At 68.9% G+C, this 56,081-nt stretch carries 49 protein-coding genes, 1 other RNA gene and 2 pseudogenes (1 of these 52 running past the window's edge); 15 read left to right on the plus strand and 37 right to left on the minus strand.

Features of this window, described 5'->3' with window-relative positions; genetic code table 11:
- The 8 genes and pseudogenes from KCI33_RS17910 to KCI33_RS11070 all read right to left on the minus strand — a co-directional run.
- A pseudogene (locus KCI33_RS17910) lies at window positions 1–143 on the minus strand (ferredoxin--NADP reductase); the annotation flags it as partial.
- A 21-nt stretch (window positions 144–164) separates the two neighbouring features.
- Window positions 165–539 carry a DUF934 domain-containing protein gene (locus KCI33_RS11040; RefSeq protein WP_212524851.1) on the minus strand — a complete coding sequence of 125 codons (375 nt, stop codon included), beginning with the start codon at window positions 537–539 and terminating at the stop codon, window positions 165–167.
- Entirely contained in the window at window positions 536–1,291 is a 756-nt protein-coding gene (locus KCI33_RS11045; RefSeq protein ID WP_212524990.1) for a phosphoadenylyl-sulfate reductase, read from the minus strand. The genes KCI33_RS11040 and KCI33_RS11045 overlap by 4 nt, the downstream gene beginning before the upstream one ends.
- The gene (locus KCI33_RS11050) at window positions 1,281–2,948 is read right to left on the minus strand and encodes a nitrite/sulfite reductase (RefSeq protein WP_212524852.1); all 1,668 of its coding nucleotides are present in this window, start codon (window positions 2,946–2,948) and stop codon (window positions 1,281–1,283) included. Before KCI33_RS11050 ends, KCI33_RS11045 begins: the two co-directional genes overlap by 11 nt.
- Complete coding sequence (locus tag KCI33_RS11055; RefSeq protein WP_212524853.1) at window positions 2,941–3,249, minus strand: DUF2849 domain-containing protein; 309 nt, start codon at window positions 3,247–3,249, stop codon at window positions 2,941–2,943. The genes KCI33_RS11050 and KCI33_RS11055 overlap by 8 nt, the downstream gene beginning before the upstream one ends.
- Entirely contained in the window at window positions 3,246–4,034 is a 789-nt protein-coding gene (cobA, locus tag KCI33_RS11060) for a uroporphyrinogen-III C-methyltransferase (RefSeq protein WP_212524854.1), read from the minus strand. The genes KCI33_RS11055 and cobA overlap by 4 nt, the downstream gene beginning before the upstream one ends.
- Before the next feature lie 202 nt (window positions 4,035–4,236).
- On the minus strand, window positions 4,237–5,418 hold the full coding sequence (locus tag KCI33_RS11065) for an acetate/propionate family kinase (protein ID WP_249139031.1): 1,182 nt from the start codon (window positions 5,416–5,418) through the stop codon (window positions 4,237–4,239).
- Window positions 5,400–6,782, minus strand: a complete 1,383-nt coding sequence (locus tag KCI33_RS11070; RefSeq protein ID WP_212524855.1) for a bifunctional enoyl-CoA hydratase/phosphate acetyltransferase — start codon at window positions 6,780–6,782, stop codon at window positions 5,400–5,402. Before KCI33_RS11070 ends, KCI33_RS11065 begins: the two co-directional genes overlap by 19 nt.
- A 173-nt stretch (window positions 6,783–6,955) precedes the next feature.
- Between KCI33_RS11070 and mnmH the strand changes: the two genes are divergently transcribed.
- Window positions 6,956–8,017 (plus strand): tRNA 2-selenouridine(34) synthase MnmH, encoded by a 1,062-nt coding sequence (gene mnmH / locus KCI33_RS11075; protein WP_212524856.1) that lies wholly within the window; start codon window positions 6,956–6,958, stop codon window positions 8,015–8,017.
- On the opposite strand, the gene selD is transcribed toward mnmH, so the two are convergent.
- The 4 genes from selD to KCI33_RS11095 form a co-directional block, all read right to left on the minus strand.
- Complete coding sequence (gene selD / locus KCI33_RS11080) at window positions 8,004–10,199, minus strand: selenide, water dikinase SelD (RefSeq protein ID WP_212524857.1); 2,196 nt, start codon at window positions 10,197–10,199, stop codon at window positions 8,004–8,006. The two genes, mnmH and selD, sit on opposite strands and share 14 nt — an antisense overlap.
- An 80-nt stretch (window positions 10,200–10,279) precedes the next feature.
- Complete coding sequence (locus KCI33_RS11085) at window positions 10,280–11,317, minus strand: lipocalin-like domain-containing protein (RefSeq protein WP_212524858.1); 1,038 nt, start codon at window positions 11,315–11,317, stop codon at window positions 10,280–10,282.
- Window positions 11,307–13,721: an FtsX-like permease family protein gene (locus KCI33_RS11090; RefSeq protein WP_212524859.1), complete on the minus strand. Its 2,415-nt coding sequence runs from the start codon at window positions 13,719–13,721 to the stop codon at window positions 11,307–11,309. Before KCI33_RS11090 ends, KCI33_RS11085 begins: the two co-directional genes overlap by 11 nt.
- Window positions 13,721–14,377 carry an ABC transporter ATP-binding protein gene (locus KCI33_RS11095; RefSeq protein WP_212524860.1) on the minus strand — a complete coding sequence of 219 codons (657 nt, stop codon included), beginning with the start codon at window positions 14,375–14,377 and terminating at the stop codon, window positions 13,721–13,723. The genes KCI33_RS11090 and KCI33_RS11095 overlap by 1 nt, the downstream gene beginning before the upstream one ends.
- Window positions 14,378–14,561: 184 nt before the next feature.
- On the opposite strand from KCI33_RS11095, the gene KCI33_RS11100 reads away from it, so the two are divergent.
- On the plus strand, window positions 14,562–15,575 hold the full coding sequence (locus KCI33_RS11100) for an AbrB family transcriptional regulator (RefSeq protein ID WP_212524861.1): 1,014 nt from the start codon (window positions 14,562–14,564) through the stop codon (window positions 15,573–15,575).
- 3 nt (window positions 15,576–15,578) lie between these two features.
- Here the strand turns inward: KCI33_RS11100 and KCI33_RS11105 are convergent, their stop codons facing one another.
- Both KCI33_RS11105 and KCI33_RS11110 read right to left on the minus strand, forming a co-directional pair.
- Window positions 15,579–18,101 (minus strand): FtsX-like permease family protein, encoded by a 2,523-nt coding sequence (locus KCI33_RS11105; protein WP_212524862.1) that lies wholly within the window; start codon window positions 18,099–18,101, stop codon window positions 15,579–15,581.
- Window positions 18,098–18,793 carry an ATP-binding cassette domain-containing protein gene (locus KCI33_RS11110; protein ID WP_212524863.1) on the minus strand — a complete coding sequence of 232 codons (696 nt, stop codon included), beginning with the start codon at window positions 18,791–18,793 and terminating at the stop codon, window positions 18,098–18,100. Before KCI33_RS11110 ends, KCI33_RS11105 begins: the two co-directional genes overlap by 4 nt.
- On the opposite strand from KCI33_RS11110, the gene KCI33_RS11115 reads away from it, so the two are divergent.
- Window positions 18,759–19,484 (plus strand): arylesterase, encoded by a 726-nt coding sequence (locus KCI33_RS11115; RefSeq protein ID WP_349252204.1) that lies wholly within the window; start codon window positions 18,759–18,761, stop codon window positions 19,482–19,484. The genes KCI33_RS11110 and KCI33_RS11115 overlap by 35 nt on opposite strands.
- Here the strand turns inward: KCI33_RS11115 and KCI33_RS11120 are convergent.
- Window positions 19,485–21,520, minus strand: a pseudogene (locus KCI33_RS11120) (FAD-dependent oxidoreductase).
- 104 nt (window positions 21,521–21,624) lie between these two features.
- On the opposite strand from KCI33_RS11120, the gene KCI33_RS11125 reads away from it, so the two are divergent.
- A complete protein-coding gene (locus tag KCI33_RS11125; protein WP_212524865.1) occupies window positions 21,625–23,031 on the plus strand; it encodes an FAD-binding oxidoreductase in 1,407 nt (468 codons plus the stop codon).
- A 6-nt stretch (window positions 23,032–23,037) separates the two neighbouring features.
- Here KCI33_RS11125 and hemC read toward each other — a convergent pair whose 3' ends face one another.
- Window positions 23,038–24,000, minus strand: a complete 963-nt coding sequence (gene hemC, locus KCI33_RS11130; protein WP_212524866.1) for a hydroxymethylbilane synthase — start codon at window positions 23,998–24,000, stop codon at window positions 23,038–23,040.
- Window positions 24,001–24,102: 102 nt separating this feature from the next.
- Here hemC and hemE point away from each other — a divergent pair, with 102 nt between their 5' ends.
- Window positions 24,103–25,134 (plus strand): uroporphyrinogen decarboxylase, encoded by a 1,032-nt coding sequence (gene hemE / locus KCI33_RS11135; protein ID WP_212524867.1) that lies wholly within the window; start codon window positions 24,103–24,105, stop codon window positions 25,132–25,134.
- 109 nt (window positions 25,135–25,243) lie between these two features.
- Here the strand turns inward: hemE and hemF are convergent, their stop codons facing one another.
- Window positions 25,244–26,134 carry an oxygen-dependent coproporphyrinogen oxidase gene (hemF, locus tag KCI33_RS11140; RefSeq protein ID WP_212524868.1) on the minus strand — a complete coding sequence of 297 codons (891 nt, stop codon included), beginning with the start codon at window positions 26,132–26,134 and terminating at the stop codon, window positions 25,244–25,246.
- Window positions 26,135–26,259: 125 nt separating this feature from the next.
- Here hemF and KCI33_RS11145 point away from each other — a divergent pair, with 125 nt between their 5' ends.
- Window positions 26,260–26,652, plus strand: a complete 393-nt coding sequence (locus KCI33_RS11145; RefSeq protein ID WP_212524869.1) for a hypothetical protein — start codon at window positions 26,260–26,262, stop codon at window positions 26,650–26,652.
- Between the two features lie 4 nt (window positions 26,653–26,656).
- On the opposite strand, the gene KCI33_RS11150 is transcribed toward KCI33_RS11145, so the two are convergent.
- From KCI33_RS11150 to clpS, 3 genes are read right to left on the minus strand one after another with little or no spacing between them, the layout of a single operon-like run.
- Entirely contained in the window at window positions 26,657–27,466 is an 810-nt protein-coding gene (locus KCI33_RS11150) for an SDR family oxidoreductase (RefSeq protein ID WP_212524870.1), read from the minus strand.
- Window positions 27,467–27,507: 41 nt separating this feature from the next.
- Window positions 27,508–28,512: a methyltransferase gene (locus tag KCI33_RS11155; RefSeq protein WP_212524871.1), complete on the minus strand. Its 1,005-nt coding sequence runs from the start codon at window positions 28,510–28,512 to the stop codon at window positions 27,508–27,510.
- Between the two features lie 16 nt (window positions 28,513–28,528).
- The gene (clpS, locus tag KCI33_RS11160) at window positions 28,529–28,852 is read right to left on the minus strand and encodes an ATP-dependent Clp protease adapter ClpS (protein ID WP_212524992.1); all 324 of its coding nucleotides are present in this window, start codon (window positions 28,850–28,852) and stop codon (window positions 28,529–28,531) included.
- A 128-nt stretch (window positions 28,853–28,980) separates the two neighbouring features.
- Here clpS and KCI33_RS11165 point away from each other — a divergent pair, with 128 nt between their 5' ends.
- The 3 genes from KCI33_RS11165 to KCI33_RS11175 all read left to right on the plus strand — a co-directional run bounded on the left by KCI33_RS11165 (window position 28,981) and on the right by KCI33_RS11175 (window position 32,051).
- Entirely contained in the window at window positions 28,981–29,682 is a 702-nt protein-coding gene (locus KCI33_RS11165; RefSeq protein WP_212524872.1) for an HAD family hydrolase, read from the plus strand.
- A 217-nt stretch (window positions 29,683–29,899) separates the two neighbouring features.
- A complete protein-coding gene (locus KCI33_RS11170) occupies window positions 29,900–31,354 on the plus strand; it encodes a serine hydrolase (protein ID WP_349252205.1) in 1,455 nt (484 codons plus the stop codon).
- Between the two features lie 16 nt (window positions 31,355–31,370).
- Window positions 31,371–32,051: a fumarylacetoacetate hydrolase family protein gene (locus KCI33_RS11175; RefSeq protein WP_212524873.1), complete on the plus strand. Its 681-nt coding sequence runs from the start codon at window positions 31,371–31,373 to the stop codon at window positions 32,049–32,051.
- A gap of 3 nt (window positions 32,052–32,054) precedes the next feature.
- Here the strand turns inward: KCI33_RS11175 and ccoS are convergent, their stop codons facing one another.
- From ccoS to ccoN, 8 genes are all read right to left on the minus strand, one after another.
- Window positions 32,055–32,213: a cbb3-type cytochrome oxidase assembly protein CcoS gene (gene ccoS / locus KCI33_RS11180; protein ID WP_212524874.1), complete on the minus strand. Its 159-nt coding sequence runs from the start codon at window positions 32,211–32,213 to the stop codon at window positions 32,055–32,057.
- Between the two features lie 4 nt (window positions 32,214–32,217).
- Window positions 32,218–34,407, minus strand: a complete 2,190-nt coding sequence (locus KCI33_RS11185; RefSeq protein ID WP_212524875.1) for a heavy metal translocating P-type ATPase — start codon at window positions 34,405–34,407, stop codon at window positions 32,218–32,220.
- 3 nt (window positions 34,408–34,410) lie between these two features.
- On the minus strand, window positions 34,411–34,869 hold the full coding sequence (locus tag KCI33_RS11190) for a FixH family protein (protein ID WP_212524876.1): 459 nt from the start codon (window positions 34,867–34,869) through the stop codon (window positions 34,411–34,413).
- On the minus strand, window positions 34,869–36,299 hold the full coding sequence (ccoG, locus tag KCI33_RS11195; protein WP_212524877.1) for a cytochrome c oxidase accessory protein CcoG: 1,431 nt from the start codon (window positions 36,297–36,299) through the stop codon (window positions 34,869–34,871). Before ccoG ends, KCI33_RS11190 begins: the two co-directional genes overlap by 1 nt.
- Before the next feature lie 372 nt (window positions 36,300–36,671).
- Window positions 36,672–37,544 carry a cytochrome-c oxidase, cbb3-type subunit III gene (gene ccoP / locus KCI33_RS11200; protein WP_212524878.1) on the minus strand — a complete coding sequence of 291 codons (873 nt, stop codon included), beginning with the start codon at window positions 37,542–37,544 and terminating at the stop codon, window positions 36,672–36,674.
- Window positions 37,541–37,753, minus strand: coding sequence for a cbb3-type cytochrome c oxidase subunit 3 (locus KCI33_RS11205; protein WP_212524879.1), 213 nt, complete (start codon window positions 37,751–37,753; stop codon window positions 37,541–37,543). The genes ccoP and KCI33_RS11205 overlap by 4 nt, the downstream gene beginning before the upstream one ends.
- A gap of 11 nt (window positions 37,754–37,764) precedes the next feature.
- Window positions 37,765–38,490: a cytochrome-c oxidase, cbb3-type subunit II gene (ccoO, locus tag KCI33_RS11210; RefSeq protein WP_212524880.1), complete on the minus strand. Its 726-nt coding sequence runs from the start codon at window positions 38,488–38,490 to the stop codon at window positions 37,765–37,767.
- Window positions 38,491–38,504: 14 nt separating this feature from the next.
- Window positions 38,505–40,106: a cytochrome-c oxidase, cbb3-type subunit I gene (ccoN, locus tag KCI33_RS11215; protein WP_212524881.1), complete on the minus strand. Its 1,602-nt coding sequence runs from the start codon at window positions 40,104–40,106 to the stop codon at window positions 38,505–38,507.
- A 203-nt stretch (window positions 40,107–40,309) separates the two neighbouring features.
- Here ccoN and KCI33_RS11220 point away from each other — a divergent pair, with 203 nt between their 5' ends.
- Window positions 40,310–41,149 carry a universal stress protein gene (locus KCI33_RS11220; protein ID WP_212524882.1) on the plus strand — a complete coding sequence of 280 codons (840 nt, stop codon included), beginning with the start codon at window positions 40,310–40,312 and terminating at the stop codon, window positions 41,147–41,149.
- A gap of 18 nt (window positions 41,150–41,167) precedes the next feature.
- Here KCI33_RS11220 and fnrL read toward each other — a convergent pair whose 3' ends face one another.
- Window positions 41,168–41,914, minus strand: coding sequence for a transcriptional regulator FnrL (gene fnrL, locus KCI33_RS11225; protein ID WP_212524883.1), 747 nt, complete (start codon window positions 41,912–41,914; stop codon window positions 41,168–41,170).
- Window positions 41,915–41,978: 64 nt separating this feature from the next.
- Between fnrL and hemN the strand changes: the two genes are divergently transcribed.
- Complete coding sequence (gene hemN, locus KCI33_RS11230; RefSeq protein ID WP_212524884.1) at window positions 41,979–43,334, plus strand: oxygen-independent coproporphyrinogen III oxidase; 1,356 nt, start codon at window positions 41,979–41,981, stop codon at window positions 43,332–43,334.
- On the opposite strand, the gene KCI33_RS11235 is transcribed toward hemN, so the two are convergent.
- The 6 genes from KCI33_RS11235 to KCI33_RS11260 form a co-directional block, all read right to left on the minus strand.
- Window positions 43,331–44,548, minus strand: a complete 1,218-nt coding sequence (locus KCI33_RS11235; RefSeq protein WP_212524885.1) for a glycosyltransferase — start codon at window positions 44,546–44,548, stop codon at window positions 43,331–43,333. The genes hemN and KCI33_RS11235 overlap by 4 nt on opposite strands.
- Window positions 44,549–44,550: 2 nt before the next feature.
- Window positions 44,551–46,152 (minus strand): ABC transporter ATP-binding protein, encoded by a 1,602-nt coding sequence (locus KCI33_RS11240; protein ID WP_212524886.1) that lies wholly within the window; start codon window positions 46,150–46,152, stop codon window positions 44,551–44,553.
- The gene (locus KCI33_RS11245) at window positions 46,149–47,258 is read right to left on the minus strand and encodes an ABC transporter permease (protein ID WP_212524887.1); all 1,110 of its coding nucleotides are present in this window, start codon (window positions 47,256–47,258) and stop codon (window positions 46,149–46,151) included. Before KCI33_RS11245 ends, KCI33_RS11240 begins: the two co-directional genes overlap by 4 nt.
- Before the next feature lies 1 nt (window position 47,259).
- Window positions 47,260–48,408 (minus strand): ABC transporter permease subunit, encoded by a 1,149-nt coding sequence (locus tag KCI33_RS11250; RefSeq protein WP_212524888.1) that lies wholly within the window; start codon window positions 48,406–48,408, stop codon window positions 47,260–47,262.
- A 22-nt stretch (window positions 48,409–48,430) separates the two neighbouring features.
- Window positions 48,431–50,341 carry an extracellular solute-binding protein gene (locus KCI33_RS11255; RefSeq protein ID WP_212524889.1) on the minus strand — a complete coding sequence of 637 codons (1,911 nt, stop codon included), beginning with the start codon at window positions 50,339–50,341 and terminating at the stop codon, window positions 48,431–48,433.
- A gap of 161 nt (window positions 50,342–50,502) precedes the next feature.
- Entirely contained in the window at window positions 50,503–51,021 is a 519-nt protein-coding gene (locus KCI33_RS11260) for a cytochrome c family protein (protein ID WP_212524890.1), read from the minus strand.
- A gap of 118 nt (window positions 51,022–51,139) precedes the next feature.
- Here KCI33_RS11260 and KCI33_RS11265 point away from each other — a divergent pair, with 118 nt between their 5' ends.
- The gene (locus KCI33_RS11265) at window positions 51,140–51,973 is read left to right on the plus strand and encodes a prephenate dehydratase (protein ID WP_212524891.1); all 834 of its coding nucleotides are present in this window, start codon (window positions 51,140–51,142) and stop codon (window positions 51,971–51,973) included.
- 3 nt (window positions 51,974–51,976) lie between these two features.
- Here KCI33_RS11265 and KCI33_RS11270 read toward each other — a convergent pair whose 3' ends face one another.
- Window positions 51,977–52,456, minus strand: a complete 480-nt coding sequence (locus tag KCI33_RS11270; RefSeq protein ID WP_212524892.1) for an SRPBCC family protein — start codon at window positions 52,454–52,456, stop codon at window positions 51,977–51,979.
- Between the two features lie 61 nt (window positions 52,457–52,517).
- Entirely contained in the window at window positions 52,518–53,483 is a 966-nt protein-coding gene (nudC, locus tag KCI33_RS11275; protein WP_212524893.1) for an NAD(+) diphosphatase, read from the minus strand.
- A 183-nt stretch (window positions 53,484–53,666) separates the two neighbouring features.
- Here nudC and KCI33_RS11280 point away from each other — a divergent pair, with 183 nt between their 5' ends.
- The 3 genes from KCI33_RS11280 to rsgA all read left to right on the plus strand — a co-directional run.
- Entirely contained in the window at window positions 53,667–55,649 is a 1,983-nt protein-coding gene (locus KCI33_RS11280) for a bifunctional 2',3'-cyclic-nucleotide 2'-phosphodiesterase/3'-nucleotidase (RefSeq protein WP_212524894.1), read from the plus strand.
- Between the two features lie 98 nt (window positions 55,650–55,747).
- Window positions 55,748–55,846: signal recognition particle sRNA small type (ffs, locus tag KCI33_RS11285), an RNA gene on the plus strand.
- A 183-nt stretch (window positions 55,847–56,029) separates the two neighbouring features.
- Window positions 56,030–56,081 carry the 5' portion of a ribosome small subunit-dependent GTPase A gene (gene rsgA / locus KCI33_RS11290; RefSeq protein WP_212524895.1) on the plus strand. 977 nt of this gene lie beyond the right edge of the window, so 52 of the gene's 1,029 nt are visible here — the first part of the coding sequence; it begins with the start codon at window positions 56,030–56,032; its stop codon lies off the right edge, out of view.

The following is a 56,081-nucleotide window of genomic DNA, read 5'->3' on the forward strand; positions in this document are numbered from 1 at the left end:
CCCGAGCGGAAGCGCAAGGATTGCGGCCGCGTCACGCGGAAGCGGAACAGCCGGTCGGTGTAATGCTGCACCTCCGTCACCGTCTGGGCGTCGGGGAGGACGGGCCGGGCGGCCGCGGCGATCACGGGGCGGGGGGTGGTCATGCTGTCTCTCCTGCTTGTGTCTCAGGCCGTGCCGCGCAGGCGCGCCTGGTAGTCATGCGCCCGCCAGTCCGCGCGGGCCTGCCACTGGTCCCAGGGCTGTCGGGCGGCGATCGCGTCGGGGATCTCAACCTCGTCGAAACCCGCGCGCCGGGCCATGGCGTATTGGTCGGCCAGCAGCGGCCCGGCGGCGCGCAGCCGCCCGCCGTAGCCCAGCATCCGCAGGCGCCGCGCCAGCGTAAAGCCGCGCCCGTCGCCGAACCCCGCGAAATGGATGCGGATCATCGGCGCCTCCGCCGCGGCCTCCAGATCCTGGGGGCCGGCCTCGGCGGAAAGCTCGAACAGCGGGCCGTTCCAGCCGTCGGGGGCGAAGCCCTTGTCGGTCACGATCACGCTCATGTCGCGTCTCCCTGTGCAGCCGGGCCGCGCACCACCCGGCCGTTGATGAAATGGATGCCGCATTCGTCCTTGTTGCGGTCGCGCCAGCGCCCGGCGCGCGGATCCTCGCCCGGCGCGACGCGCGTGGTGCAGGGCGCGCAGCCGATCGAGGGGTAGCCGCGGCTGACCAGCGGATGCCGCGGCAGGCGGTTGTTAACCATGTAATCCTGCACATCGTCAGGCGCCCAATGGGCCAACGGGTTGACCTTGATGCGCCGGTCGCCCTCGGCCTCGAAGAAATCGAGCGCCGCGCGCTGGCCGCCCTGGAACCGCTTGCGCCCGGTGATCCAGGCGTCGAAGCCGGACAGCGCGCGCTCAAGCGGCACGACCTTGCGCAGATCGCAGCAGGCGTCGGTGTCCGACCGGTGCAGCAGACCGTCGGGGTCGTGGGCGGCCACGGCCTCGGGGCGGGCGCGGATCGTGCGCACGTCGCTCAGGCCCAGCCGCGCCGCGACCTCGGCCTGGTAAGCCAGGGTCTCGGGGAACAGCAGCTGGGTGTCGACGAACAGCACCGGAGTGCTGCGATCTATGACCGAGACCAGGTGCAGCAGCACCACCGATTCCGCCCCGAAGGACGACACCAGCGCGATGCGCCCGACGGCCGGGTCCCGCAGCGCGCGCTCCAGCACCGCGCGGGCGGCGTGGTGGCGGTAGCGGGCGTTCAGATGCGCGACCCGCTCGGCCACCGGGGCAAGGGGGGCTTCAAGCGGCATCGCGTTGTCGTCCCTCGCCATAGAGCGCCTCCTTGAAGGGGGCCATCCCAAGCCGGCGGTAGGCCATGAGGAAACTTTCCTCCGGCCCCTCGCGCGAGGACAGATAGGCCAGGATCAGCCGCTCGACGGCCGGCACGATCTCGTCGGCCGGGAAGCCGGGGCCGGTGCGGGTGCCGATCTCGGCGGTCTCGGTCGCGTCTCCGCCCAGCGTGATCTGGTAATTCTCCACCCCGGCCCGGTCGAGCCCGAGGATGCCGATATGGCCGACATGGTGATGGCCGCAGGCATTGATGCAGCCCGAGATCTTCAGCTTCAGCGGGCCGATCTCGTGCTCCAGCTTCAACTCCTCGAACCGCGTGGCGATCTGCTGCGCGATGGGGATGGAACGCGCCGTGGCCAGCGCGCAGTAATCCATCCCCGGGCAGGCGATGATGTCCGAGATCAGCCCGATATTGGCCGTGGCCAGCCCCGCCTCGCGCAGCCGCGCGTGCAGCGCCGGCAGGTGCGATTTGTGCACATGGGGCAGCACGATGTTCTGCTCATGGCTGACGCGCAGTTCGTCATGGCCGAACGCCTCGGCCAGATCGGCAAGCACGCGCATCTGCCGTGCCGTGGCGTCACCCGGCGTCGCCCCGTGCGCCTTGAGCGAGACGGTCGCGATGGCGTAGCCCGGCGCGGCATGCGCCGCGAGGTTGGTGTCGGCCCAGGAGCGGAAGACCGGGTCGGCCTGATAGGCGGCCTCGAACGCATCGGTCGGGGCGGTGACGAATTCGGGCCGGCGGAAGCGGGCGCGGATCTCGGCCAGCAGGACCTGATCGGCGCCGGAGAAGGCCGCGCGGCGGGCCGCGAAGTCCTGCTCCACCAGCGCGCGCACGGTGTCTATCCCGTTCTCCTGCACGGTGATCTTGATCCGCGCCTTGTACTTGTTGTCGCGGCGGCCCAGCAGGTTGTAGGTGGCCACGATCGCCTCGAGATAAGGCAGCAGGTCGGCCACCGGCAAGAAGTCGCGCAGCACCGGCCCGATCAGCGGGGTGCGGCCGAGACCGCCGCCCACGATCACCTCGAACCCGGTCGCGCCATCCTTTCGCACCATCCGCAGCCCGATATCGTGGGCGCGGGTCACGGCGCGGTCGTTCGGGCTGCCGGTGATGGCGATCTTGAACTTGCGCGGCAGGAACTGGAATTCGGGGTGGTCGGTGGACCATTGCCGGATCAGTTCGGCGTAGGGGCGCGGGTCCTCGATCTCATCGGCCGCGGCGCCGGCGAAATGGTCGGCGGTCACGTTGCGGATGGTGTTCCCCGAGGTCTGGATCGCGTGCATGCTGACATCGGCCAGCGCCGCCAGCATGTCGGGCACATCGCGCAGTTCGGGCCAGTTGAACTGAATGTTCTGCCGCGTGGTGAAATGGCCATAGCCCTTGTCCCAGCGCTCGGCGATATCGGCGAGCTGGCGCATCTTGGCGCCGTCGAGAGAACCATAGGGGATCGCCACCCGCAGCATGTAGGCATGCAGCTGCAGGTAAAGTCCGTTCATCAGGCGCAGCGGGCGGAATTCCTCTTCGGTCAGCGCGCCGCTGATGCGGCGCTCCACCTGGGCGCGGAACTGCGCCACGCGGGCGCGCAGAAAGGCATCGTCGAAATCCGTGTAGTCATACATGATCGCTCTCCGCCTGTTTGCCGTGGAAGTAGTTGGAGGGGCCGCGGCTGCGGAACGCCTCGCGGAAATGCACCGGTTCCGGGCCGCGCGCGCCGGCGCGGGCCTCGGCCAGATAGGCGCCGACCACCCGGTCGTTCTGGGCCTCGGCCTCGATCAGGCGGATCTGGGCGTGGGCCTCGTCCTCGATCAGCTCGGCGCGGGCCATGTCGCGGGTCCAGTCGCCGGCCTCGGTCAGCCAGACCACGTCGCCGCGCAGCAGGTCGTTGGCGGTCAGAACCTTGGGGGTGAAGGGACGGCTCATTGGACGGCCTCCTTGATGACAGGCAGGGCGGCGGCCGCGCGCGGTGCGAGGCCGAAGAGGATCACCGCGGGACCCGTGGCATCCGCCACCGCCTGCGGCAGCAGCGAAAGGGTCGTGGCGCGGGTCACGCTTTCGGGGCGCGAGGCGTTCTCGACGATGGTCACGGGTGTCGCGGGGTCGGCGCCGTGCATCAGCAGGCGGCCCTGCGTGAAGCGCGCGCTGCGCTTGCCCATGTAGATGGCGGCCACCGCGCCGGGGCGGGCCAGCGCGCGCCAGTCCTGCTCGGCGAATCCCTGCACGTCATGGCCGGTCAGCAGCCGCAGGTCCGAATTGCGCCCGCGCCGGGTCAGCGGCTGGCCGATCTGGGCGGCGGCGGCCGAGGCCGCGGTGATGCCGGGGATCACCCGCCAGGGGATGCCCGCCGCCTCCAGCGCCTCCAACTCCTCGTCCAGCCGGCCGAACACGCCCGGATCGCCCGATTTCAGGCGCAGCACATAGGCGCCCGCCCGGGCATGGGCGACCATCAGCGCGTTGATCTCCTCCTGCGGCATGGCGGGGCCGAAGCCGGTCTTGCCCGCCTCGATGACCTGCGCGCCGGGGCGCGCCAGCGCCAGGATCTCGGCGCTGATCAGCCGGTCGTGGATCACCACGTCGGCGCGGCCCAGCGCGCGGTGCGCCTTCAACGTCAGCAGGTCGGGATCGCCCGGGCCGGCGCCGGCCAGATCGACCCGGCCACGATCGGCGTCGCCGCCGTTCAAACGGCTGTCAGAGGGGATGAAGGTCATGATGCAGGCTCCGTTTACTGCATCATGACATAGGAAATTTTCCCCCGTTTTGACCATATGCCGAAACAAACAAGGACATTTTCAGGCGTTCTGCCAGTCTGATCGGAAAATGTTCCCACCAAACCGCCCCTGGACCGATCCTCTTTCGCCGCCGCCGCCGCGCGGGCGAAACAGCTTTCGCCGCGCCCTGAGCGGGGAAAGCTCAGCCACCGGGCAGGAACCGGGCCACCGCGCGGGCGATCACCCGCTCCTCGTCGGTGGGAATCACCAGAACCCGCATGCGGCCGGTGCCGATCTCGGGGGCGTTTTCCGCATTGGCCCCTGCATCGACCGACAGGCCGAGCCAACCCATGCCGCCGCAGACGCGTTCGCGCACCAGCGCCGAATGCTCACCAATGCCGCCGGTGAAGACCAGCGCGTCCAGCCCACCCAGATCGGCGGTCAGCGCGCCGATCTCGTGCCGGATGCGGGCGGTGAAATAGTCGATCGCCTGCGCCGCCTCGGGCGCATCCGAGGCCTCCAGCGTCCGCATGTCGTTGCTGATCCCCGACAGCCCCTTCAGCCCGCTTTCCTTGTAGAGAAGCCGGGTCAGCGCCGCCGCGTCCATCTTTTCGAATTCCATCAGGTAGAGCAGCACCCCGGGGTCGATCTGCCCGGTGCGCGTGCCCATCGGCAGCCCGTCGAGCGCCGAGAACCCCATCGTCGTGTTCACGCTGCGCCCCGCATGCATCGCGCACATCGACGCGCCGTTTCCCAGATGCGCCACGATCACGCGGGCCCCGGCCAGTTCGGGGTGGCGTCGCACGATCTCGCCCGCGATGAACTCGTAGGACAGGCCATGAAACCCGTAGCGGCGCACGCCCCGGTCGTAATAGGCGCGCGGCAGGCCGAAGGTCTCGTTCACCCAGGCGTGGCCGCGGTGAAAGCCGGTGTCGAAACAGCCCACCTGCAACGCATCGGGAAAGGCTGCGCGGGCGGCGTTCACGGCGGCCAGGTTGTAGGGCTGATGCAGCGGCGCCAGCGGCTCCAGCGCATGCAGTTCCCCGATCGAGGTGTCGTCCAGCAGCTGCGGCGCGGCGTGATGCGCGCCGCCATGCACGATGCGGTGGCCGACGCCCGCCACACGCCGCCCGTCCAGCATCGGGGCCAGATGGTCGAGGATCGCGCGCAGCGCCCCGGCATGGTCGGCCCTGCCGATCGGTTCGTCGCCGGGCACGCCGCCGGCCGGCGCCACTCGCAGATGCGCCTCGGCGTTCAGGTTCTCGACCTCGCCGCGGCCCAACTCAACCGGCTCCTCGCCCGCCTCGTAGACCGAGAACTTGACCGATGAGGATCCGGCGTTGATCGTCAGGATCGCCGCGCCGCTCATCTGCCGCGCGCCCATTCTGCCGCCATCACCGCCACCGCGCAGGAGGCCAGGCGCGAGCGCTCGTCGTCGGCCCGGCTGGTCAGGATGATCGGGCATTGCGCGCCCACCACAATGCCCGCGGCCTGGGCATGGGCGAGGAAGGTCAGCTCCTTGGCCAGCATGTTGCCGGATTCGAGGTTCGGCACCACCAGGATTTGCGCCTGCCCCGCCACCGCCGAGGAGATGCCCTTTGTCTTGGCCGCCTTCAGATCGATGGCGTTGTCCATGGCCAGCGGGCCATCGACAAGCCCACCTTGGATCTGCCCGCGCTCGGCCATCTTGGACAGCACCGCTGCGTCGATGGTCGAGGGGATCTTGGGGTTCACCGTCTCCACCGCCGAGAGGATCCCGACCTTGGGCTCAGGGATGTCCAGCGCGTGGGCCAGGTTGATGGCGTTCTGCACGATATCGACCTTCTGCTCCAGCGTCGGCGCGATGTTGATCGCAGCGTCGGTCACCATCAGGAGGTGGTCGAGCCCGGGCACGTCCATCACGAAGACGTGGCTGAGCCGCCGGTGCGTGCGCAGCCCGCCGTCACGCTTGACGACGTGGTGCAGCAGGTCGTCGGTGTGCAGGCTACCCTTCATCAGCGCCTTGGCGCGCCCCTCGTGGACCAGCTGCACCGCGCGCGCGGCGGCCTGGGAATGGTTGGGGATGTCGATGACCTCGATCCCCGTCAGGTCGGCGTCGATCTCCTGCGCAGCCGCCGCGATCCGGCCCCTGTCCCCGATCAGGATCGGGGCCAGCAGCCGCTGCCGATAGGCCAGCATCGCCCCCCCGAGCGAGGCCGCATCCTCGGGCGCGATCACCGCCGTGGGCATCGGCTCCAGCGGCGCGGCGCGCAGCAACAGCGCGTCGAAATGCTGATGCGTGTTCACGGTCAGCCCCGGCACGTCGCGCAGGTCGATCCTGACCCGCCGCTCGGGCGCGATCACCACCGCCTCGCCCACCGCCACGCGTTTGCCCGCCGCGTCCTCGACCCAGGTATCGAAGGTCGCCGTGTTGCCCTCGCCCTTGTCGGTCAGGCGAACGCGCGCCACGATCTCGTCGCCGGCATGCACACGCTCCAGAAAGGCCAGCGCCTGGCTTTTGTAGAGCGTCCCCGGCCCGGGCAGGAAATTGCCCAGCACGGCCGAGATCAGCGCCCCCAGCCACATCGCGGGTGCCACCGCCTCAGGCGTGCCGTTGGCGTCACCATCCTCGCGCGGCAAGTGCAGCGGGTTCATGTTGCCCGAGGCATTGGCGAAGACGTAGAAATCGTCGCCGCTGCAGACATGCCGGATCTCCGCCTCCATGCCGATCTCCAGTTCGGACCAGAGCGTGTTGGTGTGAAACGGCATGGCGGGCCTCCCTGGCGGTCTGGGCGGCGCGGGCCGGGTCATGCGCGCCCTGCCCGGCACCGGCGCAAAGATCGGGCCCGAGCGTAACCCTTTCGCGACGAATGGAAAGGGGAAAGCGCGCCTCCCCGACACACCCCCTTTGCCTTTGCCCGCCGAGGGCCTAATAACACCCCATGCCCGTGACCCTGACCTCCCTCTCCGCGCTCAGCGATCTGCCCTTCGACGAGGTGATCGACGTCCGCTCGCCCGCCGAATACGCCGAGGATCACATCCCCGGTGCGATCAACCTGCCCGTCCTCGACGACGATGAGCGCGCCCGCGTGGGCACGATGTACACCCAGGTCAGCCCCTTCGAGGCGCGCAAGATCGGCGCCGCGCTGGTGGCGCGCAACGCCGCGCGTCATATCGAAGAGGACCTGATGGACCGGCCCCGCGGCTACCGCCCGCTGGTCTACTGCTGGCGCGGCGGACAGCGCTCGGGCTCCTTCGCCACGATCCTGCGCCAGATCGGCTGGCAGGCCGAAACCATCGAGGGCGGCTACCGCAGCTTCCGCCGGCTGGTGCAGGCCGCGCTTTACGAGGCGCCCTGGCCCTGCCCCGTGGTGGTGCTGGAGGGCAATACCGGCACCGCCAAGACCGACCTCCTGCCGCTGCTGGCCGAACAGGGGCTGCAGGTGATGGATCTGGAGGGGCTGGCGAACCACCGCGGCTCGCTGTTCGGGGCGATGGCGGGCGGGCAGCCGGCGCAGAAGATGTTCGAGACGCGGCTGGCCATGGCGCGCGAGGCGCTCAGACCCGGCGAGGTCATGGTGGTCGAGGGCGAATCCAGCAAGATCGGCGAGGTCAACCTGCCGCCCAAGTTGTGGCAGGCGATGAAGGACGCCCCGCGCGTGGTGGTCGAGGCGCCGCTGGGCGCGCGCGCCGACTACCTCGCGCGGCGCTACGCCGATGTGACCGCCGACGCCGCGCGGCTGGAGGCGACGCTGCGGGCGCTGTCGCGGCTGCACCCGGCGGACCGGATCGAGCATTGGCTGGACCTGGCCGCCGCAGGCGCATTCGCCGAACTGGCCGCCGGGCTGATGGAGCATCACTACGACCCGCGCTATGGCAAGCAGCACGCCCGCTTCGCCGACTGCCCCAGCCGGACGGTGGCGCTGGACAGCCTGTCGCCCGAGGCATTGGCCGAGGCCGCGCCGCGGCTGGCCGAGGCCGTGCGCGCGCTCAGCGCAGGGTGATCATCGCCGGGCCGTCGGTGATCGTGCCGATCCGCGTGGCCGGGCAGCCCTCGGCGCGCAGCGCCGTCAGCACCTCGCCAGCCCGCGCCCCCGGCACCGCCGCCAGCAGCCCGCCGGCCGTCTGCGGGTCGAGCAGCAGCGCGACCCGCGCCTCCCCCGCATCCGCCCCCGGCATCTCGGACAGGAGCGCCGCATTCTTGGGAAAGAGGGTCGAGCGGACGCCGCTTTCGGCAAGCGCCAGTGCGCCCTGCATCAGCGGCACGTCCTCAAGGGACAGCTCCGCCCCCACGCCCGAGGCGCGCAGGATCGTCAGCAGATGCCCGGCCAGCCCATAGCCGGTGACATCGGTCATCGCATGGGCCGCGGGCGCCAGCACCGCCGCCGCGCCCCCCTGCGGCGTGGCCATCAGGTCGAGCGCGGCAGCCACGTCGGCGCCTTCGGCGCGGCCCTGCATCTCGGCCGCGAAGATGGTGCCGCTGCCGATCGGCTTGGTCAGGATCAGCGCGTCGCCGGGCCGCGCCCCCTCCAGCCCCAGCGGCGTGCCGGGATGCAGGCCGGTGACAGAGAAGCCAAGCGTCAGCTCCGGCCCAACGCTGGTGTGCCCGCCCACGAGGTCGGCGCCCGCGGCGCGAAAGGTCTCGGTCGCGGCCGCCATGATCTCGCGCAGGGTATGGGCCTGCATCCGGTCGCGCATCTTGGGCAGGATCAGCGTGGCCAGCGCCGCCTGCGGCGTGGCCCCCATCGCCCAGATGTCGCCCATCGCATGCACCGCCGCGATGCGCGCCAGCATGTAGTGATCCTCGGTGAAGGCGCGGAAATGATCCGAGGTCAGCACCTGGCACCCCGCCCCGTGACGCAGCACCGCCGCGTCGTCCCCCGCGCCCCGCAGCACGTCGTCCCGCGCCGGCGCGGCAAGCCCCGCCAGCCCCGCGCGCAGCACCTCCGGCCCCGGCTTGGCCGCGCAGCCGCCGCAGGGCATCTGCCGGTCGGCCAGCGCCTCGGCCACCCCGATGGCCGCGCCCGCCGGGATCGGCTGGGCGCTCTCCATCTCGGGCAGCTCGTGGAACATCCGCATGAACTTGCGGTCGATGTGGTTCTTCCAGCGCCACATCCAGTCGCCCTCCAGCCGCAGGCCCAGCTTGTCGGCCACGGCATGCTTGCCGCCGGTGGAGATCAGCTTGAGGTAATCGCGTTGCGGCCGGTAGCCGCGCCGCCGCCCGCCGGCCAGATCGGCGCGCAGGTTATGGGCGAGGATCGGCGCCTCGCGCACCGCAAAGACGCCCGCCTTGGGCCGCGGCGCGTGGGTAAGATGCGCGCAATCGCCCACGGCATAGATCAGCGGATCGGTGAGGCTGCGCAGGTCGGGGCCCACGTCGATGAAGCCGTCGGTCAGTTGCAGCCCGGTCCCGGCCAGCCAGTCATGCGGCCGCGCGCCCGCCACGCCCAGCACGATCCCGCCCGGCAGCGCCCCGCCGCCCTCCAGCACCACGCCCCCGGCGGTCACGCGCGCCACGCGCACGCCGGTCCGCAGGGCGACGCCATGCCGGTCGAGCTGCGCCAGCAGCGCCCGCCGCGCGCCCGCACCGATGTCGCGCAGGGGCGTGTCGGCGGCCTCCAGCAGCGTGACCTCGGCCGCCACGCCCGCCGATTTCAGCCGGTGGGCCGAGGCCAGCGCCAGCTCAACCCCCGCCACGCCCGCGCCGATTACCAGGACGCGCGGCGCGGCGCGGCCTTTGGCGGCGGCGGCGGCATAGGCCGCCCAGCGTTCGGCGTAGATATCCAGCGGCTTGGCCGGCACGCCATGTTCGGCAAAACCCGGCAGCGCGGGCAGGTCGGTGGTGATCCCGACATCGATCGAAGCGACGTCGTAGAAGACCGGCGCGCGCCCCTCGATCTGCACCAGCCGGGCCTCGCGGTCGATGCCCACGGCACGCCCCAGCACCAGCCGCGCACCGGCGAAACGGGCCAGCTTCACCAGGTCGATCTCCAGATCCGAGCGCTGGTAATGCCCCGCGATCATTCCCGGCAGCATCCCCGAATAGGGCGCCGTTGGGCCGGGGTTGATCAGCGTCAGCCGCACCCCCGGCACCGGCCTCATCCCCCACATTCGCGCCACCAGCGCATGGGCATGCCCGCCGCCGATCAGAACGAGGTCTCGGGTCAGGGGGGTGGGGCTTTGCATGGGTCGATGTCTCTTGGTGACGGTGCCCTTCACCTAAACGCCCCGGGGCCCTTGGAAAAGGGGGCGCGGGGCCGCGGCGCTCAATAGCCCGTCATTTCCAGGTAGCCGCGCCCGGGATGCGAGCCGCCCACCCGCACGGGACCCTCCCAATAGGGAAAGAGGGTGTCCATCCAGCTTTCGGGGTTCAGCGCGCGCAGCGTCACGTCCAGGCCGCGCCCGGGCAGTTCCACGCGCCAGCCCACGGGCAGGTCGCGCCCGGCCACCGCAGCGCGTTCCACCGGCGTCATCCGCAGCGCCCCGTCGCCGAAGGGCTCGGCCCGGCCGTCGGCGCCGATCCATGTGCCCGAGGTGTAGGTCGTGCCATCGCTCTGGCGCAGCTGGAACCCCATCAGCTTGGCCCCCTCGTCGAGATGAAGCGAAATCCAGTCCCACCCCTCCTGCGTGGCCTCCAAGGGCTGGCTGGACCATTCGCGGTCGAGCCAGCCCTGCCCGCTCACCGACACCGACCCCTCGGGCAGATGCAGCGTGCCGGCCACGCGGTAGAAGGGCTGCGAATAGTAATGGCTGGCCTGCCCGCCCGCCGATTTCACCGAATAGCCGCCCGCGCCCTGCGGGATCAGCGGGCCATCAGCGGAAAGGTTCAGGTCATATCCGAAATCGGCCCCGTTGGCGGTCAGCGCGATCTCCGACACATCCGGCCCCGCCATCCGCCATTCGTCGACCCAGACCTCGAAAGGAGCCGCCTGCGCCCCCGCCTGCCCCACGCCGCCGCGCGCCAGCCGTTCGGCCACGAAATGCCGCTCCGGCGTGGTCAGCGCGGCGTGACCCATCCACAGTTGCGGGCTTTGCCAGCCCTCCGCCTCACCCGGCGCCAGCGCCGTGCGGAACAGCGTCCATTGCACGCCGTAGTCGCGCCCGTCCGCGCCGCGCAGATTGGCGGTGAGATACCACCATTCGATGCGGAAATCGGGGTGGGGGCCGTGATCGGCGGGGAATTCCAGCACCGTGCCGGGCGAGGGCGTGGCGAAGCCCTCGGCCCCGCCCCCCAGCCCGGCGAAGCCCTGCGCCCAGAGGGGGGCTGCCAGCAGCAGCCACAGGATCAGCGCCTTAACGTTCATGGGCGAAGACCTTCAACAGATCGGCTGGCGCCATGCGCGCGAGCCGCAGCGCGGGCCACAGCGCGGCGAGGCCGCCGGCCAGCAGCGCCAGCGCCCCCAGCCGCAGCCAATCGGCGGGGAAGGTGAACATCGGCAGCCGCCAGCCGAAGGCCGCCACGTTGACCACCGCCAGCAGCGCCCAGGCCAGCAGCAGCCCCACCGGCACCGCCAGAACCATGGTCAGCGCGGCCAGCATCAGCGCGCGCAGCAGCTCAAGCCGCGCCAGATGCGCCCGCGTCAATCCCAGCGCCCAGACCGGCGCCAGTTGCGGCAGGCGCATCCCCGCCAGCGTCAGCAGGCTTGTCAGCATGGCAAGGCCCGCCACACCCAGCGTCAGCACGTTCAGCGCCGCCGTGACGGTGAAGGTGCGGTCGAAGACCTGCACCGACACCGCCTTGATCGCCGCCTGATCGCGGATATTGCCCGCGGGCAGGCCGAACTCCCGCACCAGCGCCCGGGCCAGCGCGGGCGCCTCTTCGGGCGGCAGGCGCAGGGCGTGGCGCAGCCGTGGCGCCTGCGGGTAGAGCGTCGTGAACAGGCCCTGCCCCAGCAACGCCTCGCCGTGCGGGTTGCCGTAGTCGGAATAGACCCCGGCGACGATCAGCGCACCGTTTGCGCCGGGCAGGGTCAGCGCATCGCCCGGTCCCAGCCCCGCGCGCCGCGCCATCTGCTCGTTGATCAGCACAGCCTCGCCCGCGGCCAGCCGGTCCCAGACGCCCGGCAGCGCGTCGAGCAGCGGCCAGTGGTCGCGATAGGTGGCGTGATCGGCCACGCCGTATATCTGCGCGGGCGCGCCGGCGACCGGGGCCTCGATGCTCCAGACCGGCAGGACGGCCTCCACCCGCGGGGCGAGCCATTGGCGCAGGCGCGCGGCCTCCTCCTCGTCGCGGGCGGTGACGTAAAGCTCGGCCACCAGCCGCTGGTCGAGCCAGCCGAGGAAGGTCAGCCGGAAGCTCGACACCATCGTGCCCACGCCAATATTGGCCGCCAGCGCCAGCAACAGCGCCATCAACGCCAGCGAAAGCCCCGGCAATTGCTGGCGCGTGTCGGCCCAGAACCACTGCGCCAGCACACCCTTCGCGGCGCGTTCAGCCACGCCCAGCCCCAGCGCCAGAATCCCCGGCAGCGCCAGCGCCGCCGCCAGCAGCAGCGCGCCCAGCAGCGCGAACCCGGCCACCAGACCGGAGCCGAACACCGCCAGCCCGAACGCGGCCAGCCCCAGCCCCAGCGCCGCCGCCCCCTGCCGCCACAGCCCCCGCGCCGAGGCCCGCGCCCAGGCCCTCGGCTGCGCCGGCGCCAGCGGCGGCAGATGCGCGAGGCGCCACAGGCTCTGCCCCGCCGCCGCCCCGGCCCCGATCACCGCGATACCCAGCCCCCCGGCCCACCACGCGGGCCTGAGGCTGAGCGTTCCGGGCAGCGCCGCCCCGTAAAGCCCGCGCAGCGTGGCCGCCACGTCGGGCAGCAGCGCCGCGGCGATGCCATAACCCAGCGCGACCCCGGCTAGCCCCGCGATCAGCGCGAGTATCAGCACCTCGGCCATCAGCAGCCCGATCAGGCTGCGCAGCGGCACGCCCAGCGCGCGCAGGGTGCGGAACATCGGCCGGCGCTGCTCGAAGGCGAGGCCGATCGCGCCATGCACGATGAACAGCCCCACGGCGAAGGACAGCAGGCCGAAGGCGGTGAGGTTGAGGTGGAAACTGTCGGTCAGCGCGGCGATGTCGGCCCGGGCCTGCGGCGGACGCTGGGTCAGGCCGGGGGCGATCGCCGCCAGCGGCGCGCGGCGCCTTGGCTGCTCGGGCGCCAGGATCAGGCGCGAGACCTGGCCGGACGCCTCCAGCAGGCCCTGGGCGATGCCGATGTCTGTGATCAGCAGCCCCGGCAGCACATCATCGGAGGCGATCAGGCGCGGCAGGCCGGGTTGTCCCGCCAGCGCCCTGACGGTCTGCGGCGCGGCATAACCCTGCCCGGGCGGGGTGAGGAATCCCGGCAGGTCGCCTCTCCCGGTCACCGTCTGCGGCGCTGACCCGGCGGGCGCGCTCAGCGGGTCGAGGCCCAGCACGCGCAGCTGCTGCCCATCGGTCTGCAATGCGCCCTCCAGCACCGGCGAGACCTGCCAACCCGCGCGGCGCAGCGCCACGAAAACCGACTGATCGAAGCGTTGCCCGTCGCGCGGCACGAGCTGCGCGAAGCGGTCCTGGCCCAGCATCTGCGCGGCGCGCGCGTAGCTGGCCCGCGCCTCGGCATTGATCGCCTGCACCCCCGACCACAGCGCAGTGGCCAGCGCCAGCCCCAGCAGCAGGCTGCCGAGTTGCAGCGGGTGGCGCAGCCAGTGCGACAGCATCGCGCTGAGCGTGGCGCGGCGCATCAGGCGATCCTCCCGCCGCTCAGATGCAGCCGCCGGTCGAGACGCGCGGCCAGACGCGCGGAATGGGTGACCATCACCAGCCCCGCGCCGGTCTCGGACACGAGTTCCAGCATCAGCGCCAGCACCGCGTCGCCGGTGGCCTCGTCGAGGTTGCCGGTGGGCTCATCGGCCAGGATCAGACGCGGCCGCGCCGCCAGCGCCCGGCCGATCGCCACCCGCTGCTGCTGCCCGCCCGAAAGCTGTTCGGGATAGCGGCGCAGCAGCCCCTCCAGCCCCAGCCGTTCGGCCAGCGCCGCGCACCACGCCGCATCCTGCCGGCCGGCCAGCCGCGCCTGGAAGGAGAGGTTGGCCGCCACCGGCAGCGAGGGGATGAGGTTGAACTGCTGGAACACCAGCCCGATCCTGTCGCGCCGCAGGGCCGCCCGGCCGCGGTCGTCGAGCGCGCCCAGCGCCTGCCCGTCGATCCGGATCTCGCCGGCATCGGGCCGGTCGAGCCCGGCGCAGAGGTGCAGAAGGGTGCTTTTGCCGCTGCCCGATTCGCCGGTCAGCGCCACGCTCTCTCCGGCGGCGGCGCGAAAGCTGACGCCGGAAAGCACCCGCACCGCGCCGGCGCCGGTGCCGTAGCTTTTTTCGATATCCCGTGCCTCGAGCAGCATGCGCGCCTCCCCGTGCCTGACCCGAACCTAGTCCGCCCGCGCGCCGGGCACACCCCCTTTGCGTGGCGTGGGCGGCAGGCGGAGCGCCGGGAGTATTTTTTCCAAGAAGAAGGAGGGCGGGGCAGGAGACGCTGACGGGCGGGGGCCATTGACAAATTGTCGCAGGCGGGATTTGGCTGGCTCCATGTGGCCCACCTTGCGCATCCTCGGCGTCGGCGCCGCCGGCGCCGTCGCTGCGCTGGCGCTGCATGTCCCCGCTCCGTTCCTGACGGGGCCGGCGCTGTTTTCGTCGCTCGCCGCACTCGCCGGGCTGCGCGGCACCATCCCCGACCGGCTGCGCGACGGGTGTTTCGTGCTGATCGGCGCCGGCATGGGCGCGGGCGTGACGCCGGAGGCGCTGGCCACCGCCGCGCAATGGCCGCTGACCCTGGTGATCCTGGCGCTGGCGCTGATGGTCATCTTCCTGGGTGGCGCGCGGCTGATGCGGGCGCTGTTCGGCATGGACCGGATGAGCGCCCTGCTGACCGCCACGCCGGGGCATCTGAGCTTTGTCCTCAGCCTGACGACCGAGACCCGGGCCGACCTGCCCCGGGTGACGATGATCCAGACCCTGCGGGTGCTGTCTCTGACCCTGGCGGTGCCCTTCCTCGCGCCGCTGCTGACCGACCGGCCCCTGCCCGCGCTGGCGCCGGTGTCCAGCGTCATGCCCCTGCCCCATCTCGCGCTGGTCCTGGCACTGTCGGCCGCGGCGGGGCTGGTGTTCCAACGCCTGCGCGTGCCGGCCGCGCTGCTGCTTGGGGGCATGGCGGTGTCGGCGGTGGGCCATGCCGCGTCGCTGACCGAGGGGGCGGTGACGTCATGGCTGTCGGTGCCCAGCTTCGTGGTGATGGGCACGCTGATCGGCACCCGGTTCAGCGGGATCACGCCGGGCATGGTGGGCGAGGCGCTGGGGGCGGCGTCGCTGCTGACCGGCTTTGCCGCGCTGGTGTCGCTGGCCGGCGCGGCGCTGGTGGCGCATCTCTTCGGCCTGCCGGTGGTTACCGCGCTGATCGCCTTTGCGCCCGGCGGCCTGGAGACGATGTTGGCGATGTCGGTGCTGCTGGACGCTAACCCTGCCTTCGTGGCCGCGCATCACGTCTTCCGCCTGTTGTTCCTGACCGTGGTGCTGCCGGTGGTGGTGGCGCGCGCGCGGCGCTAGGCATCACTCGCGCGCGCGCAGCACCCGGGCGGGCCGCGCCGCCAGCGGCCGCCAGGCGAAGGCGAGCCCGGCCAGCAGGGTTGCCAGCACGCCGCCCGCGACGATGGCGAACGCCGAGGCGGGTTCGAACCGATAGCTGCTGTCCATGACGAAGACCATCACCGCCCAGCCGGCGATGCCCCCCGCGACGATCGCCACCAGACCGGCCGCCGCGCCCAGAAGCGCCGACCTCAGCGCGAGATAGGCCAGCACCTGACCGCGCACCGCGCCCACCGTCTTCAGCACCGCGGCCTCGAAGAGCCGCGCGCGCTGCCCCGCCGCGGCCGCCCCGATCAGCACGAAGAGCCCGGTGATGAGAGTCGCCCCCGCGCCATAGGTGATGGCGGCGGCGAGCCCCGAGAGCACCTCGGACACCCGGTCGATCGCGTCGCGCACGCGGATGGCGGTGATGTTGGGAAAGGCCTGCGCCAGATCGCGCAGGAGGGAGGCCTCGGCGGCTTCTTCGGCGTAGATGGTGGCGATATGGCTATGCGGGGCGCCCGCCAGCGCGGCGGGGTCCAGCACCATGACGAAGCCGATCCCGGCGGTGGAGAAATCGACCACGCGGAGGCTGGTGATCTCGGCCGTGATGTCGCGGCCGAGGATGTTGACGGTGACCCTGTCGCCGAGCTCCAACCCCATTTCCTCGGCTTCCTCGGCGGCGAAGCTCATCTGCGGGGGCCCCGAATACGCCTCGGGCCACCATTTGCCTGCGGTGATCACCGTGTTCCCCGGCGGGGTGGCGGCATAGGTCACGCCGCGGTCGCCGCGGATCACCCAGTGCTCGCCCACGGCCTCGCGCGCGGGCACGCCGTTGATCCGGGTGATGATGCCACGCAGCATGGGCGCGGTCTCGACCCGGGTGACGCCAGGGTCGCTCTCCAGCCGGGAGAGAAAGCCGGGCAGCTGCGCGGTCTGGATGTCCACCATGAAATAGGAGGGGGCGACCGCGGGCAGTTCCTCGGCGATGCCCCGGCTGAGATTGGCCTGGATCTGGCCCACCGCGGCCAGCACCGACAGCCCCAGCCCCAGCGACAGCACGACCGAGGTCGCCTCGCCCCCCGGCCCGCCGACCGCGCCCAGCGCCAGCCGCAGCGCGGTGCGCCCGCGCAGGGCCCGCGCACGCGCCCCGCGCCTGGCCAGGGCACGCGCGGCCAGCGCCGAGAGCAGCAGCAGGCCCAGCGCCATCACAATGCCGGCCGCGGCCCAGAGGGTGAGGTGCGGCTCGCCCGAGAGCCATGTCGCTGCGCCGATCAGCACCCCCGCCAGCGCCACGGTCAGCGCGGCGACCGGCCAGCGCGGCCAGCCGCGGGCACGGCCTGAAACCTCGCGGAACAGGGCGGCTGCGCGAATCTCCCCGGCGCGCGCCAGCGGCCAGAGCGTGAACAGCAGCGCCGTCAGCGCGCCGTAAAGCGCGGCCTCGGCCAGCTGGACGGGATAAAGGGCGAAGCGCACCGGCAGCGGCAGCCTCGCCTCGATCACCGGGGCCAGCGCCAGCGGCGCCAGCGCACCGAGAACGAGCCCGATGACGATGCCGAGAAGGGCCAGCGCCGCGATCTGGATCAGATAGGCCCAGAGGATCGTCCGCCCCTCGGCGCCCAGCGTCTTCAGCGTGGCGATGACCTCGGTCTTGCCGTCGAGATAGGCGCGCACCGCCGCCGACACGCCGATCCCCCCCACCGCGAGGCCGGCCAACCCCACCAGCACCAGAAAGGCGCCGATCCGATCGACAAAACGGGTCATGCCCGGCGCGCCGTTGCGGCTGTCGCGCCAGCGCATGCCGGTGTCGCGGAACAGTCCCTCGGCCTCCGCCTCCAGCGCGGCGAGGTCGCTGCCCGGCGCAAGGGCGAGCCGGTATTCGGTCTCGAACAGCGTGCCGGGGGCGAGCAGCCCCGCCCCCTCCAGCGCCTCCGTGCGCAGCAGCGTCGGCGGGCCGAGGCCGAAGCCGCCGCCGGCATCGTCCGGGGCGCGTTCGAGGAAGGCAGAAAGCGTGAATTCCTTGGCGCCGAGCCTGAAGCTGTCGCCCACCGCCAGCCCCAGCCGGTCGGCCAGCACCCGCGCCATGACCGCGCGGTCGCCCTCCAGCGCCCGGCCGAGCGGCATCGGCGGGTCCAGCGCGACCGCGCCGTAAAGCGGATAGGCGTCATCGACGCCCTTGACCTGGGTCAGCGCGCGCTCGGCGCGGCCCGCGCGCTCGACCACCGCCATGGAGCGGAAATCGACGATCCCGGAGACGCGCGCGGCCTTCTCGGCCATCCAGGCGCGCTCGGCCGCGTCGGCATGGCGATAGGTGAAGGACAGCGCCGCATCTCCGCCCAGCAACGCCGCGCCTTCGGCCCGCAGCCCCTGCTGGATGCCGACCCGCACCGTGCCCACCGCGGCAATCGCCGCCACCCCCAGTGCGAGGCAGGCGAGAAAGACGTAGAAGCCGCGCAAGCCCCCGCGCAGCTCGCGCCGGGCGATGCGGGCGGCGACGGGCAGGCTCATTCCGCCGCCCTCCGGCGGTGGTCCGATTCGATCCGCCCGTCGGCCAGCCGCACGACGCGGTCGCAGCGTTCGGCCAGTTCGGGCGCGTGGGTGACCAGCACCAGCGTCGCGCCGTGGCGGTCGCGCAGACCGAAGAGCATCTCCATGATCGCCGCGCCATTGGCGGCGTCAAGATTGCCGGTCGGCTCATCCGCCAGCAGGATGTCGGGCCGGGGCGCGGCGGCGCGCGCCAGCGCCACGCGCTGCTGCTCGCCCCCCGACAACTGGGCCGGGTAATGGTCCATCCGCGCCGTCAGCCCCACCGCGCGCAGTTCATCGGCGGCGCGGTCGAAGGCGTCGCGGTGGCCCGCCAGCTCCAGCGGGGTTGCGACATTTTCCAGCGCGGTCATGGTGGGAATCAGGTGGAAAGACTGGAACACCACGCCCATATGTTGCCGGCGGAACCGGGCGAGCTGATCCTCGTTCATCGCGGTCAGGTCATGGCCCCGCGCCAGGACGGAACCCGACGTGGCACGTTCCAGCCCGCCCATGAGCATGAGGAGAGAGGACTTGCCCGACCCCGAAGGCCCCACCAGCCCCAGCGTTTCGCCCGCCCCAACCACCAGCGTGATGCCGTGCAGGATCTCCACCGGCCCGGCATTGCCCTGCAGGTTGAGGGTGACGTCTTTCAGCGACAGGATCGGATCGGTCATCTCGGGCCTTCGGTCATGGGCGTCTCTCCTGCGATATGGGGCCCTGCGGCGCGCGGGCAAGCTGGCGGCGCTGGCCACCGTCACCATAGCCGCCGCCCCGGCGCTTGCCGGGCCGGTCACCATCGCCGCCCTCGGTGACAGCCTGACGCAGGGCTACGGGCTGATCGAGCAGGACGGCTTCGTGCCGCAGTTGCAGGATTGGCTGCGCGCGCGGGGCGAGGACGTTCTGGTAATCAACGCGGGCGTTTCGGGCGACACCACCGCCGGCGGTTTGTCGCGCGTGGGCTGGACGCTGGAGGATCCGCGAGTGGCGGCGATGATCGTGGCGCTGGGCGGCAACGACCTTTTGCGCGGGATCGACCCGGACGTGTCGCGCGCCAACCTCAAGGGCATTCTTGAGGCCGCGCAGGCGAAAGATGTCCCGGTGCTGCTGGTGGGGCTGAACGCGCCCGGGAATTACGGGCCGGACTACAAGGCCGCCTTCGACGCCCTCTACCCGGAACTGGCCGGGCAATTCGGCGCGCTCTATTACCCCAGCTTCTTCAATGCTCTGAACGCCCATTCCGACGATCCGGGGGCGATGGCGAAATACTTGCAGCCCGACGGCATTCACCCCAACGACGCGGGCGTGGCGCTGATCGTGGAGGACATGGGACCGATGGTGCTGGACCTGATCGGGCGCACCCGCTGATCACCACCTCAGCCCGAAGCGCAGCGCGTCGTAGATCCCTGCGTGGATATTGCGCGAGGCGACCGCGTCGCCGATCCGGTAGAGGGTGAAGCCGCCCTGCGGGTTGCGCACCGGGAACGGATCGCCGTCGCCAATGAGCGCCGGGTAATCGACGGCACCGAGGTTCCGGCTGAGCGGTTTCAGCGCGAAATAGAGCGCGTCCAGCGGGCGCGTGCCGTGTTCTACCACCACCTGGTCAACACGCCGCTCCTCGACCCATTCCTGAGCGAAATCCGAGCCGAGGCTGACCACCAGTTCGTTGCCCTCGCACCGCACGGCCCTTACCCGGGTGTTGATCGTCACCCGCGCGCCGGTCTCGTGAAAGGCGCGCATGTAGGGGACGTGGTTCATGCCCCCCATCTCGGGGGCGAAGAAACGTTCGGGGCTGACCAGCTCCAGTGCAGCGCCCGCGCGCGCGATCACCTCGGCCGCGCTCATCCCCGGATGGCCGCCATTGTCGTCATAGAGAAGAACGCGTGCCGCCGGCTTCGCCGCGCCGGACAGGATATCCCAGCTTGAAACGGTCAGATCGTCGCCTTCCACTTCGGGCGGCTGCGGCAGCCCGCCGGTGGCGATGACCACGACATCGGGCTTTTCTGCCAGCACGTCGCCCGCCTCGGCATAGCGGTTGTAGCGGATCGCGACACCCAGCCGGTCCAGCTCGGCCAGCCGCCAGTCCACGATCCCGGCCAGTTCCCGCCGCCGGGGGTTCGCGGTCAGCAGGGCGATCTGCCCGCCGGCCCGGTCGGCGGCCTCGAACACCGTCACGGCGTGCCCGCGCTCGGCCGCAACCCGGGCGGCCTCCAGCCCGGCCGGTCCCGCCCCCACCACGACCACCCGCCTCAGCGCCCCGGCCCGCGGGATCACATGCGGGATCTTCGCCTCGCGCCCGGTGGCCGCGTTGTGGATGCACAGCGCCTCGCCCCCCTCGTAGATGCGATCGAGGCAATAGGTGGCGCCGACGCAGGGGCGGATGCGCGCCTCCTGCCCCGCCGCGACCCTGGCCGCGATATGCGGGTCGGCGATATGGGCGCGCGTCATCCCCACCATGTCCAGCTTGCCGCTGGCCACCGCGTGCCGCGCCGTCGCCACATCCGCGATTTTCGCGGCGTGGAAGACGGGGAAACCCGTGGCCTGCCGCACCTCGCCCGCGAAATCCAGATGCGGGGCGCTGGCCATGCCCTGAACCGGGATCACGCGGATCAGCTCGGCGTCCGAGGCCACGCGGCCCCGGATGAGGTTGATGAAATCGAACTTGCCGGACCGCGCGATCCGCCGGGCGATCTCCACCCCCTCTTCGCGGCTCAGCCCCTTGTCGAAATCCTCGTCCGCGACCATGCGGATGCCGACGATGAAATCGGGCCCCACCGCCGCGCGCACCGCGTCGATGACCGCCCAGGTAAAGCGCAGCCGGTTGTCGAGGCTGCCGCCCCATTCGTCCCCGCGGCGGTTCTGGTAGGGCGACCAGAAGGCATCCATCAGGTGGCCGTAGGCCTCGAACTCGATCCCATCCAGACCGGCCGCCTGCATCCGCTGCGCGGCGGCGGCGTAATCGGCGACGATGCGGGCGATGTCCCAGTCCTCCATCTCCTTGGGAAAGGCGCGGTGGGCGGGCTCGCGCACCGGCGAGGGGGCGAGGACCGGCAGCCAGTCGCCCTTGTTCCACCCCGTGCGCCAGCCCAGATGCGTCAGCTGGATCATCACCGCCGCGCCGCGTTCATGGCAGGCATCGGCGAGGTCCCGCATCCAGGGCACGATCTCGTCGCGATAGGCATGCAGGTTGCCAAACGCCTCCGGGCTGTCGGGCGACACGACCGCGGAACCGGCAGTCATGGTCAGGGCGATGCCCCCCTGGCCTTTTCGGCGTGATAGAGGCGGTATCTTTCCTTCGGCAGGCCGTCCTCGGAATAGGCGGGCTCATGCGCCGTCGACATGATCCGGTTCCTCAGGGTCAGATGCTTCAGCCGATAGGGCTGCAACAGCGGATCGTTCGACATGAATCCCCTCCGTTTTCCTCTGCCGAGCGTGCGGCGCGGCACCCCTCTGGTCAACACACCGCGCATCCCCGATAAGGGGCCGGGATCACCAAGGGGACGAGAGCATGGACCTCATCGAACGGCTGCGGGGCATTCTGGGCAAGGCGCATGTGCTTACCGGCAAGGATGCCGAGGGCTATGGCCGCGACTGGACGGGAAAATACACCAGCACGCCGCTGGCCGTGCTGCGCCCCGCCGACCGCGACGAGGCCGCGGCGGTGATGAAGCTGGCCAATGAGACCGGAACGCCCGTCGTGCCGGTCGCCGGCAATACGGGCCTCGCCGGCGGCGCGCACGCCGAGGGTGCGTTGATGATCTCGCTGGAGAGGATGAACCGCATCCGCGAGATCCGCCCCGAGGCGCGCATCGCCATCGTCGAGGCCGGCGTGGTGCTGGCCAGCCTGCATGCAGCCGCCGAGGCGCAGGGCCTGATCTTTCCGCTGATCTTCGGCGCGCGCGGATCGGCCATGATCGGGGGGGTTCTGTCCACCAATGCTGGCGGCTCGAACGTGCTGCGCTACGGCAACACGCGGGCGCTGTGCCTCGGCCTGGAGGTGGTCCTGCCCGACGGACGGGTGATGGAACTGATGAGCGAACTGCACAAGGACAACACCGGCTATGACCTCAAGGACCTGTTCATCGGGGCCGAGGGCACACTGGGGCTGATCACGGCGGCGGTGCTGAAGCTCTCTCCCAAACCGCGCGCCTATGCCACCGCCATGGTGGCCGTGCCCGCGCTGTCGGACGCGCTGATCCTGCTCAACCGCCTGCAGGCGGAAACCGGCGGCGCGGTCGAGGCGTTCGAATACATGCCCGACACCTACATGGCGCGGCTGGCCAAGTGCCGCCCCGACCTGCGCCCGCCCTTCGCCGAGACCCACGCGGTAAGCATCCTTGTCGAGGTCGGCGCCACCGCCCCGCGCGACGCGATTCCGGCCGAGGATGGCAGCCTGCCGGTTGTGAACCTGCTGGAACAGGTGCTGGCCGGCATGATGGAGGAGGGCGCACTGCTGGACGCCGTGGTCGCCCGGTCCGACGCCCAGCGCGCCCAGATGTGGGAGCGGCGCGAGGCCGCGGCCGAGATCACCTTCTCCCGCCTGCCCATCGTGGACAGCGACGTGGCGCTGCCGCTGGACAAGGTGGCGACATTCGTTGAGCGGATGGAGGCCCGCCTGCCGCAGATCGACCCGCAGGCCGACACCATCACGGTGGGCCATCTGGGTGACGGCAACCTGCATTACGCCGTCTGGCCCTCGCGCGATGACGAGGCGCTGAAGGACGCGATCCGCGAGGCGGTGGAGGACGTGGTGGCCGATCTCGGCGGCAGTTTCTCGGCCGAGCACGGGATCGGCCTGTCGAAACTTGCCACCATGCGGCGGCGCAAGAACCCGGTCGCGCTGGAGGTGATGGGCGGCATCAAGGCGGCGCTCGACCCCAGGGGGATCATGAACCCCGGCAAGCTGCTGCCCTGAGGGGCCTCAGCCCCCGATGAAATCGAAGAAGCCCTCGCCCGCGCGGGCCTTCAGCCCCGCGGCAAGCGCCCGGCCCATCTCGGCCCCGTCCGCAATGGCGCCGCTCAACTCATCGGCCAGCCGTTCCGAGCCGTCGGGGCGCAGGATCTCGCCGCGCAGGCGCAGGGTGCCGCCGTCCAGCTCCGCCAGCCCGCCGATCGGCGTCTCGCAGGAGCCGTCGAGTTCGGCCAGAAACGCGCGCTCGGCCGCCAGCCGCTCGCCGGTTTCGGGGTCATGGATCGCCTCCAGCATCGCCGCCGCGCGCGCGTCGTCGCCGCGCCGCTCGATCCCGATGGCGCCCTGCGCCACGGCGGGCAGCATCTCCTCGGGCGCGATCGCGCTGCGCGGCACCTCCGCCGCCTTCAGCCGGTTCAGCCCTGCCATGGCCAGGAAGGTGGCCGCGGCCACCCCGTCCTCCAGCTTTTTCAGCCGGGTCTGCACGTTGCCGCGGAACTCCACCACCTTCAGGTCGGGGCGGTGGTTCAACAGCTGCGCGCGGCGCCGCAGGCTGGAGGTGCCCACCACGGCGCCCTCCTCCAGATCGGCCAGCCGCCCCGCCGACAGCGACACGAAGGCGTCGCGCACATCCTCGCGCGGCAGGTAGCAGTCCAGCACCAGGCCGCCGGGCTGCTCCACCGGCATGTCCTTCATCGAATGCACGGCGATGTCGATGCCCCCCGACAGCATCGCCTCTTCGATCTCCTTGGTGAACAGGCCCTTGCCGCCGATCTCCTTCAGCGGGCGGTCCGCGTCGATCATCTGGCGGTTGTCGCCGGTGGTCTTGATGACCACGATCTCGAAGGCCTCCTGCGGCAGCTCGAAGGCGGCGGCCAGCCGGTCGCGGGTCTCATGGGCCTGCGCCAGCGCCAGCGGCGAGCCGCGGGTGCCGATCTTCAGGGGCGAAGCGGGGGAAGGAAGGGTCACTGTCATGGCCTCCCTTTATCCCCGCTGCGGCGTCCTGACAACTCGGCCGATGCTTGACACCGGGTCGCAACCCGGCGACGACACGGGGGCGACCAAAGGGGGACGAAAATGGCCGAGACCAAGAAACTGATGCGCGCGTTGGCAGGCGAGACCCAGGCCGTGCCGCCGGTGTGGATGATGCGCCAGGCGGGCCGCTACCTGCCCGAATACCGCGCCACCCGCGCCAAGGCCGGCGATTTCCTGTCGCTGTGCTACACCCCCGAACTGGCGGCCGAGGTCACGCTGCAACCGATCCGCCGCTACGGCTTCGACGCGGCGATCCTGTTTGCCGACATCCTGCTGCTGCCGCAGGCGCTGGGGGCCGATCTGTGGTTCGCCGCGGGCGAGGGCCCGCGCCTCTCGACCATCACCACGCCCGACGAGTTGAGGGCGCTGAAACCCGTCGACGCGATCCACGAGACCCTCGCCCCGGTCTACGAAACCGTCGGCATCCTGTCGCGCGAACTGCCCTCCGAGACCGCGCTGATCGGCTTCGCCGGCGCGCCCTGGACGGTGGCCACCTACATGATCGCCGGCCGCGGCACCCCCGACCAGGGCCCCGCGCATGCGCTGAAAGAGGCCGACCGCGCCACCTTCGAGGCGCTGCTGGCGCGCATCACCGAGGGCACCGTCGAATACCTTTCGAAACAGATCGAGGCCGGCGCCGAGGTTGTGAAGCTCTTCGACAGCTGGGCCGGATCGCTCAAGGGCGCGGATTTCGACCGCTACGCGATGGAACCTGCCAAACAGATCATCGCCGCGCTGAAAGAGCGTCACCCGGGCATCCCGGTCATCGCCTTCCCTCGCGGCGCGGGAGAGAAATATGTGGGCTTCGCCAGGGCGACCGGCGCCGATTGCGTCGCTCTCGACAATTCGGTTCCCGCCGAATGGGCGGCGGAACATGTGCAGGTGGACGGCTGCGTGCAGGGCAATCTCGACCCGCGGCACATGGTCACCGGCGGCCAGGACCTGATCGACGAGACCCGCCGCATCGTCCGCGCTTTCTCCAAGGGCCCGCATATCTTCAACCTCGGCCACGGCATCACGCCGGACGCCGATCCCGACAACGTGCAGCTCATGCTGGACACGATCCGGGGCTGACCCGTCCCCTTCTTCTTGGCGGAAATACTCCCGCCGGAGGCACCGCGCCGCGCATTCGCGCGGCGCAAACGATGGCAGCGCGCCGCAAGGCGCTCCTGTTACCGGCGGATCAGACCCACTTGGCCATCGGCGGCAGGCTCATCAGCACCGCATTGGCGTCGTGGCCGGTCTCCAGCCCGAACTTGGTGCCCCGGTCATAGACCAGGTTGTATTCGGCATAGAGCCCGCGGTGGATCAGCTGGGCGTCCTTGTCCGCCTCGGTCCAGGGGGTGTTGCGCCGCCGCTCCGTGATCGGCACGAAGGCCGGCAGGAAGGCGCGGCCGACGTCCTGAATGAAGGCGAAATCCGCCTCCCAGTCGCCGGTGTTGTGATCGTCGAGGAAGATACCCCCCACGCCCCGCGCGCGGTGGCGGTGGGGGACGTAGAAATACTCGTCCGCCCAGGCCTTGAAGCGCGGGTAATAGGCCGGGTCGTGCCTGTCGCAATATTCCTTCTGCACGGCGTGGAAATGGGCGGTGTCCTCGTCATATTCGATGCAGGGGTTCAGGTCAGAGCCGCCGCCGAACCACCAGGCGCCGGGCGTCCAGAACATCCGGGTGTTCATGTGCACCGCCGGCGTGTGCGGGTTCTGCATATGCGCCACCAGCGAGATGCCCGAGGCCCAGAACCGCGGGTCGCTCTCCATCCCCGGCTTGCCGCGCGCGGCCATCGCCTTCTGCGCGCGCTCGCCCAGCTTTCCGTAGACGGTGGAGACATTGACCCCCACCTTCTCGAACACCCGGCCGCCGCGCATCACGCTCATCAGACCGCCGCCCGCGTCCGAGCCGTCCTCGGAGCTGCGTTTCGTCTCTGTCACCTCGAAACGGCCGGCGGGGCGGTCGGCAAACGGCCCCTCGGCCTGGCTGTCCTCCAGCGCCTCGAAGGCGGCGACGATATCGTCGCGCAGCTGCCGGAACCAGGCGCTTGCGCGGGCCTTGCGGTCATCGAACGGGTCGGTCATGCGGGTCTCCTTCGGTCTTGGGCGGTGGCCTAGCAGGTTTGGCGAAACCTCGCCAGCGCGCTTTGTGATCGAGGTGCGCGGGCGTATATCTGGGAGGGACCCGCGCCCCGAGGAGGACCCCGCCCATGCGCCGCCTGATCCTGCTTCTTGTGCTGCCGCTGGCCGCCTGCGCCACGCCGCGCCAGCAATGCGAAAGCGCGGCGACGCAGGATCTTCGGATCATCGACGCGCTGATCGTGGAGACCGAACAGAACATCGCCCGCGGCTACCGGCTGGAGCGCGAGACCACGACCCGGCCGCGGCTGACCTTCTGCTACGCCGGCCACCCCTACCGGCGCGAACGCTTCGGCATGGTTTTCTGCAACACCACCGAAACCGTCGTCACCGAGCGCCCCGTCGCCATCGACCTGAAGGCCGAGCGCGCCAAGCTGGCCTCGCTGAAGGCAAAGCGCCCCGAGGCCGCGCAGCGCGCGGCGCGCGCGCTGGCCGCCTGCCGGGACCAGTTTCCCGAAGGCTAGAAGGCTAATGCGCGGGCGCCGTCACCGGGTCGAGCAGCGTGCGCCCGCCATCGACGGTCATGATCTGTCCGGTCATGAAGGAGGACCCCTCGGAGGCCAGGAACTGCACCGCCTCGGCCACCTCTTCGGGGCGTGCGATGCGCGCCAGAGGGGTGTGATCCCTGATGTCGGCGCGGAACTCGGAATGTTCCTTGAGCGTGCTTTTCAGGCTCGCGCTCATCACCGAGCCGAAGGCCACCGCGTTCACCCGAATGCGGTGCGGCGCAAGCGCCACCGCCAGCGAGCGGGTCATCTGGTCCAGCGCCGCGGTGCTGACCGAATATCCCAGAAGCTCGGGATGGGTGCGCCGCGCCGCGATCGAGGACAGGTTGACGATGGCGCCGAGGCTGCCCTCCTCCTGGCCTTCCTCCTCGCCCTGCTTGATGAAGCGCTTGGCGACGAGCTGGCTCAGCCGCAGGCCGGTCATCAGGTTCTGCTGCAACAGCTGCTCCACCGCGTCGTCGTCCGGGTTCAGCGGATCGGAGGGGATCATCTGCCGGCTGGCATTGACCAGGATGTCCACCCGCTCGAACGCGTCGATGGTGGCCGACAGCAGGTTGGCCTGGGTCAGCCGCTCGCGCAGGTCGCCGGCGTAGTAGCGGATATTGCCTTCCCGCTCGGAATCCTTGCCGAGTTGATCCTTCAGGCCCTCTTCGTCCATGTCGGCAAACATGACATTGGCGTCCTGCTCGGCGAAGTGGCGGGCGATGGCCAGCCCCACGCCGTTGGCCGCCCCGGTGACGATGGCGGTCTTGCCCGCGATCGAGAAACTCATGGATCCCTCTCCCTGATTCTTGTCCCGCACTCTAGGCGGTTTCAGCCCCGCCCGCGAGGCAGCGCCTTGGGCTTGGCCGCGCGGATCACCTTGAAGCCACTGTCGCCGCCGATTTCCACGACCTCGTGGAACAGCTCTCCGAGGATGCGCTCATAGGGCAGGTGGCGGTTGGCCACGGCATAGAGGATGCCCGACCGGCCGAGAATGCGTGCCGCATTCACCAGAAAGGCCCGCCCCAGCCCCGGATCGGCGGCGCGGCCGGTGTGGAACGGCGGGTTGGTGATCACGACATCGAAAGGCGCGCCCTGAGCGAAAGCCGTTGCATCGGCCCAGTGGAAGCGCGCGCGCGGGTCGGCGACATTCTCGCGGGCGCAGGCCAACGCGTCGAAATCCGCCTCGACCAGATGCAGCTCGGAGATGCCTGGGTGATCGGCCAGCGCGCGCACGGCTAGATAGCCCCAGCCCGCGCCGAGATCCGCCACCCGGCCCTTCAGCTTGGCCGGCAGGGCGTCGGCCAGCAGGGCCGAGCCGCGATCGACCGCGTCGGCCGAGAACACGCCGGGGCGGGTGCGGAAACCCTCGGGCAGGGTCTTCGGCGCGCCGGCCCAATCGGCGAAGGCGGCGGGCGCTGCGGTCAGCGCGAAGATCTTGCCATGCGCCTTGGACAGCGGCGCGCCGACCTCGGCGCGTTTGCGGCAATCCTTCAGCAGGCTGTCGATGCCGTCGGTCCTGGCGCCGTCGACGATCACCGGCCCACCCTGCACCAGGGCCACCGCCTCGGTCAGCAAGGCGCGGGCCTTGTCCTTGGCGCGCGGCACGAAGACCACGGCCGCCGCGAAATCGCCCTCGGGGGCGACCCGAACGTCATAGCCGCGCGCGGCCCAGGCGTCGTGATCGGGCTTGAAGCCCTGGACGATCTGCACCCGCTCGGCGGGCAGCGCCGAAAGGTCGGCCTCCGCGGTAGGGGCGAACACGACGATGCGGCCCGTCTCGGGCAGCGCGATGGCGCCGGCATCCAGCGCAAGGGTCAAGCGGGCGTGGCGCATGGGCGGGCGGCGGGCCCTACTCCTTTTCCATGGTGCATTGCAGCGGGTGCTGGTGGCGGCGCGAGAAATCCATCACCTGCGCGACCTTGGTCTCGGCCACCTCGAAGGAGAAGACGCCGACAACGGCCACCCCCTTCTTGTGCACGGTCAGCATGATCTCGAAGGCCTGCGCGTGGCTCATGCCGAAAAACCGCTCCAGCACATGCACGACGAACTCCATCGGCGTGTAGTCATCGTTCAGCAGCAGCACCTTGTAAAGCGGCGGTCGCGCCGTCTTCGGCCGCGCCTTGGTGATGACGCCGGTCTCCTCATCGCCCTTGTCCTTCTTGTCGGACATCATGACATGGGTGTGGGTCAGCACGCGCGCGCTCCAAGAATTCCTGATGGTATCGGCCTGGACCCGTTTATATAAGCGGCGGGCCGTCCGTGAAAAGGGGGCGGCGACCAGCGGCCGGGAATGCGGGAAAAATGGCGCAGGCACCAACGACAATCGGGTTCGATGCCGACGACACGCTCTGGCAGAATGAGCAGTTCTTTCGCATGACGCAGGAGCGATTCGCCGAGCTGCTGTCCGATTTCGCCCCGCCCGATCACCTGATGGAGCGCCTGCTGGCTGCCGAGAAACGCAATCTCGGGCATTACGGCTTCGGCGTGAAGGGCTTCGTTCTGTCGATGATCGAGACCGCGATCGAAGTCACCGACGAACGCGTGCCCGCCAGCGTGATCCAGGGGCTGCTGCACGCCGGCCAGGATATGCTGCGCCACCCGATCCACCTGCTGCCCCACGCCCGCGAGACGGTCGAGGAACTGGCCGCCGATTACCGCATTTTGCTGATCACAAAGGGTGACCTGCTGGACCAGGAGCGCAAGCTGGCGCAATCGGGGCTGGGCGATCTGTTCGACGGGGTCGAGATCGTCTCGAACAAGACGCCCGCCGTCTACCAAGAGGTCTTCACCCGCCACGGCGACGGCCCGGGCCGGGCGCTGATGGTGGGCAACTCGCTGCGCTCGGACGTGATTCCGGCGATCGAGGCGGGCGCCTGGGGGGTCTATGTGCCGCACGGGCTGACATGGGAACTGGAACGGGCCGAGCCGCCCCAGGACCACGAACGTTATCACGAGTTGAGTGATCTGGGCACGTTGCCCGCCCTGGTGGCCAGCCTGGACTGACATCCGGTAGCACGCCCGCCAATCGCCCCAAGATGTGGGTTAGCCACTTCAACTGGGACCAAAAACACTTTGAAACAAAGGTATTTTCTCAGCGCATATGCTGTGTTAGGCTGATATAAACCATAATAAGCTGATCGGAAAATCCGGCGGCACGAGGCAGAAAAAGGCAAGTGACGTGCACAACTTGGGGCAGTACGTCCGAAACGGGCTATTTATCGTGGTCACCGCTCTGGCGGTCGCGCTTTCCCTGACCGGGGCGCAGGCTGCCCCTTACGCGGCGATGGTGATCGACGCGCGCACCGGCGAGGTGCTGCATTCGCGCAATGCCGACACCCGGCTGCACCCGGCCTCTCTGACCAAGATGATGACGCTCTACATCGCTTTCGAGGCGGTCGAGAATGGCGAGATCTCGCTCGACACGATGGTGCGGATTTCCAAGAACGCGGCCTCCGAGCCGCCCTCGAAACTGGGGCTGAAACCGGGTCAGCGCATCGCCCTGCGCTACCTGATCCGGGCCGCGGCGGTGAAATCGGCCAATGACGCGGCCACCGCCATCGGCGAGGCGATCGAGGGCAGCGAGGCGGCCTTCGCGCGGCGCATGAACCGCACCGCCCAGGCCCTCGGCATGAGCCGGACCACCTTCAGGAACGCCAACGGCCTGACCGAGGACGGCCATCTGTCGACCGCGCGCGACATGACCACGCTGGGCCGGCACCTGTTCTACGACTATCCCGACTACTACAATCTGTTCTCGCGGCTCTCGACCGATGCCGGGGGACGCGAGGTGGCCAACACCAACCGCCGCCTGCTCAGCGCCTATCGCGGGGCCGACGGGATCAAGACCGGCTACACCCGCGCCGCCGGCTTCAACCTCGTCGCCTCGGCCGAGCGCGGCGGAGAGCGCATCATCGCAACCGTCTTCGGCGGCCGCTCCTCGGCCACCCGCAACGCCAAGGTGGCCGAGCTGCTGGACCTCGGCTTCCAGCGCGCGCCCAGCCGCGTGGCGCTGCGCAAGCCCGAGCGCCCGGTCTATGTCGGCGGCGGCGGCGGCACGGTGGAGGAGGAAAAGACCATCCGGCTGGTGCGCGCGGTCGAAACCTCACCCCGCCCCCTTATGCGGCCGGTCGCGCAGCCCCCGCAGGAACTGCTGGTGGCCATGCAGGACGACATCCGGCAGGCCGTCACCGAGGCCAACACCGCGCCGGCCGTGACCGAAGCCGACACCGGCCCCGCCGTGACCGCCAGCGTCACCCCGCCGCCGCGCCCCGAGTTGCCCGAAGCCGAAGTCGCGAAAGCCGAGATCGCCGAGGCCGGGATCGCCCCGCCGCCCGCCCGCCCGGCCGAACTGCAACTCGCCTCTCTCTCCGATGCGGACACGGCCACGCCGCAGCCGCCCGAGCTTGAGGTGGTCACGCGCATGTCCTCGTCCGGCGGCCGTCACTGGGGGATCAACGTCGGTCGGTTCACCACCCGCCACCAGGCCGAGCGCGTGCTGCTCTCCACCGCCCTGCAGGAGCTTGGCGCGCTGGACAGCGCCTTGCGCAAGGTCGTCCAGAACAGCCGCGGCTTCGAGGCAAATTTCGTCGGCATGACCGAGGACCAAGCCGCGCTGGCCTGCCGCAGGCTGGAGGCGCGCGGCGCCACCTGCTCCACCTTCGGTCCGAAATCCTGACCCCCGAGGCCTGACCATGTATGTGATCCCCGCCCCCGCACAGCCTGCCCTGCCCGTCGCGGGCGAGACCGCGCAATTCCCGGTCCGGCGCATCTTCTGCGTCGGGCGCAACTACGCCGAGCACATCCGCGAGATGGGCAACGACACGCGCGAGCCGCCGTTCTTCTTCACCAAGCCCGCCGATGCGCTGGTCGCCGGCGACGCGCGCATCCCCTTTCCGCCGGCCACCTCGGACCTGCACCACGAGGCCGAGTTGGTCGTCGCCATCGGCCGCGGCGGTCAGGACATCGCGCCGGGCGACGCACTCGACCATGTCTGGGGCTATGCCGCCGGCAACGACCTGACGCGGCGCGACCTGCAGGCGCAGGCGAAATCCATGCGCCGGCCCTGGGACATGGCCAAGGCCTTCGACAACTCGGCCATCTGCGGCCCGCTCCACCCGGTGTCCCGCGTCGGTCACCCGGCGACGGGCAGGATCACCGCCCGCGTCAACGGAGAGCTGCGCCAGGACGGCGACCTCTCCGAGATGATCTGGCCGGTGGCCGACGTGATCGCCCATCTCTCCGGGCTCGTGGCGCTGGCGCCGGGCGACCTGATCTATACCGGCACGCCGGCCGGCGTCGGCGCGCTGTCGCGCGGCGACCGCTGCACGGTGGAGATCGAGGGCCTCGGCGCCGTCACCACCGAGTTCGCCTGAGCCTCACGGTTTCGGGTGATCGTCCCAGTCGCCGCTGAGAATGCGGTGCTTGTCGCCCTCGGGGTCGTCGAACTGGCGCGTCCTCAGCGCCCAGAAGAACGCCGCCAGCCCCAGCCCGCCCAGAAACAGCGAGATCGGGATCAGGTAGACCAGCGTTTCCATGTGTTCACCTCAGGCGCAGCGCGTTCAGCGACACCGTAATGGATGAGGCCGACATGGCCAAGGCCGCGGCCAGCGGCGTCGCCAGGCCGACCAGCGCAATCGGCACCGCGATCAGGTTGTAGAGCGCGGCAATGGCGAAGTTTTCCTTGATCCGCCGCGTGGCCTTGCGCGCGGTGATCACCGCCTCGCCCAGCGACGCGAGGTCCTTGCCCAGAAGAACGATGTCCGAGGCCACCCGCGCCGCGTCCAGCGCCGTCGCCGGCGAGATCGACACATGCGCGGCGGCCAGCGCCGCGGTATCGTTCAGCCCGTCGCCCACCATCAGCACCCGCGCGCCGGCGTCGCTCAGCGCCTGAACGCGGGCGGCCTTGTCCTGGGGCAGCGCGCCGGCCGCCCAGTCGTCGATGCCCAGCCGCGCGGCCAGCTCGGCCACCGGCCCCTCGGCATCGCCCGAGATCAGGTGCACGGCCTTGCCCTGCGCCTTCAACGCAGCCACGGCCTCTTCGGCGCCGGGGCGCAGGCTGTCGGCGAAGGTGAATTCGATGGGATCGGCGTCGCCGATGCGCAGCCAGGCGGCGGTCACCCTGCCCGGGGTCGCGCGCAGCCAGGCGGCCCGGCCAAGGCGCACCCACGCGCCGCCCCACTGCGCCTCGACGCCATAGCCCGGCACCTCGGTCACGTCGCTCAGCTGCGCGGGCTGGATGCCTGCGGCGCGGGCCGCCCGGGCCAGCGATTGCGCCAGCGGGTGCGAGGACTGCTCGGCCAGCGCCAGCGCCACCTCGATCTCGCGGCGGGGGTGATCGCCCAGGTTGGTGGCCTCGGGCGCGCCCAGGGTCAGGGTGCCGGTCTTGTCGAAGACCACGGTGTCGATCTCGGCCAGCCGCTCCAGCGCGGTGCCGTCCTTGATCAGCATGCCGCGCTTGAACAGCCGCCCCGAGGCGGCGGTGGTCACCGCCGGCACCGCCAGGCCCAGCGCGCAGGGGCAGGTGATGATCAGCACCGCCACCGCGATGTTCAGCGCCAGCCGCACATCGCCGCCCGAGATCGCCAGCCACGCGGCGAAGGCCAGCAGCGCCAGCAGATGCACGCCGGGCGCATAGATCCGCGCCGCGCGGTCGGCAAGCGAGGTGTAGCGGTTCTTCGAGCTTTCGGCGATGGCGACCAGATCGGCCATGCGGTGCAGCGAGCTGTCCTCGCCCGCCGCCGTGACGCGGACCAGAAGGGGACCGGTCAGGTTGACCTCGCCGGCGCTGAGCTGCGCGTCCGGCCCGGCATAGACCGGCAGGCTTTCGCCGGTCAGCAGCGAGCGGTCGATCTCGCTCTGCCCCTCCACGATCACGCCATCCACGGGCACGCGCGCGCCGGGCTTGACCCGCACGATATCGCCGACCGCCAACTCCGAGATCGCCACTGTCTCCTCGCCGCCTGCCGCGACGCGCAACGCGCGCGGCACCTCCAGCGCGGCCAGTTCCTCGGCCGCCGAACGGGCCACGGCCCGGGTGCGGTGATCGAGGTAGCGCCCCGCCAGCAGGAAGAAGGTCAGCGACAACGCCGCATCGAAATAGGCGTGCCGCCCCGATTGCATCGTCTCGTAAAGCGACATGCCCGCGGCCAGCAGGATCGCCAGCGAGATCGGCACATCCATGTTCAGGCGGCGCACCGACAGCGCCGACCAGGCGTTGCGAAAGAACGGCTGCGCAGAAAAGGCGATGGTGGGCAGCGCGATCGCGGCCGAGATCCAGTGGAACAGGTCGCGCGTGGCATCCGCCGCGCCCGACCAGACCGCGACCGACAGAAGCATGACATTCATCATGGCGAAACCGGCCACGGCCAGCCGCATCAGGATGTCGCGTCCGGCGCGGTCGGTGGCGGTGGCCGACAGCACGCCGGGGTCGAGCTCATGCGCCTCGTAGCCGAGGCGGTCGAGCAGCCCGATCAGCCGGTCGGCGGTGACGTCTGGTTCGGCCTCGACGCTGACGCGCTTGAGCGTCAGGTTCACCCGGGCCGAGCGCACGCCCGGCTCGGCGTTCAGGCCGCGCTCGACCGCCGAGATGCAGCCCGCGCAGTGGATGGTGGGCAGCGACAGCAGAAGCCGGGCCTCGGCCGGCGCCTCTCCCTGCCCCAGCGCCTCGGCGGCGGGGGCGACCGCGCAGGCCGGGCAGGCGGAGGCGCGGCTGCCGATCGCGGTGCTCATCGCTCAGCCCCTCACGAACAGTTCGAGCCGCTGGCGGAACTCGGTGCCGTCCTCGGCCCGGGCCTCGACCAGCATCATCCACTTGCCGTGCCCCAGATCGAGCGGCGTGCTGTATTGCCCGTTATACCCGGAGAAGCTGGGCCGAATGTCATCCGCAGCCTCGGTGGTGCGGCCGATCAGGATGGAGAAATCCGAGGGATCGACCGGCAGGCCCTGGGCATCGGTGAAGCTGACGGTCAGCCGGCCCAGAGCATAGTCGGTGCTGACCTGCCAGCCCAGCCGCTCCTGCGCCTGGCGCCGGGCGTCAAACTCCTGACTGGCGACATAGGAGTTCTTGACCTCCAGCCCGGGAAAGGTGCCCACCGCCAGGACCGCCATGGTGACGTTCACCCCGATGATGACGGCGAAGGCGGCGACCGTGATGACCAGGACGGTGCGCCCCGTCAGCGGCTTCTCTCCCATCAGTTCGCTCTCCCGTTGAACACGCTGTCGTTGGAGGCGCGCTCGCCGTTGCTCAGGTCCTCGACCCAGAAGCGGAACTCGGTCCGTTCGGCTTCCGCCGGGTCCGAGCCGCGCGGCGCGACCACATAGACCCTCTGCAGCTTGGTGGTATCGGCCGGCACGGTCACCGTCTCGTAGGCCGAACCCTCAAGCTGCACCCGCAGCGACGGGTCGCCCTTCACCGAGATGCGGAAGGGGCGGTCCTCGCCGTGCTTGTTGCGCAGCCGGACGTCGTAGGTGTTTCGGATCGACCCGTCGGAGAGGGTCACGAACGTCGGGTTGCGCACCGGGGCCACCGTCAGGCTGATTTCCGAGCGCATGAACAGCGCCACGACCAACCCGACGCCCACCGCTGACCACAGCGCCGTGTAGAGGATGGTGCGAAGGCGGAAGACATGCTTCCAGATCGGTTTCGGCGCGCGGCCGGCGCGCTCCAGCGGCTCGTCGGTCAGCGCCATGTAGTCGATCAGCCCGCGCGGCTTGCCGATCTTGGCCATCACGTCGTCGCAGGCGTCGATGCACAGCCCGCAGGTGATGCAGGCCAGCTGCTGGCCGTCGCGGATGTCGATGCCCATCGGGCAGACATTGACGCAGGCCATGCAGTCGATGCAATCGCCCAGCTTGTCGGCATCGGGTCCCTTGCGGTGCTTGCCGCGCGGCTCGCCCCGCCATTCGCGGTAGCCGATGGTGATGGTGTCCTCGTCCATCATCGCGGCCTGGATCCGCGGCCAGGGGCACATGTAGATGCAGACCTGCTCGCGCATGAAACCGCCGAAGACCAGCGTCGTCGCGGTCAGCACGCCGATTGTGGTGTAGGCGACGGGATGCGCCTTGAAGGTCAGCAGATTGCCCAGCAGCGTCGGCGCGTCGGTGAAATAGAACACCCAGGCCCCGCCTGTGGCCATCGCGATCAGCAGCCACAGCGTCCATTTCGTCATCCGCAGCCGCAACTTGCGGGCGTCCCATTTGGCGTTCCACAGCTTCACGCGCTTGTTGCGGTCGCCCTCGACCCAGCGCTCGACCAGGATGAAGAGGTCGGTCCAGACCGTCTGCGGACAGGTGTAGCCGCACCACACCCGCCCCAGCGCCGAGGTGAACAGGAACAGCCCGAGCCCCGCCATGATCAACAGGCCCGCCACGAAATAGAACTCATGCGGCCAGATCTCGATCATGAAGAAGAAGAAGCGGCGGTTGGCAAGGTCGACCAGCACCGCCTGATCCGGCAGGTTCGGCCCCCGGTCCCAGCGCAGCCACGGCGTGATGTAGTAGATGCCCAGCGTGATCGCCATGATCCACCACTTCAGGGTGCGGAACCGGCCGCTGACGCGGCGGGGGAAGATCGGCTCGCGGGCCGAATAGAGTTCTTGGGGCTGTTGGTCGGTTGAGCTCACGGAATCACTCCGGCTGGCTTTTCGGAATTCCCGGCTGTTGTGACAGCGGGGTCTCGTCTGGGCATTGACCTAGGTCAAAAGATGAATCTGAAATTCAGCACTGGAATTCAAGGCGTCCCCCCTGCGGCATATCGTTTGGCGGGGCGCGAGGGCCCGCAAATCCCGGGGCTGCGGGCGCGCATGGACCGTGCGTTGCGGCGCCGCGGGATCGGGCGAACCGGCCGGGCCGGGCGCGCGCCACCCGCCTGGTGGACAGAATGTCGCGGATCCCATAAAAAATTGGCACCGGCCCCCAGGAAACGCGCGAACAGGATGGGAGCCGGTGCTGTAACCGGGGGCCTTGCGGCCCCCGGTAGCCGTTTGGGGGGCGGGTTACTCGCCGCCGCCCAACTGATGGACATAGGTCGCGACCGCGCGCACTTCCGCCTCGGTCAGCGGCGCGCCGCCCTTGGCCGGCATGATGCCGAAACGGGCGTTTTCCACCGTGTACTGGATCGCTTCCTCGCTGCCGCCATAGAGCCAGATCGCGTCGGTCAGGTTCGGCGCGCCCTGCATGCGGTCGCCGGTGCCGTCTTCCGCGTGGCAGGCAGAGCAGTTGTCGAGGAACACGGTCTCGCCGGGGCCCGCGAGGGCCGCGTCATGCTCCTGGCCCGACAGCTTGCGGACATATTGCACCACTTGCGCGATTTCCTCGGGCTGGAGGATCTCGTTGAAGGCCGGCATCTGCGAGAAGCGCGCGTCGGCGTCGATCTCGTTCCGGATGCCGTGGCTGACGGTGTAGTGGATCTCCTCCAGGCTGCCGCCCCAGAGCCAGTCGTCGTCCAGCAGGTTCGGATAGCCCTTGCCCTGAACACCCGACGCGCCCGAGCCGTGGCACTGCGAACAGTAGGTGCGGAACACCGCCGCCCCGCCCTGCACGGCGTAGTTGTAGAGATCCGGATCCTCATTGATGGCGGCCAGTTCGACGCTTTCCAGCTTGCTCACCAGCGGGGCGTTCATCTCTTCGAAGCGGCTGATCTCCTCGGCCACCTCGCCACGGGTCGAGTAGCCCAGGATGCCGGGCGTGGCGCCCTTGATCAGCGGCCAGGCCGGGAACAGGATCATGTAGACCAGCGCGAAGACGATGGTCGCGTAAAAGGTCCACAGCCACCAGCGCGGCATCGGGTTGTCGTATTCCTCGATCCCGTCCCAGGAATGGCCGGTGGTTCCGACCTCGGAGTTCTGGTTCTTTTTGTCAGTGCTCATGTCCGCGCCTCCTTGCAATGCGCGCCGTCGGTCTCAGCGTCGTCGCTGGCGGGTTTCTTGTCATGCCGAAAGGGGATGTTCGCGCTGTCGCGGTGTTCGGACGTGCTGCCCGGGCGAAACACCCAGACAACCACGCCGACGAAGAACGCCGTCAGGAACAGCAACACCCAGCTGTCGGCAATTTCACGAAGCAGGGAATAGGTATCCACGCCCCCACTCCTTACCGGCTTGCATCGGGTTCGAAGGTCGAGAAATCGACCATCGTGCCCAACACCTGCAGATAGGCGATCAGCGCATCCGCCTCGGAGATCCCCGGCTGGCCATCGAAGTTGCGCACCTGCGCGCCGGGATAGCGCTCAAGCAGCCCCTCGGTGTCGCCCCAGGGGTCGATCTGCGCCTGGAAATCGGCTTGCGCGTTTTCCAGCATCTCGTCCGTGTAGGGCACGCCGACCATGCGGTGGGTCCGCATCACGTCTTCGATGTATTTACCGTCGATCATCGTGCGCTCGAGGAAACCGTATTTCGGCATCACCGATTCCGGCACCACCGACTGCGGGTTGCGCAGGTGATCAACGTGCCACTCGTCCGAGTAGCGGCCGCCGAGGCGGGCGAGGTCGGGCCCCGTCCGCTTCGAGCCCCACTGGAACGGGTGGTCATACATCGATTCCGCCGCCAGGCTGTAATGGCCGTAACGCTCCACCTCGTCGCGCATCGGGCGGATCATCTGCGAGTGGCAGACATAGCAGCCCTCGCGGATGTAGACATCGCGGCCCGTCAACTCCATCGGCGAGTAGGGACGCACGCCATCCACCTCCTCGATGGTGTTCTCCAGGTAGAAGAGCGGTGCGATCTCGACGATCCCGCCGATGGTCACGACAAGAAAGCTGAAGACCAGAAGCAGCGTGGCGTTCTTCTCGATGATCTTGTGTTTGTCGAGGATAGACATTGATGCTGCCTCCCTTATTCAGCCGGAGCCGCAACCGGGGCAGCGGCCTTGGCCGGTGCCGAGGTGGCGGTCTTCCACAGGTTGACGCACATGATGATGCCGCCGGTGACGTAGAGCACGCCGCCCAGAGCACGAACCACATACATCGGGAATTTCGCGGACACGGTGTCGGCGAAGGAGTTCACCAGGAAGCCCTGCGCGTCGACTTCGCGCCACATCAGGCCCTCCATGATGCCGGTCACCCACATCGACGAGGCGTAGAGCACGATGCCGATGGTGGCGAGCCAGAAATGCCAGGACACCATGGACAGCGAATACAGACGCTCGCGGTTCCACAGGCGCGGCACCAGGAAGTAGAGCGCGCCGAAGGTGATCATGCCGTTCCAGCCCAGCGCGCCCGAGTGCACATGGCCGATCGTCCAGTCGGTGTAGTGCGACAGCGAGTTCACCGCCTTGATCGACATCATCGGGCCTTCGAAGGTGGACATGCCGTAGAAGCCCACCGAGACCACCATCATGCGGATGATCGGGTCGGTGCGCAGCTTGTCCCAGGCGCCCGAAAGCGTCATCAGGCCGTTGATCATGCCGCCCCAGGAGGGCATCCACAGCATGATCGAGAACACCATGCCCAGCGTCGACGCCCAGTCAGGCAGCGCGGTGTAGTGCAGGTGGTGGGGACCCGCCCAGATGTACAGGAAGATCAGCGCCCAGAAGTGGATGATCGACAGCTTGTAGCTGAACACCGGGCGTTCGGCCTGCTTGGGCACGAAGTAGTACATCATGCCCAGGAAGCCCGCGGTCAGGAAGAAGCCCACGGCGTTGTGGCCATACCACCACTGGGTCATGGCGTCCTGCACGCCGGCGAAGACCTGCACCGACTTGGCGCCGAAGATCGACACCGGCAGCGACAGGTTGTTGACGATGTGCAGCATCGCGATGGTGACGATAAAGCTCAGGTAGAACCAGTTCGCCACATAGATGTGCTTTTCCTTGCGCTTGAAGATCGTGCCGAGGAACACCAGCAGATAGACGACCCAGACCAGCGTCAGCCACCAGTCGACATACCATTCCGGCTCGGCGTATTCCTTGGACTGGGTGGCGCCCAGCAGGTAGCCGGTCGCGGCGAGCACGATGAAGAGATTGTAGCCCCAGAACACGAACCAGCCGGCATTTCCGCCCCACAGCCGCGCTGCCGAGGTGCGTTGCACGACGTAGAACGAGGTCGCGATCAGCGCGTTGCCCCCGAAGGCGAAAATCACCGCCGAGGTGTGCAGCGGCCGCAGCCGGCCGAAATTGGCATAGCCCTGCGCCCATTCGAAGTTGAGCTGCGGGAATGCCAGCTGGAACGCGATGAACGTCCCCACCGCAAAGCCGACAACACCCCAGAAAGCCGTCGCAATCACGCCGTAACGGACGACACCGTCCATGTACGCCGCGCCATCGACGGCCGGTTTCGCCTCACCGGTGCGGCGGACAGTCCAGACGAACATGCCAGCCGCGATGAGCATCACGAGAATCGCGTGCACCTGGTAAGCTATGTCACGGGCGTAGTTGGCGGCAATCGCGGCAAGCACCGCGATGACGCCAAATACGGCCATCTTAACGTAATCCCACATCGTGCGTCCCTTCTTTATTCCGCACCGATTCGTGACCGGGCGGGTCCTTTTTTGACGTTCGCGGTATGGCGGGCGGCTCTTCAAGACGCCTTGATCCAAATCAAAGCCGCCCGAGCCGCCAGTTGATCTTGGTCAAGGCCGTCCCTCCCGGCCAGGCGTAGGTTGGCGAAAAAATGCCAAGCCCACCCGGAGGAGAAAGACCTGTGGCTTACAAGACCATCCTGACCATCATCACCGACCCAGATCTCGCGACGAGCGCGCTGGAGTCCGCCATAACGCTATGCGGCCGCGAAGATGCACATCTGGACGTGCTTTGTCTTGGCGTCGATAGGACGCAGACGGGTTATTACTACGCCGGCACCAACGCGATGATTCAGCAGGAAACGCTGGAACGCGCGCAAAAAGAGGCCGGCGAGATCGAGACCGCGGCAAAACATCGCCTCTCCGTGGAAGGCATCAAATGGGGTTGCGAGACCGCCGTCGCGCAAATCGCCGGGTTGTCGCATCTGGTGGCCCAGCGCGCCCGGTTCAGCGATCTGGTGGTGATGCCCAAGCCCTATGGCGAAGGCCGCGCGATCGAGGACGAGGCCTCGGTCGAGGCGGCCATGTTCGATGGCAGGGCGCCGCTGCTGGTGATGCCGCAGGAAGCCGATTCGTCCTCCATCGGCCAGCGCGTGGTGATCGCCTGGAACCAGAGCGCCGAGGCGCTGATGGCCATTCGCGCGGCCCTGCCCGTGCTGCAGGCCGCCGAATTCGTGAACATCGCAATCATCGACCCGCCGCAGCACGGCCCCGACCGCTCGGACCCGGGCGGGGCGCTGTCGCAGTTCCTGTCGCGCCACGGGGTGAAGACCGAGATCTCGGTCCTGGCCAAGACCATGCCGCGGGTGTCGGATGTGCTGTGCCGGCACGTTCAGGACGTCAGCGCCGACATGGTGGTCATGGGCGCCTATGGCCATTCGCGCTTCCGCGAGGCGATCCTGGGCGGGGCGACCCGCAACATGCTCGAGAATACCGAGGTGCCCGTGCTGATGGCGCACTGACCGAAGGCCGGGGACGGATCAGGCGAAAACGCCGCCGTCCGAGTCGTCCCCGGTTTCATCCATCAAGCGCTCGAAATCGGGCACGGTGACGTGGCGCTTGCCTTCCAGTTCGATGACGCCGTCGCGTTTCAGCGCCGAGATCTGGCGGCTGACGGTTTCCAGCGTCAGGCCCAGGTAGTCGGCCATCGCCTCGCGCGTCAGCGGCAGGTCGAACACGATCTGGCCTTGGGTGGCCGAGAGTTTCAACGTGGCGTCGCGCCGGGCGATGATCGCCAGCAGCGAGGCGATCTTCTCTCGCGCGGTCTTGCGGCCCAGAAGCAGCATCCATTCCCGCGCCGCGTCCAGTTCGTCCAGCGTCATTTCCAGCAGGCGCTGGCCGATATGCGGGGTGCGCTGCATCAGATCCTCGAACGGCGCCCTGCGGAAGCAGCACATGGTCAGCCGGGTGGTCGCCGTGACGTCATAGGCGGCATGGTCCCGCCCCGGCCGGCCCACGAAATCCGAGGGCAGAAGAAGCCCCACCATCTGGGTGCGCCCGTCCTCCATCGTCTGGCTGAGGGTGGCGATTCCCTCCACCACCGAGGCGACGAAATCCATCCGGTCGCCCGACCAGATCACCGTCTGGCCCGGCTCGTAGCTGCGGTAATATTTCATCTGCTCCAGCATGCTCAGCTCATCGGCCTCGCAGCGCGCGCATACAGCTCTGTGGCGAATGGGGCAGTCCGCGCAATCCTGGTTGGCGATCTGGGTTTCGGAGCTGGACATGGGAACCACTAATTTTTGATTTCGATCAAGGTCGTTCAAATAACCCGTAACTAAAGGTAGGCGAATGAGAACCGAATCGCAACTGACGCGCCTCGGTCTATTTGACGCGCGAGTGCCACGGTATACGAGTTATCCCACGGCGCCACATTTTTCTGCGTCTGTAGGCGAGGCCGAATTCTCCGGGTGGATCCAGAAGATCCCGCCCGGAGCCCGGATTTCCCTTTATATCCACGTGCCGTTCTGCCGACGGCTGTGCTGGTTCTGCGCCTGCCGCACGCAGGGCACCAAGACGGACGCGCCCCTGCGCGCCTATCTCGAAACGCTGAAGGCCGAGCTCGCGATATTCGCCCGGCTGCTGCCCGAGGGTGTCACGCTGTCGCGGCTGCATTGGGGCGGGGGCACGCCGACGCTGCTGTCGGCCGACATGATGCGCGAACTCGCCGAGGCGATCCACGCGGTCGCCCCGCTCGGCGAGGGTGGCGAGTTCTCGGTCGAGATCGACCCCAACGAGATCGACGAGGAACGCATCGTCGCGCTGGCCGAGGCCGGGTTGAACCGCGCCTCGATCGGGGTGCAGGATTTCGACCCCGAGATCCAGACGGTGATCGGGCGCATCCAGAGCTACGACATCACCCGCGACGCGGTGGACCTGATCCGCGCCCACGGCGTGACCAGCCTGAATGCCGACATCCTGTTCGGCCTGCCGCATCAGTCGAAGGAGCGCATCGCCGAAAGCGTGCAGAAGCTGCTGTCGCTGTCGCCCGACCGGGTGGCGCTCTACGGCTACGCGCATGTGCCCTGGATGGCCAAGCGCCAGCAGATGATCCCGTCGGACGCACTGCCCACCCCGCAGGAGCGGCTGGCCCTGTTCGAGACCGCCCGCGAGCTGTTCCTTTGGGACGGCTATGCCGAGATCGGGATCGACCATTTCGCCCGCAAGGGCGACGGCTTGGAGGTCGCCCAGCGCACGGGCAGGCTGCGCCGCAATTTCCAGGGCTACACCGACGACACCGCCGAGGTGCTGGTGGGGCTTGGGGCCTCGTCGATCTCGCGCTTCCCGCAAGGCTACGCGCAGAACGCCTCCTCCACGTCGGTCTACACCCAGAGCATCCGCGACGGCCGCTTCGCCACCGCGCGCGGCCATGTCTTCAGCGACGAGGACAAGCTGCGCGGCCGCATGATCGAAGCATTGATGTGCGATTTCCGCATCGACGCCGCCGAGATCACCGGCCGCTTCGGCGTCTCGCAGGACAGGCTGCAGGCGATGTTCGGAGAGGTCGCCGACGCCTTCCCCGGCATGGTGGAGCTTGGGCCCGAGGGCCTGTCGATCCCGCCGCACGGCCGCCCGCTGACCCGGATGATCGCGCGCAGCTTCGATGCCTACGACCTGTCGAAGGCGGGCCACAGCTCGGCCATCTAGGCCGGGCGCGCCGCGCCTTCGACGAAATCCACCAGCCGCGGCAGGCAGACGGTCTCCAGATCGTAATGCCGCACCACATGCGCCCGCGCCGCCTGCCGGCGCGGCGCGGCCGCCTCCGGGTCGGCCAGTTCCTTGGTCATAGCCGCCGCCCAGCCCGCGACATCGAAGAAATCGACCAGCCGTCCGGTCGCGCCGTCGGCGACGACCTCCTGCACCGGCGGGGTGGCCGAGCCCAGGATGTTGCACCCCGCGCTCATCGCCTCCAGCAGCGACCAGGACAACACGAAGGGATAGGTCAGATAGGCGTGCACCCGGCTGATCTGCAGCACCGACAGGTAATCGCCATAGGGCAGGTTGCCCACGAAATGCACCCGCGACAGGTCCAGCCGGTCGGCGACCTCGGAGAGGAATATCTCCTTCCAGTTCCGGCCGGCGCCGGGCAGCGGGCTGTAGCTGCAGCCGTCGCCCCCCACGATCACCACCTGCGCCTCGGGGCGGGCCTTCAGCACCTCGGGCAGCGCGCGCAGGAAGACGTGGTAGCCGCGATAGGGTTCGAGGTTGCGGTTGACGAAGGTCAGCACCTCGTCGCCGGCCTTCAGCTCCGGGCCGCCCGGCACCGCGAAGCGCGCGCCCGGATCGGGGCGCACCTTGCCGGTGTCGATGCCGTCATGGATCACGCGGATCTTGCCGCGCAGATCAGCGGGAAAGGTGCTCGCCTGCCATTCGGTCGGCGCCAGCGCCGCGTCCGAGTCCGCCAGCGCCTGCAGCAGATGCGCCCGGCGCGAAGCGGTCATGATGCGCCGGGGCAGGTCCAGCGCGCCCAGTTCGGGGTCGAAGCCGCAGTCAAGCCCGGTCGCGGAATAGTAGAATTCCGCATAGGTCAGCAGGCGGGCCTCGGGAAAGACCTCTTTCAGGAACAGCGTCTCGCCCCAGCCCGGATGGCCGAAGATCACGTCGGGCACGAAGCCGTGCTTTTCCCGCAGCTTCCCGGCGGTCATCGCCGCCGCCGCGCCGCGCCGCGCCGCGATCGAATAGGCCGCGCCCAGCCCCTTCATCTCGGGCTCCTGGAAGCGGTAGCGCATATGCGGCAGCCTGAAGCCGCGCTTGTTGTCCTCGCTGGTGATGGCCAGAACCTGGTGGCCGCGCGCCTCCAGCGCCGGGGCGAGGTGCAGGAATTGCCCCGGATAGTTCTGGTGCACGAACAGGATCCGCATCGTCAGCCGGCCTTTGCCTTCAGGTCGAAGGCCGCCTCCATCAGGGTGCGGGTATAGCCATGCGACGGCGCGGCGAAGACCTGCTCGGCTGGGCCGGCCTCAACGATATCGCCCTGTTTCATCACGATCAGCTTGTGGCTGAGCGCGCGCACCACCTTCAGGTCGTGGCTGATGAACAGATAGGCCAGGTTGTGCCGTCGCTGCAGGTCGCGCAGCAGTTCGACGATCTGCACCTGCACGGTCATGTCCAGCGCCGATGTGGGCTCGTCCAGCACCAGGAGCTTCGGGCGCAGGATCATGGCCCGCGCGATGGCGATGCGCTGGCGCTGCCCGCCCGAGAATTCATGCGGGTAGCGGTGCATCATCGCCGGCTCCAGCCCGACCTCGGTCAGGATGTCGGCCACCATCTGCCGCTTGTCCTGCCCCGGCGCCACGCCATGCACGCCCAGCCCCTCGGCCACGATCTGCTCGATCGTCATGCGCGGGCTGAGCGACCCGAACGGATCCTGGAACACGATCTGCATGTCCCGGCGCAGCGGCCGCAGCTGGCGCGATTTCCAGCCCTGGATGTCCTGCCCCTCGTAGCGGATCGCGCCCTGCGACGAGATCAGCCGCATGATCGCCAGCGCCAGCGTGGTCTTGCCCGAGCCGGATTCCCCGACGATGCCCAGCGTCTCGCCCGCACGGACGGAGATCGAGGCGTCGTTCACCGCCTTCACATACCCCACCGTCCGCTTCATCAGCCCGCGCTGGATCGGGAACCAGACGCGCAGCGCCTCGGTGCGGACGACCTCGGGCGCGTCCTGCGGCACCGGGGCGGGGTGGCCGGCGGCCTCGGCGGCCAACAGCATCTGGGTGTAGGGGTGCTGGGGGCTGGCGAAGATCTCGGTCGTGGGGCCGGATTCGACGATCTCGCCGTCCTTCATCACGCAAACCCGGTCGGCGAAGCGGCGCACGATGCCGAGGTCATGGGTGATGAACAGCAGGCTCATGTCCTCGTCGCGCTTGAGGTCGACCAGCAGTTGCAGGATCTGCGCCTGGATGGTCACGTCGAGCGCGGTGGTGGGCTCGTCCGCGATCAGCAGGTCCGGGCCGTTGGCCAGCGCCATCGCGATCATCACCCGCTGCCGCTGCCCGCCCGACAGCTGATGCGGATAGGCGCCCAGCCGGCTTTCGGGGTCGCGGATGCCGACCTTGTGCAGCAGTTCCAGGATGCGCGCGCGCACCGCCTCGCCCGACAGTCCCTGATGCAGGCGGATGCTTTCTGAAAGCTGCTTTTCCAGCGTGTGCAGCGGGTTGAGCGAGGTCATCGGCTCCTGGAAGATGAAGCTGATGTCATTGCCACGCACCGCGCGCAGCCGCGCCTCGGGGGCGCCCACCATCTGCTGGCCGTTATAGGTGATCGAGCCTGTGACCGTCGCACTTTCGGGCAGCAGCGCCACGGTGGACAGCGCCGTCACCGACTTGCCGGAGCCGCTTTCGCCCACCAGCGCCACGGTCTCGCCCCGGTCCACGCGGAACGACACATTCTTCACCGCCGGATGATCCCTGCCATCCTGGCGGAAGCTGACGGACAGGTTCTGGACCTCGAGAACACCGCTCATTGGAAGGTCTTCCTCGGGTCGAACGCGTCGCGCACGCCTTCGAAGATGAAGACCAGAAGCGACAGCATGATGGCGAAGGTGAAAAACGCGGTGAAGGCCAGCCAGGGAGCCTGCAGATTCTGCTTGGCCTGCAGGGTCAATTCCCCCAGCGACGGCGCCGATGAGGGCAGGCCGAAGCCGAGGAAATCGAGGCTGGCCAGCGTGCCAATGGTGCCGGTGATGATGAAGGGCAGCAGCGTCAGCGTGGCCACCATCGCGTTGGGCAGCATGTGGCGGAACATGATCGTCCAGTTGCTGACCCCCAGCGCCCGGGCGGCGCGGACATATTCGAAATTGCGCGCGCGCAGGAACTCGGCCCGCACCACGCCGACCAGCGCGGGCCAGCCGAACAGAGCCGTCAGGAATACCAGCAGCCAGAAACTTCGCCCGAAGATCGCGAAGACGATGATGATGATGTAAAGCTGCGGGGTGGAGGTCCAGATCTCGATCACCCGCTGGAACACGAGGTCCAGCCAGCCGCCGAAGAAGCCCTGCACCGCGCCGGCGGTGATCCCGATGACCGAGGCCACCGCCGTCACGATCAGGGTGAAGAAGATCGACAGCCTGAAGCCGTAGATCACCCGCGCCACCACGTCGCGCGCGGTGTCGTCGGTGCCCAGAAGGTGCTGCGCATCGGGGGCCGAGGGCGCGGTGCCGCCGATATCGCTGATCGTGGAATAGCTGTAGGGGATCGGCGGCCAGATCACCCGGCCCTTCTCGATCCGCTCGCCCTCGATCATGCCGTCGGCGGCATCCTCGATCATGCCCTCGGGGTCATCCCAGCAGGCCTCCAGCCCGCCGGTGATGATCAGGCACTCGATCTCGATGTCGCGATAGACGGCCTCGGTCCGCAGGTCGCCGCCAAAGGCGGTCTCGGGATAGAAGCGGTAGATCGGGAAGAAGCTTTCGCCACGGTATTGCACATAGATCGGCTTGTCGTTGGCCAGCACCTCGGCGAACAGCGACAGGCCGAAGAGCACGGCAAAGACGATCAACGACCAGAAGGCGCGGCGGTTGCGCTTGAAGTTGCGCCAGCGGCGCTGGTTGAGCGGAGAGAGCGTGAACATCTCAGGTCTCCCGGCTTTCGAAGTCGATCCTGGGATCGACCAGCACATACATCAGGTCCGACAGCAGCCCGACCAGCAGGCCGATCAGGCCGAAGACATAGAGCGTGGCGAAGATCACCGGATAATCCCGCGCCACCGCCGCCTCGAAGCCCAGCCGCCCCAGCCCGTCGAGCGAGAAGATCGTCTCGATGATGATCGAGGCCCCGAAGAACACGCTGATGAACAGCCCCGGGAAGCCGGCGATGATGATCAGCATCGCGTTGCGGAAGACATGGCCGTAAAGCACCCCGCCCTCGCTCAGCCCCTTGGCCTTGGCGGTGATCACATATTGCTTCTTGATCTCGTCGAGGAAGGAATTCTTGGTCAGGAGCGTCAGCGTGGCGAAGCTGGAGATGGTCGAGGCCAGCACCGGCAGGGTGATGTGCCAGAAATAGTCGGCCACCTTGCCCAGCATCGACAGCTCGTCCCAGTTGTCCGAGGTCAGCCCGCGCAGCGGGAACCATTTGACGTAGGACCCGCCCGCGAGCAGCACCAGCAGCAGCACCGCGAACAGGAAGCCGGGGATGGCATAGCCCAGGATGATGGCGCCCGACGTCCAGGTGTCGAAGGGCGAGCCGTCCTTCACCGCCTTGCGGATGCCCAGCGGGATTGAGATCAGATAGGCGATCAGCGTCGACCACAGGCCCAGCGTGATCGAGACCGGCATCTTCTCGATCACCAGGTCCACCACGTCGATGGAGCGGAAATAGCTCTCGCCGAAGTCGAAGGTCAGGTAGTTGCCCATCAGGATCACGAAGCGCTCCATCGCGGGGATCTTCTGAACCTCGCATTCGGGCGCGTCGAAGGAGGGCTCTCCGGCGAAGCCCTCGGCGCAGACGATGCGGGAGAAGCCCATCTGCACCTCGAGCTCGTCGAGGAATTCCTGCGGCAGGCCGCGCGCGCCGACATAGCGATCCTCGGCCCCCATGCCCTCGCCCACGTCGCCGCCGCCGGCGATGCCCTGGAAGACATCGCCCTCGCCTTCGATCCGCGAGATGATCTGTTCGATCGGCCCGCCGGGGACCAGCTGGATAAGCGCGAAATTGATGATCATGATCCCCAGCAGCGTGGGGATGATCAGCAACAGCCGCCGTAGGATATAGGCGCCCATGTGCCCTGCTCTGCCTGTCGGTTCAGAAGGCCCCTGCGGCCTTCAGCTTTTCTGCTTTTTCAGCGTTGTACCACCAGAAATCCAGATTGCCCAACGCAAAGGGCGGGATCGGATCCGGATGCTCGTACATGTCGTAATAGGCCACCGTGTGCGTGTCCTTGTACCATTGCGGCACCCAGAAGCGTTCGGCCCGCAGCACCCGGTCCAGCGCCTTGACCGCGACCGACAGCTCCTCGCGGGTCCGGGCCTCCAGCACATGGTTAATCAGCGCATCCACCGCCGGGCTTTCCAGCCCCATCAGGTTGCGGGTCGAGGTCTGCGCGGTCTCCGAGCCGAAGAACTGCCTCAGACCCGCATCGGGGATGAAATCCATCGGGAACTGCGCCGTCACCATGTCGAAATCGTAGGTGCGCTCGCGGTTGGTGGCCTGGGCGTTGTCCACCCGCGAATGCACCGCGTCCACGCCCAGCCGGCGCAGGTTCTCGACATAGGGGTTGATCACCCGGTCGAAGGTCTGGCTGTCGTTCAGGAACTCGACCTTCAGCGTCTCGCCGGCGGCGTTGCGGCGGATGCCGTCGTCGCCCACCCGCCAGCCGGCCTCGTCCAGCAGGGCCGAGGCGCGGCGCAGGTTGCCCCGGTCGAGCTGACGCTTGCCCGAGGCGGGCGCCATCACCGCCTCGCCGTCCAGGACCCCCGCAGGCAGTTTCCCTGCCAGCGGCGTGAGCAGCGCCAGCTCCGCCTCCGAGGGCAGGCCCTCGGCGGCCAGATCGCTGTTTTCCCAGAACGAATGGATGCGGTCGTAGATGCCGTAGAACAGCGTCTCGTTGGACCATTCGAAATTGAACATCAGCCCGATCGCCTCGCGCACCCGCGGATCCTTGAACTGCGGCCGGCGCAGGTTGAAGACGAAGGACTGGCCGGTCGCCATGTCGCCCGAGGGCAGTTCGGTCTTGACCGCCCAGCCTTTCTCGATCGCGGGGAAATCGTAGCTGGTGGCCCAGATCTTCGACGAGGCCTCGTTGCGGAAGGTGTAGCTGCCCGCCTTGAAGCCCTCGAAGGCGGCGTTGTAATCGGCGTAGTATTCCACCCGCAGCCGGTCGAAATTGTTGCGCCCCCTGTTGATCGGCAGATCGGCGCCCCAGTAATCGGGGTCGCGTTGGTAGATCAGGGTCTGGCCGATCTCCATTTCCGCCAGAACGTAGGGGCCGGAGCCGAGGAAGGGCTCAAGCGAGCTGTCCTCGAGATCGCGGTTATTGGCCTCGTAATGTGCCTTGGAAAACACCGGCAGGCCGCCGACGCGCTGTGGCAGGTCGCGTTTCGGGAAATCCGCCCTGAAAGTGAATTTCACCCGGTGCGGCCCGAGGATCTCGGCGCTTTCGACCTGCTGGGCCAGGACATAGCGGAATTCCGGCAGGCCCTTTTCCAGGAACAGCTCGTAGGAGAACACCACGTCCTCGGCAGTCAGCGGCGTGCCGTCGGAAAACCGCGCCTCGGGGCGCAGGTTGAAGATCACCCAGGACCGGTCCTCGGGATATTCCAGGCTTTCGGCCAGCAGGCCGTAGGCCGCGCCGATCTCGTCGGCGGTGCCAGTCAGCAGCGATTCGTACATCACCGTGGACAGCGCCCCGGACCGGCCCTTGGTGGTGTAGGGGTTCATCGAATCGAACGCCCCGAAGGCCCAGACAGACATCTCGCCGCCCTTGGGCGCGTCCGGGTTGACGTAGTCGAGGTGCGGGAAACCGGCGGGATATTTCAGCTCCCCGAAGGTGGAGATGCCGTGCGCGACGATCACCTTCTCCTCGGCCCGCGCCTGCAGCGCCGCCAGCAGGAAGATCAGCGCCAGCGCCATCACCCCGAGGCCCGTGCGCAGCCTGTCGGCCAGGGCGGGGGTTGCGGTCACGGCGACGGCACGCGCGGGGCGGCTCTTCGGCATCGGTTTCCTCCAGCTTTCAGGCAGGACCTGCCCTGTTGTCCGCAACAGGCTACGGCCCGCGCCGCGGGCTATTCAAGTTGAGAATGCGTGAACGCGCGGCGAGGGCACAGAAAAAGGGCCGCCCCAAAGGGACGGCCCCGCAATGCCCGTGTCCCGCCGGATCAGTTGTCGAGCGAGTCGAGATAGGCGATCACGTCGGCGCGGTCCTCGATCTTCTTCAGGCCGGCGAAGGACATCGCGGTGCCCGGCGCGAAGCCCTTGGGGTTCTCGAGGAAGTGGTTCAGATTTTCCGGGGTCCAGACATCGGCCGCCGCTTTCAGTTTGCCGGAATATCCAAAGCCCGCGGCGCTCTCGACCTCGCGGCCGACCACGCCGTAAAGGAAGGGGCCGGTGCTGTTGGCGCCGTCTTCCAGCTTGTGGCAGGCCTTGCACTTGCCGAACACCTTGGCGCCCTTTTCCGGGTCGGCCGCAGCGAGGACATCGGCAAAGGCCACTTCTGCAACTTCTTCCCCGGCGCCTTCTGCTTCGCCGGTGTCGATGACATAGGCCTGTTCAGCGTGCTCACCATGCCCGCCCCCGATGCTGTACAGCGACTCCGCCGCCCAGCCGGCCAACAGGAAAATCAGCAGTGAGCCGCAGAGCGCGCCCAGCGTCTTGGTGAAGGTCATTGTGTCGAACATGTCGCGGTCCCGTTTTCTCCCGATTTGGGCGGTATCTATGCGCTTCCATAGTGCCGTGGCAAGGTATAGTTGGCCCTACCACCCGCCCGCGTGGCCCAGAAGTAACGCAAAGATGACCATGACAGCACGTATTGCCTTCCAAGGCGAACCCGGCGCCTACTCCCACCAAGCCTGCCGCGAGGCCCGCCCGGACATGGAGGCCATGCCCTGCCGGACCTTCGAGGACGCGATCGAGGCCGTGCGCAAGGGCGATGCCGAACTGGCGATGCTGCCGGTCGAGAACTCGACCTACGGCCGGGTGGCCGACATCCACCGCCTGCTGCCCGAATCCGGGCTGCACATCGTCGACGAGGCTTTCGTGCGGGTGCATATCAACCTGCTGGGGGTGAAGGGCGCGCGGCTGGAGGACGTGAAGACGGCGCAAAGCCACACCGTGTTGCTGGGGCAGTGCCGCGGGTTCCTGCGCGAGCATGGAATCGCCGCCGTCACCGGCGCCGACACCGCCGGCTCGGCCCAGCATATCGCCGAGCTGGGCGATCCCGCGCAAGCGGCGCTGGCCTCGGAACTGGCCGGCGAGATCTACGGGCTGAACGTGCTGGCCCGCCATATCGAGGACCATTCGAACAACACCACGCGCTTCCTGATCATGTCGCGCGAGATGGACCTCAAGCGCCGCGGCAGCGCCGGCATGATGACCAGCTTCGTGTTCCGCGTGCGCAACATCCCGGCCGCGCTCTACAAGGCGATGGGCGGCTTCGCCACCAACGGCGTGAACATGACCAAGCTGGAAAGCTACATGGTGGAGGGTTCCTTCCAGGCCACCCAGTTCTATGCCGACATCGAGGGCCACCCCGACGACCGCAACGTCCAGCTGGCGCTGGAGGAACTGGATTACTTCACCACGCATATGACGCTTCTGGGCGTCTTCCCAGCCGATCCGCGCCGGCGCTGAGGCTCAGCCCCCGCGCGCCGCGCCGCCGGCAAGCCGCGCCTCGATCTCGCGGGCGAATTTGCGCACGCCCTTGCGGTAGCGTTTCAGCAGCGAGCCCTTGGCCAGTCTCATCGACTGCACCAGCATCCGCCCCGGCAGGGTGCGCGGCTTCAGGACCAGCGTCACCTGCATCCGGGTCTGGCGGGGCGACAGCGCCACCAGGTCCACGGTCATCTGGCCCCGGACGCCGGCGCTTTCGGCCGCCAGCTCCAGACCTTCGGGGGGATCGGCGCGCAGCAGGTCCACGGTCACCTCGCGCGGCCTGCCGCGGAATTCGAAACGGGCCTCCCAGCCCATGCCGGGGCCGGGCCGGGACAGGCTGTCGGTGCGCATCACTTCGACCCCGCGGCGCAGCAGGCCGCGCTCGAAGGTCTCGAAATCCGTCGCCGCCGCGAAGACCGCTTCGATCGGGGCCGCGATATCTTCCTTCGCCGTGAACTGCATCTGCCTTGCCGCCGTCACCCTTCGCGGCCGCATTCTCCGGGCCGCCCTGCGCTTTGTCGCGTCAATCCAGCCGGTCCGCAAGCCAGTTTCTGAGCAGGAAATGCGCGATCGCCCCCCTGCGCGCGGGCAGAAGCGCGGTGTTTTCGCCGGCGAGGGCGGCCAGGATTTCCTCGCGGCTGGCCCAGCGCGCATCCTCGATCTCGGCGGGGTCGATGGTGATCTCGCGGTTCAGCGCCACGCCGCGGCAGCCGACCATCAGCGAGGCCGGGAAGGGCCAGGGCTGGGACGCCAGGTAGCGCACCGCGCCGACCCGGATGCCGGATTCCTCGAAGACCTCGCGGCGCACCGCGGCCTCCAGCGTCTCGCCCGGCTCCACATAGCCCGCCAGCAGCGAAAACATCCCCTCCGGCCAGCCGTGAGAGCGCCCCAGAAGCACCGAATTGCCATGCGTGATCAGCATGATCACCACCGGGTCGGTGCGCGGGAAATGCTGGGCGCCGCAGGCCGGGCAGTCGCGCTGCCAGCCGGCCATGGCGATGCCGCTCTCGGCCCCGCATCTGGCGCAGAAGCGGTGACTGATCTGCCAGCCGAACAGCGCGCGCGCCATCGCCGCCAACTCAGCCTCGCGCTGCGACAGCCGGGTCATCACCCCGCGCAGCTCGGCGAAGGCCGTGTCGTCCGGCAGTTCGGGGTGGCGCTGTTCGCTGGGGTCGAAGAACTGGTGCAGCGTCTCGGGCAGTTCCGCCGGCTCCCAGGACGACAGGTCGATGGCGAAACGGGCGCCCCCGGCGTCGAGGCCGAGGAACAGCGCCTCCCCCTCCTGCCCGCGGGCCACGACGTGATCGGGCGCGATCCAGCCCAGCCGGTCGCGCGCCTCGCCGGCGACCAGCGGCTTGCCGCGCCACAGCGGCAGCACCCGCGCGCCGGTCCCCGCCCACAGCCGCCCGAGGGCCGCCGCATCGCCGCGCAGATGCGCCGCCCGGTCCAGCCCTGAGCCTCCGAAAGTCACGGTTTCCGCATGCCGCATGGTCCCTGCCCCTCCTGTTCGTCCGCGGCTTTCCCGCCGCCCGGCCACCTGCCGGGCGCGCGCGGCGCCCACCCCGGAGATGGAATTTCGTTTCGCGATTCGCCCTTGACGGGTTTACTGTCATACCCGCGTCACGGCCAATGCCTAGCGAGAGGCTCAAAGGATTTACCGTGGGAGGCTCCAATGGCCCATAACAGATATTTCAACATGAACCGCCGGACATTCCTTGCCGGCACGACAGCGGGGGCATCGTTGATCGCGCTGCATCCTTTTTCGGCCCATGCGGCCGCCAATCAGGCGCATCTGCGCCTGATGGAAACCACCGACCTGCATGTCCATGTCTACCCCTACGACTACTACTCGGACCGTCCGGTGGACACGGTGGGGCTCGCCCGCACCGCCGCGCATATCAACGCCGTGCGCGCCGAGGCGACCAATGCGCTGCTGCTGGACAACGGCGACTTCCTCCAGGGCAACCCGATGGGCGATTACATCGCCTATGAGCGCGGCATGAAGGAGGGCGACCTGCACCCGGTGATCACCGCGATGAACACCCTGGGCTTCGACGCCTCGACCCTCGGCAACCACGAGTTCAACTATGGGCTCGACTTCCTGATGAAGTCTCTGGCGGGCGCCGATTTCCCCTTCCTCAGCGCCAACGTGGTCAAGGAGATGGGCGCGGCGCCCACCGCCGACACGACGCTGATCAAGCCCTACATGATCCTGGAGCGCCAACTCACCGACGGCGCGGGCAACACCCATCCGATCAAGGTGGGCCTGATCGGCTTCGTCCCGCCGCAGATCATGAACTGGGACCGCCGCCACCTGGAAGGCAAGGTGCAGACCCGCGACATCGTCGCGACCGCCCGCGCCTACGTCCCCCAGATGAAGGAGGAAGGCGCCGACATCATCGTCGCGCTCAGCCACTCCGGCATCGGCGCGGCCGACCACGTCGAGGGGATGGAGAACGCCTCCGTCCCGCTGGCCGCGGTGGACGGCATCGACGCGATCCTGACCGGCCACAGCCACCTCGAATTCCCCGGCCCGCGGTTCAAGGATTTCCCCGGCGTCGACCCTGAGAACGGCACCATCCACGGCAAGCCGGCGGTGATGGCCGGGTTCTGGGGCTCCCACATGGGGCTGATCGACCTTCTGCTGGAGCGCGAGGGCAACGCATGGCGCATCGCCGCGCACAGCTCGGAACTGCGCCCGATTTTCAAGCGCAACGAGGACCGCTCGATCACCGCGCTGGTAGACAGCGCGCCAGAGGTGCTGGCCTCGGTCGCCGCGGAGCATGACCAGACGCTTGCCTACGTTCGCCGCGCGGTGGGCAAGACCGCGGCGCCGCTGCACAGCTATTTCGCCCTGGTGGCCGACGACCCGTCGGTGCAGATCGTCTCCATCGCGCAGCAATGGTATATCGGACAGATGCTCAAGGGCTCCGAACATGAGAGGCTGCCGATCCTGTCGGCGGCGGCACCCTTCAAGGCCGGGGGTCGCGGCGGGCCGGAATATTACACCGACGTGCCCGCGGGCGACGTGGCGATCAAGAACGTGGCCGACCTCTATCTCTACCCCAACACCGTGCGCGCCGTGCGCGTGACCGGCGCGCAGGTCAAGGAATGGCTGGAGCGCTCGGCCGGAATGTTCAACCAGGTCACGCCGGGCCAGCCCGACCAGGTGCTGCTGAACCCCGACTTCCCCAGCTACAATTTCGACGTGATCGACGGCGTGAATTACGAGATCGACCTCAGCCAGCCCTCGAAATACGAAGCAAAGACCGGCGAGGTGGTGAACCCCGACGCCAACCGCATCGTGAACCTGACCTATCAGGGCCAGCCGGTCGACCCGGAGGCCGAATTCGTCATCGCCACCAACAACTACCGCTCCGGCGGGGGCGGGCATTTCCCGGGCGCCGACGGCTCGACCGTGATCTTCGAGGCGCCGGACACCAACCGCGACGTGATCGTGCGCTATATCGTGGAACAGGGCACCATCAACCCGACAGCGGACGGCAACTGGCGGTTCAAGCCGCTGCCGGACACCACGGTGCTGTTCGATACCGGCCCCAAGGCGGCGCAATACGCCGACAAGGTGCCGGGCGTGTCGATCGAACCTGCGGGAGAGGGCCCCGACGGATTCGCCCGCTTCCGCATCCGGCTGTGAGCCGGACCACGAAACCCAATAAAGGGCGCCGCAACTGGCGCCCTTTCCCGTGCTGAGCCGCCCTTGCGAATCCGGGCCGCGCGCCCTATGTAGCGGCTTGAGAGGTTGGCGCGGGCGAGCGCCTCGCCAACCCGGTCAGGTCCGGAAGGAAGCAGCCGTAACGAGTCCCGCTTGGGTCGATGTCCAGCCTCTCACCTCACGCAACCGCGCCGTCGGCGCCCAATCTGCCCAAGGAGGACTATTGATGACTGTTTCCGTGTCCCGCCGGGCAGAGCGTTTCTGAGCGTCTCCGACGCCCCCCTCTGCCTGACCCACCGACCGTTTCGCCCGCGAGCGCGGCGCGATGGTTCGTGCTGTTTTCGGACAAGGCAGACTGACCGATGTCACTTTCTCTTCCGGACCTGGGATGGTCCTCCTTTTTCGCCGGCCAGT

This window comes from Actibacterium sp. MT2.3-13A, from assembly GCF_018139985.1.
Lineage (GTDB): Bacteria > Pseudomonadota > Alphaproteobacteria > Rhodobacterales > Rhodobacteraceae > JAGSOU01.

What these genes read in the sequence shown, in the direction of transcription:
- KCI33_RS11150 (WP_212524870.1), bottom strand. Translation starts at nt 27,466, where the DNA reads ATGAGTTTCTCGATCGCGGGCAAGACCGCCATCGTCACCGGGGCGGCC.
- hemN (WP_212524884.1), top strand. Translation starts at nt 41,979, where the DNA reads ATGAGAACCGAATCGCAACTGACGCGCCTCGGTCTATTTGACGCGCGA.
- KCI33_RS11090 (WP_212524859.1), bottom strand. Translation starts at nt 13,721, where the DNA reads ATGCGCCGCGCCACGCTCAGCGCGATGCTGTCGCACTGGCTGCGCCAC.
- hemC (WP_212524866.1), bottom strand. Translation starts at nt 24,000, where the DNA reads ATGACAGTGACCCTTCCTTCCCCCGCTTCGCCCCTGAAGATCGGCACC.
- KCI33_RS11065 (WP_249139031.1), bottom strand. Translation starts at nt 5,418, where the DNA reads ATGGGCGCGCGGCAGATGAGCGGCGCGGCGATCCTGACGATCAACGCC.
- KCI33_RS11265 (WP_212524891.1), top strand. Translation starts at nt 51,140, where the DNA reads ATGACAGCACGTATTGCCTTCCAAGGCGAACCCGGCGCCTACTCCCAC.
- KCI33_RS11125 (WP_212524865.1), top strand. Translation starts at nt 21,625, where the DNA reads ATGGACCTCATCGAACGGCTGCGGGGCATTCTGGGCAAGGCGCATGTG.
- mnmH (WP_212524856.1), top strand. Translation starts at nt 6,956, where the DNA reads ATGCCCGTGACCCTGACCTCCCTCTCCGCGCTCAGCGATCTGCCCTTC.
- KCI33_RS11175 (WP_212524873.1), top strand. Translation starts at nt 31,371, where the DNA reads ATGTATGTGATCCCCGCCCCCGCACAGCCTGCCCTGCCCGTCGCGGGC.
- KCI33_RS11245 (WP_212524887.1), bottom strand. Translation starts at nt 47,258, where the DNA reads ATGTTCACGCTCTCTCCGCTCAACCAGCGCCGCTGGCGCAACTTCAAG.
- KCI33_RS11235 (WP_212524885.1), bottom strand. Translation starts at nt 44,548, where the DNA reads ATGCGGATCCTGTTCGTGCACCAGAACTATCCGGGGCAATTCCTGCAC.
- KCI33_RS11155 (WP_212524871.1), bottom strand. Translation starts at nt 28,512, where the DNA reads ATGCGCCACGCCCGCTTGACCCTTGCGCTGGATGCCGGCGCCATCGCG.
- KCI33_RS11095 (WP_212524860.1), bottom strand. Translation starts at nt 14,377, where the DNA reads ATGCTGCTCGAGGCACGGGATATCGAAAAAAGCTACGGCACCGGCGCC.
- nudC (WP_212524893.1), bottom strand. Translation starts at nt 53,483, where the DNA reads ATGCGGCATGCGGAAACCGTGACTTTCGGAGGCTCAGGGCTGGACCGG.
- KCI33_RS11145 (WP_212524869.1), top strand. Translation starts at nt 26,260, where the DNA reads ATGCGCCGCCTGATCCTGCTTCTTGTGCTGCCGCTGGCCGCCTGCGCC.
- KCI33_RS11270 (WP_212524892.1), bottom strand. Translation starts at nt 52,456, where the DNA reads ATGCAGTTCACGGCGAAGGAAGATATCGCGGCCCCGATCGAAGCGGTC.
- KCI33_RS11185 (WP_212524875.1), bottom strand. Translation starts at nt 34,407, where the DNA reads ATGAGCACCGCGATCGGCAGCCGCGCCTCCGCCTGCCCGGCCTGCGCG.
- KCI33_RS11250 (WP_212524888.1), bottom strand. Translation starts at nt 48,408, where the DNA reads ATGGGCGCCTATATCCTACGGCGGCTGTTGCTGATCATCCCCACGCTG.
- hemE (WP_212524867.1), top strand. Translation starts at nt 24,103, where the DNA reads ATGGCCGAGACCAAGAAACTGATGCGCGCGTTGGCAGGCGAGACCCAG.
- hemF (WP_212524868.1), bottom strand. Translation starts at nt 26,134, where the DNA reads ATGACCGACCCGTTCGATGACCGCAAGGCCCGCGCAAGCGCCTGGTTC.
- KCI33_RS11105 (WP_212524862.1), bottom strand. Translation starts at nt 18,101, where the DNA reads ATGAGCCTGCCCGTCGCCGCCCGCATCGCCCGGCGCGAGCTGCGCGGG.
- KCI33_RS11050 (WP_212524852.1), bottom strand. Translation starts at nt 2,948, where the DNA reads ATGTATGACTACACGGATTTCGACGATGCCTTTCTGCGCGCCCGCGTG.
- KCI33_RS11190 (WP_212524876.1), bottom strand. Translation starts at nt 34,869, where the DNA reads ATGGGAGAGAAGCCGCTGACGGGGCGCACCGTCCTGGTCATCACGGTC.
- KCI33_RS11085 (WP_212524858.1), bottom strand. Translation starts at nt 11,317, where the DNA reads ATGAACGTTAAGGCGCTGATCCTGTGGCTGCTGCTGGCAGCCCCCCTC.
- KCI33_RS11165 (WP_212524872.1), top strand. Translation starts at nt 28,981, where the DNA reads ATGGCGCAGGCACCAACGACAATCGGGTTCGATGCCGACGACACGCTC.
- ccoS (WP_212524874.1), bottom strand. Translation starts at nt 32,213, where the DNA reads ATGGAAACGCTGGTCTACCTGATCCCGATCTCGCTGTTTCTGGGCGGG.
- KCI33_RS11040 (WP_212524851.1), bottom strand. Translation starts at nt 539, where the DNA reads ATGAGCGTGATCGTGACCGACAAGGGCTTCGCCCCCGACGGCTGGAAC.
- KCI33_RS11240 (WP_212524886.1), bottom strand. Translation starts at nt 46,152, where the DNA reads ATGAGCGGTGTTCTCGAGGTCCAGAACCTGTCCGTCAGCTTCCGCCAG.
- KCI33_RS11260 (WP_212524890.1), bottom strand. Translation starts at nt 51,021, where the DNA reads ATGTTCGACACAATGACCTTCACCAAGACGCTGGGCGCGCTCTGCGGC.
- KCI33_RS11100 (WP_212524861.1), top strand. Translation starts at nt 14,562, where the DNA reads ATGTGGCCCACCTTGCGCATCCTCGGCGTCGGCGCCGCCGGCGCCGTC.
- ccoO (WP_212524880.1), bottom strand. Translation starts at nt 38,490, where the DNA reads ATGTCTATCCTCGACAAACACAAGATCATCGAGAAGAACGCCACGCTG.
- KCI33_RS11110 (WP_212524863.1), bottom strand. Translation starts at nt 18,793, where the DNA reads ATGACCGATCCGATCCTGTCGCTGAAAGACGTCACCCTCAACCTGCAG.
- clpS (WP_212524992.1), bottom strand. Translation starts at nt 28,852, where the DNA reads ATGATGTCCGACAAGAAGGACAAGGGCGATGAGGAGACCGGCGTCATC.
- KCI33_RS11045 (WP_212524990.1), bottom strand. Translation starts at nt 1,291, where the DNA reads ATGCCGCTTGAAGCCCCCCTTGCCCCGGTGGCCGAGCGGGTCGCGCAT.
- fnrL (WP_212524883.1), bottom strand. Translation starts at nt 41,914, where the DNA reads ATGTCCAGCTCCGAAACCCAGATCGCCAACCAGGATTGCGCGGACTGC.
- ccoN (WP_212524881.1), bottom strand. Translation starts at nt 40,106, where the DNA reads ATGTGGGATTACGTTAAGATGGCCGTATTTGGCGTCATCGCGGTGCTT.
- KCI33_RS11255 (WP_212524889.1), bottom strand. Translation starts at nt 50,341, where the DNA reads ATGCCGAAGAGCCGCCCCGCGCGTGCCGTCGCCGTGACCGCAACCCCC.
- cobA (WP_212524854.1), bottom strand. Translation starts at nt 4,034, where the DNA reads ATGACCTTCATCCCCTCTGACAGCCGTTTGAACGGCGGCGACGCCGAT.
- KCI33_RS11070 (WP_212524855.1), bottom strand. Translation starts at nt 6,782, where the DNA reads ATGCCGTTTCACACCAACACGCTCTGGTCCGAACTGGAGATCGGCATG.
- KCI33_RS11055 (WP_212524853.1), bottom strand. Translation starts at nt 3,249, where the DNA reads ATGAGCCGTCCCTTCACCCCCAAGGTTCTGACCGCCAACGACCTGCTG.
- KCI33_RS11280 (WP_212524894.1), top strand. Translation starts at nt 53,667, where the DNA reads ATGGCCCATAACAGATATTTCAACATGAACCGCCGGACATTCCTTGCC.
- selD (WP_212524857.1), bottom strand. Translation starts at nt 10,199, where the DNA reads ATGCAAAGCCCCACCCCCCTGACCCGAGACCTCGTTCTGATCGGCGGC.
- ccoP (WP_212524878.1), bottom strand. Translation starts at nt 37,544, where the DNA reads ATGAGCACTGACAAAAAGAACCAGAACTCCGAGGTCGGAACCACCGGC.